At 71.9% G+C, this 51,127-nt stretch carries 80 protein-coding genes (2 of these 80 only partly in view); 5 read left to right on the forward strand and 75 right to left on the reverse strand.

From position 1 onward, the window contains the following. From AQJ30_RS15470 to AQJ30_RS15650, 37 genes are all read right to left on the reverse strand, one after another. On the reverse strand, positions 1-1,314 hold the 5' portion of the coding sequence (locus AQJ30_RS15470; RefSeq protein ID WP_067233776.1) for a terminase large subunit domain-containing protein. The gene continues 246 nt to the left of window position 1, outside the view; only the first 1,314 of its 1,560 coding nucleotides appear in the window; the start codon lies at positions 1,312-1,314; its stop codon lies off the left edge, out of view. Positions 1,315-1,318: 4 nt separating this feature from the next. Then, positions 1,319-1,930, reverse strand: coding sequence for a DEAD/DEAH box helicase family protein (locus AQJ30_RS15475; RefSeq protein ID WP_067233778.1), 612 nt, complete (start codon positions 1,928-1,930; stop codon positions 1,319-1,321). Continuing rightward, a complete protein-coding gene (locus AQJ30_RS15480) occupies positions 1,927-2,142 on the reverse strand; it encodes a hypothetical protein (protein WP_067233779.1) in 216 nt (71 codons plus the stop codon). Before AQJ30_RS15480 ends, AQJ30_RS15475 begins: the two co-directional genes overlap by 4 nt. Next, positions 2,139-3,077 carry a ParB N-terminal domain-containing protein gene (locus AQJ30_RS15485; RefSeq protein WP_067233781.1) on the reverse strand — a complete coding sequence of 313 codons (939 nt, stop codon included), beginning with the start codon at positions 3,075-3,077 and terminating at the stop codon, positions 2,139-2,141. Before AQJ30_RS15485 ends, AQJ30_RS15480 begins: the two co-directional genes overlap by 4 nt. Then, on the reverse strand, positions 3,074-4,429 hold the full coding sequence (locus tag AQJ30_RS15490; RefSeq protein ID WP_067233782.1) for a putative antirestriction adenine methyltransferase: 1,356 nt from the start codon (positions 4,427-4,429) through the stop codon (positions 3,074-3,076). The genes AQJ30_RS15485 and AQJ30_RS15490 overlap by 4 nt, the downstream gene beginning before the upstream one ends. 306 nt (positions 4,430-4,735) lie before the next feature. Beyond that, entirely contained in the window at positions 4,736-5,347 is a 612-nt protein-coding gene (locus AQJ30_RS15495; RefSeq protein WP_067233784.1) for a hypothetical protein, read from the reverse strand. A gap of 5 nt (positions 5,348-5,352) precedes the next feature. Next, positions 5,353-5,772 carry a PadR family transcriptional regulator gene (locus tag AQJ30_RS15500; RefSeq protein WP_079084066.1) on the reverse strand — a complete coding sequence of 140 codons (420 nt, stop codon included), beginning with the start codon at positions 5,770-5,772 and terminating at the stop codon, positions 5,353-5,355. Positions 5,773-5,881: 109 nt separating this feature from the next. Beyond that, on the reverse strand, positions 5,882-6,823 hold the full coding sequence (locus AQJ30_RS15505; RefSeq protein ID WP_067233788.1) for a phosphoadenosine phosphosulfate reductase domain-containing protein: 942 nt from the start codon (positions 6,821-6,823) through the stop codon (positions 5,882-5,884). 177 nt (positions 6,824-7,000) lie between these two features. After that, the gene (locus AQJ30_RS15510; protein ID WP_067233790.1) at positions 7,001-7,858 is read right to left on the reverse strand and encodes a hypothetical protein; all 858 of its coding nucleotides are present in this window, start codon (positions 7,856-7,858) and stop codon (positions 7,001-7,003) included. Between the two features lie 29 nt (positions 7,859-7,887). Next, positions 7,888-8,556, reverse strand: coding sequence for a hypothetical protein (locus tag AQJ30_RS15515; RefSeq protein ID WP_067233791.1), 669 nt, complete (start codon positions 8,554-8,556; stop codon positions 7,888-7,890). A gap of 65 nt (positions 8,557-8,621) precedes the next feature. After that, entirely contained in the window at positions 8,622-9,524 is a 903-nt protein-coding gene (locus AQJ30_RS15520) for a magnesium chelatase domain-containing protein (protein WP_067233793.1), read from the reverse strand. Between the two features lie 123 nt (positions 9,525-9,647). Further along, positions 9,648-10,508 (reverse strand): magnesium chelatase domain-containing protein, encoded by an 861-nt coding sequence (locus tag AQJ30_RS15525; RefSeq protein WP_067233795.1) that lies wholly within the window; start codon positions 10,506-10,508, stop codon positions 9,648-9,650. Between the two features lie 80 nt (positions 10,509-10,588). Then, entirely contained in the window at positions 10,589-10,864 is a 276-nt protein-coding gene (locus AQJ30_RS37910) for a hypothetical protein (RefSeq protein WP_067233796.1), read from the reverse strand. 118 nt (positions 10,865-10,982) lie between these two features. Then, positions 10,983-13,868 (reverse strand): DNA cytosine methyltransferase, encoded by a 2,886-nt coding sequence (locus tag AQJ30_RS39395; RefSeq protein ID WP_245726946.1) that lies wholly within the window; start codon positions 13,866-13,868, stop codon positions 10,983-10,985. A 73-nt stretch (positions 13,869-13,941) separates the two neighbouring features. Then, positions 13,942-14,193 carry a hypothetical protein gene (locus tag AQJ30_RS15540; protein WP_067233798.1) on the reverse strand — a complete coding sequence of 84 codons (252 nt, stop codon included), beginning with the start codon at positions 14,191-14,193 and terminating at the stop codon, positions 13,942-13,944. 71 nt (positions 14,194-14,264) lie between these two features. Further along, a complete protein-coding gene (locus AQJ30_RS15545) occupies positions 14,265-14,540 on the reverse strand; it encodes a hypothetical protein (protein ID WP_067233799.1) in 276 nt (91 codons plus the stop codon). A 120-nt stretch (positions 14,541-14,660) separates the two neighbouring features. Continuing rightward, positions 14,661-15,050 carry a GNAT family N-acetyltransferase gene (locus AQJ30_RS15550; RefSeq protein ID WP_067233801.1) on the reverse strand — a complete coding sequence of 130 codons (390 nt, stop codon included), beginning with the start codon at positions 15,048-15,050 and terminating at the stop codon, positions 14,661-14,663. A gap of 27 nt (positions 15,051-15,077) precedes the next feature. Continuing rightward, positions 15,078-15,959, reverse strand: coding sequence for a hypothetical protein (locus tag AQJ30_RS15555; RefSeq protein WP_067233803.1), 882 nt, complete (start codon positions 15,957-15,959; stop codon positions 15,078-15,080). Between the two features lie 29 nt (positions 15,960-15,988). Further along, a complete protein-coding gene (locus AQJ30_RS15560; RefSeq protein WP_067233805.1) occupies positions 15,989-16,918 on the reverse strand; it encodes a hypothetical protein in 930 nt (309 codons plus the stop codon). Between the two features lie 77 nt (positions 16,919-16,995). Continuing rightward, entirely contained in the window at positions 16,996-17,175 is a 180-nt protein-coding gene (locus AQJ30_RS15565; RefSeq protein ID WP_067233807.1) for a hypothetical protein, read from the reverse strand. A 17-nt stretch (positions 17,176-17,192) separates the two neighbouring features. After that, positions 17,193-17,561, reverse strand: coding sequence for a hypothetical protein (locus tag AQJ30_RS15570; protein ID WP_245726947.1), 369 nt, complete (start codon positions 17,559-17,561; stop codon positions 17,193-17,195). Between the two features lie 153 nt (positions 17,562-17,714). Beyond that, a complete protein-coding gene (locus AQJ30_RS15575) occupies positions 17,715-18,542 on the reverse strand; it encodes an SAM-dependent methyltransferase (RefSeq protein WP_067233810.1) in 828 nt (275 codons plus the stop codon). A gap of 144 nt (positions 18,543-18,686) precedes the next feature. Then, a complete protein-coding gene (locus AQJ30_RS15580) occupies positions 18,687-18,986 on the reverse strand; it encodes a hypothetical protein (RefSeq protein WP_067233811.1) in 300 nt (99 codons plus the stop codon). Between the two features lie 74 nt (positions 18,987-19,060). Next, entirely contained in the window at positions 19,061-20,269 is a 1,209-nt protein-coding gene (locus AQJ30_RS15585; protein ID WP_067233813.1) for a ParB/RepB/Spo0J family partition protein, read from the reverse strand. A gap of 122 nt (positions 20,270-20,391) precedes the next feature. Then, the gene (locus AQJ30_RS15590) at positions 20,392-20,637 is read right to left on the reverse strand and encodes a hypothetical protein (RefSeq protein WP_067233815.1); all 246 of its coding nucleotides are present in this window, start codon (positions 20,635-20,637) and stop codon (positions 20,392-20,394) included. Positions 20,638-20,706: 69 nt separating this feature from the next. Next, positions 20,707-20,901, reverse strand: a complete 195-nt coding sequence (locus AQJ30_RS15595; RefSeq protein WP_067233816.1) for a hypothetical protein — start codon at positions 20,899-20,901, stop codon at positions 20,707-20,709. 70 nt (positions 20,902-20,971) lie between these two features. Further along, a complete protein-coding gene (locus AQJ30_RS15600; protein WP_067233818.1) occupies positions 20,972-21,652 on the reverse strand; it encodes a hypothetical protein in 681 nt (226 codons plus the stop codon). A gap of 122 nt (positions 21,653-21,774) precedes the next feature. Continuing rightward, on the reverse strand, positions 21,775-22,551 hold the full coding sequence (locus AQJ30_RS15605) for a hypothetical protein (RefSeq protein ID WP_067233819.1): 777 nt from the start codon (positions 22,549-22,551) through the stop codon (positions 21,775-21,777). A gap of 121 nt (positions 22,552-22,672) precedes the next feature. Beyond that, positions 22,673-23,734, reverse strand: coding sequence for an N-6 DNA methylase (locus AQJ30_RS15610; RefSeq protein ID WP_067233821.1), 1,062 nt, complete (start codon positions 23,732-23,734; stop codon positions 22,673-22,675). A 67-nt stretch (positions 23,735-23,801) separates the two neighbouring features. After that, a complete protein-coding gene (locus tag AQJ30_RS15615) occupies positions 23,802-24,074 on the reverse strand; it encodes a hypothetical protein (protein ID WP_067233822.1) in 273 nt (90 codons plus the stop codon). A gap of 120 nt (positions 24,075-24,194) precedes the next feature. After that, positions 24,195-25,325 carry a hypothetical protein gene (locus tag AQJ30_RS15620; RefSeq protein WP_067233824.1) on the reverse strand — a complete coding sequence of 377 codons (1,131 nt, stop codon included), beginning with the start codon at positions 25,323-25,325 and terminating at the stop codon, positions 24,195-24,197. A 103-nt stretch (positions 25,326-25,428) separates the two neighbouring features. Then, positions 25,429-26,322 (reverse strand): hypothetical protein, encoded by an 894-nt coding sequence (locus AQJ30_RS38960; RefSeq protein WP_067233825.1) that lies wholly within the window; start codon positions 26,320-26,322, stop codon positions 25,429-25,431. Between the two features lie 58 nt (positions 26,323-26,380). Then, positions 26,381-27,037, reverse strand: coding sequence for a hypothetical protein (locus tag AQJ30_RS15630; protein WP_067233827.1), 657 nt, complete (start codon positions 27,035-27,037; stop codon positions 26,381-26,383). Between the two features lie 23 nt (positions 27,038-27,060). Then, positions 27,061-27,570 carry a hypothetical protein gene (locus AQJ30_RS15635; protein WP_067233829.1) on the reverse strand — a complete coding sequence of 170 codons (510 nt, stop codon included), beginning with the start codon at positions 27,568-27,570 and terminating at the stop codon, positions 27,061-27,063. Positions 27,571-27,590: 20 nt separating this feature from the next. Continuing rightward, complete coding sequence (locus AQJ30_RS15640; protein WP_067233830.1) at positions 27,591-27,935, reverse strand: hypothetical protein; 345 nt, start codon at positions 27,933-27,935, stop codon at positions 27,591-27,593. A 138-nt stretch (positions 27,936-28,073) separates the two neighbouring features. Next, positions 28,074-28,919 carry a hypothetical protein gene (locus AQJ30_RS15645; RefSeq protein ID WP_067233832.1) on the reverse strand — a complete coding sequence of 282 codons (846 nt, stop codon included), beginning with the start codon at positions 28,917-28,919 and terminating at the stop codon, positions 28,074-28,076. Positions 28,920-28,966: 47 nt separating this feature from the next. Next, complete coding sequence (locus AQJ30_RS15650; RefSeq protein WP_067233833.1) at positions 28,967-29,620, reverse strand: hypothetical protein; 654 nt, start codon at positions 29,618-29,620, stop codon at positions 28,967-28,969. Between the two features lie 173 nt (positions 29,621-29,793). Between AQJ30_RS15650 and AQJ30_RS15655 the strand changes: the two genes are divergently transcribed. Next, the gene (locus AQJ30_RS15655; protein WP_067233835.1) at positions 29,794-30,126 is read left to right on the forward strand and encodes a hypothetical protein; all 333 of its coding nucleotides are present in this window, start codon (positions 29,794-29,796) and stop codon (positions 30,124-30,126) included. A gap of 57 nt (positions 30,127-30,183) precedes the next feature. On the opposite strand, the gene AQJ30_RS15660 is transcribed toward AQJ30_RS15655, so the two are convergent. From AQJ30_RS15660 to AQJ30_RS15690, 8 genes are all read right to left on the reverse strand, one after another. After that, positions 30,184-30,504, reverse strand: coding sequence for a hypothetical protein (locus AQJ30_RS15660; RefSeq protein ID WP_079084068.1), 321 nt, complete (start codon positions 30,502-30,504; stop codon positions 30,184-30,186). Positions 30,505-30,557: 53 nt separating this feature from the next. Then, the gene (locus AQJ30_RS15665; protein ID WP_067233837.1) at positions 30,558-31,649 is read right to left on the reverse strand and encodes a hypothetical protein; all 1,092 of its coding nucleotides are present in this window, start codon (positions 31,647-31,649) and stop codon (positions 30,558-30,560) included. After that, positions 31,646-32,068, reverse strand: a complete 423-nt coding sequence (locus AQJ30_RS15670; RefSeq protein WP_067233838.1) for a hypothetical protein — start codon at positions 32,066-32,068, stop codon at positions 31,646-31,648. Before AQJ30_RS15670 ends, AQJ30_RS15665 begins: the two co-directional genes overlap by 4 nt. 14 nt (positions 32,069-32,082) lie before the next feature. Continuing rightward, the gene (locus AQJ30_RS15675) at positions 32,083-32,898 is read right to left on the reverse strand and encodes a hypothetical protein (protein WP_067233840.1); all 816 of its coding nucleotides are present in this window, start codon (positions 32,896-32,898) and stop codon (positions 32,083-32,085) included. 76 nt (positions 32,899-32,974) lie between these two features. After that, the gene (locus AQJ30_RS15680) at positions 32,975-34,054 is read right to left on the reverse strand and encodes a MerR family transcriptional regulator (RefSeq protein WP_079084069.1); all 1,080 of its coding nucleotides are present in this window, start codon (positions 34,052-34,054) and stop codon (positions 32,975-32,977) included. Positions 34,055-34,118: 64 nt separating this feature from the next. Then, the gene (locus AQJ30_RS15685) at positions 34,119-34,298 is read right to left on the reverse strand and encodes a hypothetical protein (RefSeq protein ID WP_067233844.1); all 180 of its coding nucleotides are present in this window, start codon (positions 34,296-34,298) and stop codon (positions 34,119-34,121) included. Beyond that, complete coding sequence (locus AQJ30_RS38450; RefSeq protein WP_159052337.1) at positions 34,298-34,468, reverse strand: hypothetical protein; 171 nt, start codon at positions 34,466-34,468, stop codon at positions 34,298-34,300. Before AQJ30_RS38450 ends, AQJ30_RS15685 begins: the two co-directional genes overlap by 1 nt. Then, the gene (locus AQJ30_RS15690; RefSeq protein WP_067233846.1) at positions 34,465-34,752 is read right to left on the reverse strand and encodes a hypothetical protein; all 288 of its coding nucleotides are present in this window, start codon (positions 34,750-34,752) and stop codon (positions 34,465-34,467) included. Before AQJ30_RS15690 ends, AQJ30_RS38450 begins: the two co-directional genes overlap by 4 nt. A 202-nt stretch (positions 34,753-34,954) precedes the next feature. Here AQJ30_RS15690 and AQJ30_RS15695 point away from each other — a divergent pair, with 202 nt between their 5' ends. Both AQJ30_RS15695 and AQJ30_RS15700 read left to right on the forward strand, forming a co-directional pair. Continuing rightward, a complete protein-coding gene (locus AQJ30_RS15695; protein WP_159052338.1) occupies positions 34,955-35,251 on the forward strand; it encodes a helix-turn-helix domain-containing protein in 297 nt (98 codons plus the stop codon). An 81-nt stretch (positions 35,252-35,332) separates the two neighbouring features. Beyond that, on the forward strand, positions 35,333-35,875 hold the full coding sequence (locus tag AQJ30_RS15700) for a hypothetical protein (protein WP_245726948.1): 543 nt from the start codon (positions 35,333-35,335) through the stop codon (positions 35,873-35,875). Positions 35,876-35,953: 78 nt separating this feature from the next. On the opposite strand, the gene AQJ30_RS15705 is transcribed toward AQJ30_RS15700, so the two are convergent. The 10 genes from AQJ30_RS15705 to AQJ30_RS15750 form a co-directional block, all read right to left on the reverse strand. Then, positions 35,954-36,271: a hypothetical protein gene (locus AQJ30_RS15705; RefSeq protein WP_067233849.1), complete on the reverse strand. Its 318-nt coding sequence runs from the start codon at positions 36,269-36,271 to the stop codon at positions 35,954-35,956. Continuing rightward, complete coding sequence (locus AQJ30_RS15710) at positions 36,268-36,501, reverse strand: hypothetical protein (RefSeq protein ID WP_067233851.1); 234 nt, start codon at positions 36,499-36,501, stop codon at positions 36,268-36,270. Before AQJ30_RS15710 ends, AQJ30_RS15705 begins: the two co-directional genes overlap by 4 nt. 60 nt (positions 36,502-36,561) lie before the next feature. Further along, complete coding sequence (locus AQJ30_RS15715; protein ID WP_067233852.1) at positions 36,562-36,999, reverse strand: hypothetical protein; 438 nt, start codon at positions 36,997-36,999, stop codon at positions 36,562-36,564. Between the two features lie 3 nt (positions 37,000-37,002). Next, entirely contained in the window at positions 37,003-37,218 is a 216-nt protein-coding gene (locus tag AQJ30_RS15720) for a hypothetical protein (RefSeq protein ID WP_067233854.1), read from the reverse strand. Next, on the reverse strand, positions 37,215-37,508 hold the full coding sequence (locus tag AQJ30_RS37925; protein WP_067233855.1) for a hypothetical protein: 294 nt from the start codon (positions 37,506-37,508) through the stop codon (positions 37,215-37,217). The genes AQJ30_RS15720 and AQJ30_RS37925 overlap by 4 nt, the downstream gene beginning before the upstream one ends. Further along, positions 37,505-37,795 (reverse strand): hypothetical protein, encoded by a 291-nt coding sequence (locus AQJ30_RS15730; RefSeq protein ID WP_067233857.1) that lies wholly within the window; start codon positions 37,793-37,795, stop codon positions 37,505-37,507. Before AQJ30_RS15730 ends, AQJ30_RS37925 begins: the two co-directional genes overlap by 4 nt. Then, positions 37,792-37,980 carry a hypothetical protein gene (locus tag AQJ30_RS15735; protein WP_067233858.1) on the reverse strand — a complete coding sequence of 63 codons (189 nt, stop codon included), beginning with the start codon at positions 37,978-37,980 and terminating at the stop codon, positions 37,792-37,794. Before AQJ30_RS15735 ends, AQJ30_RS15730 begins: the two co-directional genes overlap by 4 nt. After that, positions 37,971-39,149, reverse strand: coding sequence for a hypothetical protein (locus tag AQJ30_RS15740; protein WP_067233860.1), 1,179 nt, complete (start codon positions 39,147-39,149; stop codon positions 37,971-37,973). The genes AQJ30_RS15735 and AQJ30_RS15740 overlap by 10 nt, the downstream gene beginning before the upstream one ends. A gap of 68 nt (positions 39,150-39,217) precedes the next feature. Continuing rightward, positions 39,218-40,048 (reverse strand): hypothetical protein, encoded by an 831-nt coding sequence (locus AQJ30_RS15745; protein WP_067233862.1) that lies wholly within the window; start codon positions 40,046-40,048, stop codon positions 39,218-39,220. Between the two features lie 21 nt (positions 40,049-40,069). Beyond that, positions 40,070-41,104 carry a hypothetical protein gene (locus AQJ30_RS15750; protein WP_067233864.1) on the reverse strand — a complete coding sequence of 345 codons (1,035 nt, stop codon included), beginning with the start codon at positions 41,102-41,104 and terminating at the stop codon, positions 40,070-40,072. Positions 41,105-41,222: 118 nt separating this feature from the next. Here AQJ30_RS15750 and AQJ30_RS15755 point away from each other — a divergent pair, with 118 nt between their 5' ends. Continuing rightward, a complete protein-coding gene (locus tag AQJ30_RS15755; protein ID WP_159052339.1) occupies positions 41,223-41,432 on the forward strand; it encodes a hypothetical protein in 210 nt (69 codons plus the stop codon). Between the two features lie 11 nt (positions 41,433-41,443). Here AQJ30_RS15755 and AQJ30_RS15760 read toward each other — a convergent pair whose 3' ends face one another. From AQJ30_RS15760 to AQJ30_RS15845, 19 genes are all read right to left on the reverse strand, one after another. Then, positions 41,444-41,629 (reverse strand): hypothetical protein, encoded by a 186-nt coding sequence (locus AQJ30_RS15760; protein ID WP_159052340.1) that lies wholly within the window; start codon positions 41,627-41,629, stop codon positions 41,444-41,446. Further along, complete coding sequence (locus AQJ30_RS15765; protein WP_067233868.1) at positions 41,626-42,228, reverse strand: hypothetical protein; 603 nt, start codon at positions 42,226-42,228, stop codon at positions 41,626-41,628. Before AQJ30_RS15765 ends, AQJ30_RS15760 begins: the two co-directional genes overlap by 4 nt. Beyond that, positions 42,225-42,404, reverse strand: coding sequence for a hypothetical protein (locus AQJ30_RS15770; protein ID WP_067233869.1), 180 nt, complete (start codon positions 42,402-42,404; stop codon positions 42,225-42,227). Before AQJ30_RS15770 ends, AQJ30_RS15765 begins: the two co-directional genes overlap by 4 nt. Then, positions 42,401-42,805: a hypothetical protein gene (locus AQJ30_RS15775; protein WP_067233873.1), complete on the reverse strand. Its 405-nt coding sequence runs from the start codon at positions 42,803-42,805 to the stop codon at positions 42,401-42,403. The genes AQJ30_RS15770 and AQJ30_RS15775 overlap by 4 nt, the downstream gene beginning before the upstream one ends. After that, the gene (locus AQJ30_RS15780) at positions 42,802-43,236 is read right to left on the reverse strand and encodes a hypothetical protein (protein ID WP_067233875.1); all 435 of its coding nucleotides are present in this window, start codon (positions 43,234-43,236) and stop codon (positions 42,802-42,804) included. Before AQJ30_RS15780 ends, AQJ30_RS15775 begins: the two co-directional genes overlap by 4 nt. After that, on the reverse strand, positions 43,236-43,562 hold the full coding sequence (locus AQJ30_RS15785; protein WP_067233877.1) for a helix-turn-helix domain-containing protein: 327 nt from the start codon (positions 43,560-43,562) through the stop codon (positions 43,236-43,238). The genes AQJ30_RS15780 and AQJ30_RS15785 overlap by 1 nt, the downstream gene beginning before the upstream one ends. 67 nt (positions 43,563-43,629) lie before the next feature. Further along, positions 43,630-43,761, reverse strand: coding sequence for a hypothetical protein (locus AQJ30_RS39820; protein ID WP_281200936.1), 132 nt, complete (start codon positions 43,759-43,761; stop codon positions 43,630-43,632). Next, positions 43,758-44,498, reverse strand: coding sequence for a VWA domain-containing protein (locus AQJ30_RS15790; protein ID WP_245726949.1), 741 nt, complete (start codon positions 44,496-44,498; stop codon positions 43,758-43,760). The genes AQJ30_RS39820 and AQJ30_RS15790 overlap by 4 nt, the downstream gene beginning before the upstream one ends. A gap of 40 nt (positions 44,499-44,538) precedes the next feature. Beyond that, positions 44,539-44,796 (reverse strand): hypothetical protein, encoded by a 258-nt coding sequence (locus AQJ30_RS15795; protein WP_067233882.1) that lies wholly within the window; start codon positions 44,794-44,796, stop codon positions 44,539-44,541. After that, complete coding sequence (locus AQJ30_RS15800; protein WP_067233884.1) at positions 44,765-45,133, reverse strand: WhiB family transcriptional regulator; 369 nt, start codon at positions 45,131-45,133, stop codon at positions 44,765-44,767. The genes AQJ30_RS15795 and AQJ30_RS15800 overlap by 32 nt, the downstream gene beginning before the upstream one ends. Next, positions 45,133-45,375 (reverse strand): hypothetical protein, encoded by a 243-nt coding sequence (locus AQJ30_RS15805; RefSeq protein WP_067233886.1) that lies wholly within the window; start codon positions 45,373-45,375, stop codon positions 45,133-45,135. The genes AQJ30_RS15800 and AQJ30_RS15805 overlap by 1 nt, the downstream gene beginning before the upstream one ends. Beyond that, positions 45,372-45,806 (reverse strand): hypothetical protein, encoded by a 435-nt coding sequence (locus AQJ30_RS15810; protein WP_067233887.1) that lies wholly within the window; start codon positions 45,804-45,806, stop codon positions 45,372-45,374. Before AQJ30_RS15810 ends, AQJ30_RS15805 begins: the two co-directional genes overlap by 4 nt. After that, a complete protein-coding gene (locus AQJ30_RS15815) occupies positions 45,803-46,336 on the reverse strand; it encodes a RuvC family protein (protein WP_067233889.1) in 534 nt (177 codons plus the stop codon). Before AQJ30_RS15815 ends, AQJ30_RS15810 begins: the two co-directional genes overlap by 4 nt. Beyond that, complete coding sequence (locus tag AQJ30_RS15820; protein ID WP_067233890.1) at positions 46,333-47,070, reverse strand: hypothetical protein; 738 nt, start codon at positions 47,068-47,070, stop codon at positions 46,333-46,335. The genes AQJ30_RS15815 and AQJ30_RS15820 overlap by 4 nt, the downstream gene beginning before the upstream one ends. Next, complete coding sequence (locus AQJ30_RS15825) at positions 47,067-47,285, reverse strand: hypothetical protein (protein WP_067233891.1); 219 nt, start codon at positions 47,283-47,285, stop codon at positions 47,067-47,069. Before AQJ30_RS15825 ends, AQJ30_RS15820 begins: the two co-directional genes overlap by 4 nt. A gap of 2 nt (positions 47,286-47,287) precedes the next feature. Further along, positions 47,288-48,226, reverse strand: a complete 939-nt coding sequence (locus AQJ30_RS15830) for a recombinase RecT (RefSeq protein ID WP_067233892.1) — start codon at positions 48,224-48,226, stop codon at positions 47,288-47,290. Further along, positions 48,223-49,326 (reverse strand): YqaJ viral recombinase family nuclease, encoded by a 1,104-nt coding sequence (locus AQJ30_RS15835; RefSeq protein WP_245726950.1) that lies wholly within the window; start codon positions 49,324-49,326, stop codon positions 48,223-48,225. Before AQJ30_RS15835 ends, AQJ30_RS15830 begins: the two co-directional genes overlap by 4 nt. Before the next feature lie 74 nt (positions 49,327-49,400). Continuing rightward, positions 49,401-49,715, reverse strand: a complete 315-nt coding sequence (locus tag AQJ30_RS15840) for a hypothetical protein (RefSeq protein ID WP_067233894.1) — start codon at positions 49,713-49,715, stop codon at positions 49,401-49,403. Then, positions 49,712-50,029, reverse strand: a complete 318-nt coding sequence (locus AQJ30_RS15845) for a helix-turn-helix domain-containing protein (protein ID WP_067233897.1) — start codon at positions 50,027-50,029, stop codon at positions 49,712-49,714. Before AQJ30_RS15845 ends, AQJ30_RS15840 begins: the two co-directional genes overlap by 4 nt. A gap of 140 nt (positions 50,030-50,169) precedes the next feature. Here AQJ30_RS15845 and AQJ30_RS15850 point away from each other — a divergent pair, with 140 nt between their 5' ends. Further along, entirely contained in the window at positions 50,170-50,667 is a 498-nt protein-coding gene (locus tag AQJ30_RS15850; RefSeq protein WP_079084070.1) for a helix-turn-helix domain-containing protein, read from the forward strand. Positions 50,668-50,973: 306 nt separating this feature from the next. Here the strand turns inward: AQJ30_RS15850 and AQJ30_RS15855 are convergent, their stop codons facing one another. Beyond that, on the reverse strand, positions 50,974-51,127 hold the final stretch of the coding sequence (locus tag AQJ30_RS15855; RefSeq protein WP_159052341.1) for a hypothetical protein. Its footprint extends 179 nt past the window's final position; the window shows 154 of its 333 coding nt (coding positions 180-333); its start codon lies beyond the right edge, outside the window; it ends in the stop codon at positions 50,974-50,976.

Here is a 51,127-nt window from a genome sequence, read left to right on the forward strand (position 1 = left end):
CGGCTCCGCGCGCAGCAGCTTGCCCTGCTTGGCGCGCACGGGGTGGATCGCGGGCATGAGGACGTTCTTCGGGATCTCCCCGTCCCGCTGGAGCGTCTCCCACGACGTGCGGATGGCCAGCACACACATGTCGCGGCCGAAGTTCCACTCCACGTAGATGATCGACGCGTTCGTGCGGTGGGCGAGGCGGCACGCGGCGGTGGACCACTCGGCCGAGGACATCGGCGCGGAGACGTCGTCGGTGACCCACACGCGGCCGTCGTCGCCGAGGAACCCGCCGATGACGCCCGCGGTGTCCCGGCCGCCGCCCGAGGGGTCGATGCTGACGGCGATCTTCTGCGGCTCCACCGGTGTGCCGGTGTCGCGGAGCAGGCGCAGCAGTTCCTCGGACACGAGCGCTCCCTCTGCGGGCTGGGGGTCGCCCTGGTACAGGGCGTGCCAGTCCCGGACGATCGACGTGGTCTTCTTCTGCGCCCACCAGGCGCGCAGCCGCGCCGTGTCGCGGGTGGGGATCTTCGGGTGCGGCAGGGGCTCGCCGGGCTCCCGGCCGAGCGGGTCGGGCCCGAACTTGGGGTCGGCGACCGCGGGGAGGTGGATTACCTTCCACCGGCCGCCTTCCTCGATCCGCCCCTCTTCCTCGAGGCGCCGGCCGGCGAAGTCGTCCGGGTGCCATCGGGTCTGGATCGCGACGACAGCGCTGCGGTCGGGCTGGAGGCGGGACAGGGCGGCCGAGGAGTACCAGTCGTGCAGGGCACGCCGTGCGGCTTCCGACTCGGCGTCCGCGCGGTCCTTGTGCGGGTCGTCGATGATCAGCAGGTTCACGTCGAAACCCGTGAGACCCTTCCCCACCGACACGGACCGGCAGCCGCCGCCCTTCGTGACCTCCCAGTCCTGCATCGCACCGGAGCCCGGCTTCAGACGCAGGTCCCACTCGTCGCCGAACTCTTCGACGTAGCCGCGGATCCTCTTGCCCCGGCGCAGCGCCAGGTCGTCGCCGTACGACGTGACGGCGACCTTGTCCCGGCCGAACATGCACAGCCACCAGAACGGAAACCACTCCGCGACGCACGTGGACTTCCCGACCTGGGGCGGGGTCAGGATCAGCAGCCGGTCGACGTCGCCCTGGGCGACCTCGGCGAGCGCCTGGCCGATCAGCTTGAGGTGCGGCCGCATCCGGAACCGGCGGTCGAGGCCGCGGGCGAGCGTCACCGGGTCGCGCAGCAGGTCCGCGCTCATCGCCCGGCGCGCGGCCTCCAGCTGCCGGTACACCTCCTCGTCGTCCAGGTGCTCCAGCTCGTCCACGGCCGTCGTCACAGCGCTACGCCTCCTCGTCGTCGTCGGGGTCGTCTTCGTCGTCGCCGCCCTCGACCGCGCGGATCCTCTGGTTCACCGACGCGGCCAGCTCCCCGAGCCGGGCACGCCGCTGCTCCGGGGCCATCTGCGCGAACTCCTCGAAGTGCTTCGCCAACGCGGTCGAGCCTTCGCCGGTGACGGCGATCGTCTGCGTGGGGTCGCCGAAAAGGACGCGCCGGTGCCGCATCGCGACGTCCATCAGCCGGATGAAGTCGCCGGGCGACAGTTCCTCGGGGCGGAGCGTCTGGAGCCGGCCGACGAGCTTGCCGACCGCCGCGCCGAGGATCTTCGCGTCGTTCTCGGCGGCCTTGCGGCGCTCCTCCAGCCACATGGCCTCGTACTGGCGGTCCAGGTGCCGGTCGTACGCCTCGACGCGCTCCCGCCACCGGAACCAGGCCGCCAGGTTCCTCACGTGCCCGTACGCGAGTGTCAGCCTCTGCGCTGCTTCTGTCAGGGTGCGGGTGCGGCCGAGGTCCCGGTAGGTGGCGAACTGACCGTGTTTGTGGGCTGACTCCCCGGGCTGGCGTTCCCAGGGGTCCAGGGTGGGGTCGAGGGTGATGGGCTGGCGTGTGCTCATGTGGCCCGTGCCTCCCTGTTCACGGTGCGGTCGTACCGGTAGTGCCACAGGGGTCCGTCGTCGCCTGGGTTCAGGGCGCGGACGTACATGAGTCGGTCGCCGTCGGGGTTGCGGAGTTCGTAGGTGTGGGGCGGGTTCCAGGGGTCGCCGGGGATGGCGAGGAGCCGGCCGTCGGCTGGGCCGCCTACGAACTGGACGCCGACGCCGCTCATGCCGGGTCGCTCGGGGTGTGGTTGGGTCCGGACAGGTACTCACCCGCCAGGCGTTCGAGGAGCTTCCAGCCCTGCCCCTGCTCGATCTCGCCGCGTCCCTCTGCTGCGGCTATCGCCTTGTTCAGGGTGACGGCGGCCGGGGCGGGGAGTGTGCGGGCTCCGAGGACGGTCTCCAGGCCGACGTTCCCCGAGTGGAGGTGGGTGCCGTCGGGGGCGGTGTAGCCGTCGGCGAGTTCGTCGAGGTGGCGTTCGACGATCGCGAGGATGGCGTGGAGTGCGGTGGCGACGTTGCCGACCTTGTGGGCGGCGTGGGTGGACGCGAGCGTGTCCAGGGTCCGCTCGTAGTCGGCGCGTGCGGCCAGCCAGGACTCGTTCTGGCCGACGCGGGCCTGGTCGAACGCTTCGCGGGCGGCTTCGAGCTCGGACGGCAGGAAGATCAGGGACACGGTGGCGAAGTCGAGGTTCGCTTCCGAGAGGCCCTCGGGGCTGACTTCGGCGAGGAGCTGGAGCTGTGCGTCGTCCAGGCCCGAGTAGGCGCGCCAGTCGACGTCGTCGAGTTCGTCGTAGAGCTGCTTGAGGGTGGCGGGGTCGTCCTCGCCTGCGATGGCGTTGTGGGACAGCTGGATCGCGACGAGCTGCTGCCGGGTGAGCTGCTCCTCGATGAGCATGCAGTCGATCTCGGTGAGGCCGGCTTCCGCTGCGGCCTTGGTGCGGTGGTTCCCGGACAGGATCAGCTCCTGGCCCTCCGCGTACTCGCCGCCGTTGTAGATCAGCGGGGTGGAGGTGAGGCAGCCGTCGCGGCGGATGTTCTCGACGAGGCGGTCCCACTCCTCCTTCCGCATGAAGCGGGCGTTCACCTCAAGGGGGGTGAGGGTGCGCGGGTCGCGGCGGACGAGGCGGGGCCGGAACAGCGGGGTGGTGGTGTCGGTCGTCATCGCAGGTCCTTGCCGTGCTTGGTCTTCCACAGGGACAGGGCGTCGTCCAAGTCGTAGGCGCCGAGGGGGCCGCCGTACTGGAGCTGGTAGCGGTGGATCCCGTCGCCGGGGTCCTTGCTGCTGGCTTCGGTGCGTTTCTGGAGCTTCACGCCAGGGATGCCGCGCCCGTACTTCGCGCTGTTGGGTCGGTCGGTGAACGCGGTGGTGGCCCAGCCGTCGATGCGCTTGGAGAGGCTGCGCTGGATGAGGACCTGCGCCTCCTTCGTGGAAGCGGCCATCACGATGAGCTTGGCGAGGCGCCGGTAGCGGGTCCACGACACGGGGAAGTCCGACATGAGGTAGGCGGTGTTGGGGTCGAACTTCGGCGGCAGGTACGCGAACGCGCCGATCAGCTTGCCGTCGACGGCGACGCCGCACGCGATGAGCGGGCTGCCGGGCTTGATCGACTTGGACATGAACTGGGAGCGGATGCCCGCGAACTGGCCGCCGGTGAGGACGTGGAGGCTCATGCGGTCGCCGAGCGGCTCGTCGGGGCCGATCTTCGGCATAGGGATCGCCTCGACGGGCTGGCGGGGGCGGACGATGCGGCGGGGCCCGGCGGCGGCGTACACGTAGATCGGCAGGCCGCGGTTCGCGGTCTGGACGACGCCGGCGAGGCGGTCGCGCAGCTCGGGGCGTTCGATGTGCAGGCCGAGGACCCAGTTGGGCCGGTCCTGGACCTGCTCGATGATGCGTTCCTTGCCGTCCTCGGTGAGGTCGTCGAACGACGGCTCGGGCCAGTGGAACGCGGCGTCGATGGACGCGAACTGCGCCTGGTAATCCTTCGCGTAGAACGGGGGGAACATCACCACCGGGGCGTCGGGGGGCACCTCCTGGTCGAGGTAGTCGCGGACGTCGCCGGCGTAGAACGAGCCCAGCTTGGTTTCCAGGGCGCGGAGCTTGGTGGCGGTCTTCTCGTGCATCCGCGCCCATTGGTCGCGGGTGGCGTCCATCATCCGCCGGTAGTAGGCGCCGTCCTTACCGACGTACTGGAGGAAGCGGGTGCCCAGCATCAGCGTCGCCATGAGGTCGGCGCGGTCTTCCAGGTACGGGTGGAGCCAGCCGAGGGTGTCCTCGTACTCCTCGCGGAGGGTGAAGTTGAGCGGGTCGCCGGCGAGGTACCAGCCGAGAGCGCACGAGTACGCCTGGATGTCGTTGCCGTGGACGCGCCGCTGGTCGCCGAACCGGGCGTGGAGGACGCGTTCGATGGTGAAGTTGCCCGAGCATCCGACGTAGATGTCGTCGCCGGGCCAGGTCCCGGCGTGCTCGTAGATGATCGACCGCAGGGGCGCGGGTATCGATCCGTGGAACATGGGCCGCTCCAATGAAGTCCGTGGCGCAGGCCCGGGGTGCAACCTGCGGGTTTGGCCCATTGTGAGTGGTCTTGGGGGGTGCGAAGGGCCCCTCACCGGGGGCGTGGCGAGGGGCCCTGCATCGTGGAGCGCCGGCCAGGGCTTGCACCTGGATCGCCCGACTGGAAGTCGGGCCGTGTTACTTACTACGCACCAGCGCGGGGTGGCCGTGAAGCGATCGGCCGCTTCGGACGTTAGAGGCCGAGCCCATGGGGGATCAAGAACGAAACAATGGCCGGGTTAAGCGTGCTGCGGCGGACGCTTGCTTTACTTACGTGATCGCTGCCGTCGCAGCATCAAGGAAGCGATCCCGGTGGCCAATGTCAGGATGAACGCGCCGCTCGTTACAACCAGCAACCAGACAGGCGTACCCGCCCCGGCAGCGACCCCTAGGCCAGTGGTGCAGGTGGCACTGAAGACGGCCAAAGACCGCGGGCTGAGGGACACAATCCAAACTGGGGTTACCGGTGCCTCGGTGTCGTCACGGGCCTCGGCTGCGGCTTTGGCCGCGGCCATGATCTTGGTGGTGGCCCGCGCGCCGCGCAAGGACAGCCCGATGGCGAACTTCATGCCGTCGATCCAGCGCAGCAGTCTCCCGCGCTTTGGCCCCTTGAGCATCGGCCACAGCTCCGCTCGCCACGACTGGTACAGCTCGGAGCGGTAGGCCTTGGGCACCTGGATGCGGGCGAGCTGGAGCACGACGAACGGGATGCGCAGCGGCACCTTACGCAGGAGCGCCATCGTCGTCTCGTAGATGACCGCGGCGACGATCGCGCAGATCATCGCGACCGTCCACCCGTTGACGTCGTGGCCGATGAAGGTGCCGCCGTGGACTTCGACGCCGGGCGCGGCGGCCGCGGGCAGGAGGGAAATGGTCACCGGGCTCACCGCCCCATCAGGGCGGAGGCGAGCGCACCGTTGACGACTACGAGGAAGCTGCCAGCGATGCAGCCCGGGGTCACGCGCCAGGTGGGCTGCCAGCCGGGGCGCCAGGCGGGCGACTTCGCCGGGGGGCGGACGGCGTTGCTGTAGTCGACGAGCGCGGCGTGTGCCGCGACGGCGCCCTTGCCGGTCATCTGGAAGTAGCGGCGGGCGGGCCGCCGTTCGGCCTTGGCGACCTCGGGATCCTCGGACTCCTGCGTGATCCAGTCTTCCGCCTCCATGCGGGCGAGCGCCGGGTACAGGGAGCCGCTGCCGATGCCGGCGGCCTTCATGATCTCCGTGGCGAACAACTTCGCTTCGGGATCTTCTAGGAACGTCTGGATGATCCGCACCATCGCGGGTGTCAGATGCTTTTGGTCCATACAGCGAGGCTACACCTTCTTTCTGTCCGATAGAAGCAGTCCTATCGGACCGAAAGGAGCGCAGCCCAGTGGCCGTTTCGGGCTGGGAGCAGGGAGGGTCGGGGCCACCTCAGCCTTGCCAGCAGGCGACGGCCGCGACGCGCGGGGACCGTTCGGCCTCCGCGATGATCTCCGCCATGGACAGGTCCTTGCGGAAGCGGTGCCCGATCTTCTGCTCGATGCCGGCGAGGCGGGCGGCGGGCTCCGGGTTGAGCTGCGCGGACAGGACGAGCGCCGGCCGGGACGCGAGGACGCAGAACATGCACGACAGGCGGGGCATCCCGGCGAGGTAGGCGGGGTGCTTGCGCCGCCCGGAGGTCTCGACGGCCATCCACACGTCCAGCTCCGACCAGGCGTGCACCGGGTACCAGACGTCGACGTGCCGCAGGGTGTTCGAGGCGCCCCAGCCGGGGCCCACGCCCTTCGGTACCGGCTGCTTGCGCGCCTTGTACTTCTCGGCCTTGGCCCGCTTGGGCACGCACGTCTCGCAGGGGCAGGTCCAGGCGCCTTCGTGGGAGAACGCGAGGAGCTTGCGGCGGGCCGGTGACTCCTCGGCGCGCAGGCCCATGACGTTGAGGATGCGGACGCGGCCGGTGTGCCCGGCGTCGAGGGCTTCCTGGACGAGGCGGGTCATCAGGGTGCGGACGGGGCCTCGCTTGAAGTCGGAGGTGCACCACCGGTTGTCGGCGTCGGGGAACATGCCGCGTTCCTCGATCCGGTCGATGAGGTCGCCGCCCTTCCTCGCGACGACCTCGAACCGCAGGCCGTACGCGGCGGCGTGCTCGGCGGCCAGCTCGCGGGTGCCTTCCCACTCGGCGGAGCCCAAGTCAGCGTGGACGCACACGATGCGGTCGGCGACGCCGGCCGCGCGGGCGTGCTGCACGAGTTCGTGCAGCATCGCGATGGAGTCCTTGCCGCCCGACAGGTTCGCAATGATCCACGTGTACGACGCCAGGTCGGGGACCTCGGTGCCGAAGCCGGGCAGGTCGAACGCCAGTTGAGCGGTGGGCATCGCGGACCTTCCTGGGGGTGGTGGGGTGGTGGAAGCCGGCCGGTTGAGGGCTTGGACGCCGCATGGACGTCCGGGGAGCTTCCGCGTGGAGTGGGGTGAAGCAGAGGGGGGTGAGGTGCTTAGATCGGCAGTGAGGGCCGGGGAGCGCTGCCTGCTCCCCGGCCCTCGCCTGTGCTGTTACGCGCGGGTGGCGGAGTGGCCGCGCGGCGACTCCTCGACCGGGGCGGGCGGCCAGGCGCCCATCTCCTTCAAGTGGTCGTGGACGGTGACGCCCCGGTGGGGGGTCCAGCCGCACGCGCAGTACGGAGCGATCCCGACCATGGGCGGGACGACCGGCCGGTGGTCACCGTTGCACGTGGCGCAGTCGTGGTCGGGGTCCTCCATCGGGTGCGTGGCCAGGTCCCGGCCGCTCGGCCGCGCGTGCGCGTGGGCCGCCTGGTCCTCCTGGTCCTCCGGGGCGGTCTCGGGCGCGGCGAGGACGTGGATGGCGGAGGCGGTGCCGCCCGGGCGGGGGCCGGAGCAGATGTACTCGCCCCACTCGTCGTTCACGCGCTTCCCGGTCCTGTCCCAGATGAGCAGCCGCTGGCACTGGGCGCAGGGCCCGGCGTCCTCCCCCGGTGTACCGGTCGGCCGGTCGGCCGGGGCGGGAGCCGGGGTCTCGCGGTCGGGGTTGTCGGGCAGGTCGACGCGGAGCGTGCCGATCAGGTCGGGGACCTCCTTCCAGTCGGCGGCGAGCAGGCCGGCCGTGCCCCGGTTGAAGTGGAGCATGTCCAGCAGGACGTCGCGGACGCGGGCGCGAGCACTCTCGCTGAGCCTGTCGCGGGTGGCGTCGTTGAACTTCCACAGCTGCGTATCGCCGTCGTGGATCGCGGTCGGGGTGCCGCCGTTGATGCTGAGGGCGGTCGCGGTGGGCAGCTCGTCCCAGATGACGTGGGCGATGAGCAGCAGGCCGCGGTCGAGGACCTCGCGGCGGGCCTTGGCCGCGTCGCGGTAGGCGTCCTCGAAGTACTCGCTGTAGAAGCCGGTGTCCGGCATGGGTGGGTTCCTTCTCTCGGTGGGCGGGGCTAGTTGGCGGGCAGGTCGGTGCACGGCCAGAACGCGGTCAGCGTGTCGGTGATGTAGGCGAGGGCGTCCGGCTCGTTCTCGAAGCAGGCGTCCGCGTCCTCGAGGCCGTGCGCGCACCGCGCGTGGAGGACGCCGGTGCTGATGGTCTGGAGCGTGACCGGCTGGTCGGCGGTGATGACGAACGTGGCGCCGCTGCCTTCGATGTCGTGGCAGTGGTAGCGGGCGGGGGTGTCGTCGTCAGCGGGCACGACCTGGTGGAGGACGGCCGCGCCGCGGCCGGTGAGGACCAGGGTCGTGGCGGAGGTGACCTCGACCGCGTACGGCGGGGCGGGCTCCAGTCCGGCCGCGGCGCGCTTGGCGGCAACCTGGGCGGCTTCGCGGCGTCGCCGGCGGGCGATCTCCAGGAACGCGAGGCCGATCGTCTCGCGGCGGCTGGGGCCGGTGGCGTAGACGCGGCGCTCGCCTTCGGTGGCGCGGGCCTCCCAGGTGTCGGGCTCGTCGGGCTTGAGGTAGACCGCCAGTTCCTGGTTGGGGCCGTGCAGGTGGGCGGGGAGGTCGTCGGGGTAGCTGCCGGGCACGGTGAACAGGTAGCCGAGCAGGCCGAAGGGGGGCGGGAAGCGGCCAGCGCCGTAGATCACGAGGTGCACGTCGGGCAGGTCGGTGGTCAACGGGGTCTCCGATCGGGAGGGGTGGGGCCGGGGGCGCTGCCTGCCCCCGGCCGTAGGGGCGGGGGTCAGGCGGCCAGCGCGGCCAGGTGGGCGACCGCGTGAGCCAGGGAGTAGGCGCCGGTCACGGTGACGCCGGTGGGGGTGCCGACCAGGTCGGTCTGCTCGGCGGGCACGATGAGGTGCTTCTCCCCTAGCCCGAGGGCGGCCGCCACGGGCTGTTCGATGTCGCGCACGGTGCGGACTGTCCCGTCGAGGCCGAGTTCACCGATCAGCACCACGCGCTGGGTGATGTCGGCGGGGAGCAGCCCGACCGCTTCGAGGGCGACGGCCGCCGTGGCGAGGTCGGCGGCGGGCCCGCCCGAGCGGATGACCAGCCAGTCCGCGGTGATGTCGAGCGACCCGGTCGGCAGGGTGTAGCCGCTGTTGATGATGGCGGCGCGGATGCGGTCGCGGGTCTCGCGCGCGTAGGTGTCCCTGGTGCCGGTGATGTCGATGCGCGGGGTGGCCGCGGGCGCGAAGATCCCGCTGATCACGCGGAGGCCTTCGGGGGTGGGGAACCGGGTGTGGGCCACCTTCCGCTGGCCGGTCCCGTTGGCCGGGGCGGGAGCTCCGGGCAGGCGGACCAGGCGGTAGGGCAGGCCCTGGGGGGCGATCGGCCAGCGGGCGGCGCCGGCCATGCCGCCGAACGGCATGACGTCGGCGAGGATGCCGTCGACCTCGTCGGCGACCTCGTCGGGCAGGCCCTGACCCGCGCTGGTCGGGGCGTGCCAGATGGGGAGGCCTTCGGCGTCCTGGACCTCGTGCAGGTCCCGGCACTTGGCGTTGATGACGAGCGTCGCGGCCTGCGGCAGGTGGCCGCGGACCAGGTGGCCGATGTACGCGGTGGCCTTCGCGTACAGGTCGAGGCGGGCGGCGGCCGCCGCGTCGTAGGCGGCCGCGTATGCCGTGCCGGGGTCGGTGGTGGTCACAGCGGTTGTCCTTCCGTTCGAGGGGGTCCAGGCGGTTCCTGGGCGGGCGGCACGTGCCAGGTGTTCGTGCCGCCTGCGCAGGGGCCGGGGGCGCTGCCTGCCCCCGGCCCGGCGCGGGGGTGGTCAGGACGCGGCGCGGTCGAACGTCTGGAGCAGGCGCACGGTCTCGGCGATGGTGGCCACGCAGTAGACGCTGACCTCGGGCACGTCGAATTCGTGCATGTTGGCTTCGGGCACGATCACGGTGGTGCAGCCGCTGGCGATGGCGGCGCGGGCGGCCGCGTTGATGTCGGCCACCAGCCGCACCCTGCCGCCCAGGCCCAGCCCGCCGACGAACGCGACCTCGTCCAGGGCGGCCGGGCGGTAGTGCCCGGCCGCGCCGAGGATGGCGCAGGCGATCGCGAGGTCATGCGAGGCGTCCAGCGGGCGGCCGGTGACGGTCTCGACGGTCACCGTAAGGCGGCCGGTGGGCCACGGGCAGCCGCCGTTGGTGATCGCGGCGCGGACGCGGTCCCTGGTCTCGCGGTCGTGGGCGACGCCGGTGAGGGCGAATGAGCCGAGGCCGGGGCTGACCGTCGCGTGGATCACGGCGGCGGCGTCGGAGGCGGCTCGCACCTGCGCGCGGCCGATGCGGGTGTCGGCGGGCCAGGCGACGCCGAGGCCGCGGTGGTCGGCGTCGACGACCACGCCCGTGCGGTACAGGGCGTCGCCCACCACGTAGTCCGGGGTGACGATGTCGTCGAGGACGTCGCCCGGGCGCGCATCGAGGACGGCGTACCGCAGGTTGAACGGGTTGCCGTCCTCGATGAGCGTGCCGGTGTCGATGACGCCGTTCCGGGCCGGGCGGGGGGCGCGGGGCCCGATGGCGTCGGCGGTCTTGGCGCACTCGGTGCAGTAGGCGACCGTGCCGCCCCATCCGTCGGTGCTGGGCCAGGTGTTGCCGCAGCTCGTGCAGCGCTTCGTGAGGGGGGTCGTGGTGGTCATCGGGTTCCTCTCGGTTCGTGCGTGGGTGGTTGAGGGGGGTTGGGGCCGGGGGCGCTGCCTGCCCCCGGCCCCGGGGTGGGTCAGGCCGGGCGGTGGGCCCGGATGACCCGCATGTGGTAGCGGCGGCTGATCTCGTTCACCGCGATCAGGCGGACCTGGGCCTTGACCGGGTCCATCTCGCCGGCCTCCAGGGCGCGGATGATCGGGACGGTGTTGTCGTGGACGCAGATGGCGCCCGTGCGGGTGCCGTGGTTGCCGCTGTTGAAGAGGGCGCGCAGGGGGCTGATCTGCTCGCGCAGGTAGGCGGCCAGTTCCTTGGCGGTCAGGGTGGTGGGGGTGATCTTGCGGACCGGCATGGCGCACTCCTGGGTGGTAGTTGGTGTTTTGAACTACTTCCATCCTTCCCTAGTTGGCTTTGGCTAGCCAGTTTTACCAAGCAGATTACGTAAAGAATCTCAAAAGAGATCGCGGCTGTCAGGCGGCGACCAGCTCGCCATGGATGACCGCCCGCAGCCGGGACGCGATCCACGTTCCGACCGCCGGGCTCACCGCGTTACCGAACCCGTCCACCTGGTTCCGCGCGCTCCCCCACACCTTGAACGTCCCCTTGCGGCCAGCGAAGTCGACGTCGAAGCCGCAGCCGACGCCGACCTCGCTGGGCTTCATCATCCGGAAGAAGCACTCCTCCAGCGGCAGGTCGGCCAGCGACGCCTGCCACTGGGCGACGAGCAGCCCGGTCGTGTCCCGCGTGGTGAGCGTGCCCAGCGGGTCGGTCACCGGGTGCGGCGCGGTCTCGTCGCCCTTCGGCCCGTTCTGCTTGAACCAACCGGCGCTCAGCAGGCCCGGGATCTGGTCGGAGGTGACCGTGGGCATCGCCTCGGCGTGCACCGTGGGCAGCGTGTTCTTCCGGAACGGGACGATCCCGGATGACACCACGGCGAGCGTCTCCGAACCGACCTGCGTGGGCAGCGGGATGTGCGCGCCCCGGGGGCCGCCCTGGTAGTTGTCGACCGCGAGGAACACCGCCTTCTCGTGCGTTGCGGTGACCGTGTCCATCGGGCTGAGGATGTGCTGGCCGTCGCCGTTGTGCCGGTGCGCGGCGATGATCTGACCGGCCATGAGGAGCGCGGTCTCCTGCTGGCTGGTCTGCGTGGACATCGGCTGCCACGGGTGCCGCTCGATGCCGTGCACCGACTTCGCGGGCATCAGGACCGCCGGGTACTGGGCGAAGCGCTGGCGGCAGCGTTCGGCGCGGGCGAGCGTCGTCTCGGCGAGCGGGACGTCCCGGTCGCCGATCTTGGTTCCCAGGTCGGACAGGTCGAGGGCGACCAGCGAGGGCGTCATCGGCGGGACGACCTCGCGGCGGCAGCTCGGGCAACGGTAGTTGTACTGCTTGCCGTAGCAGACCGACCCCGAGGCGGGCACGCCCGTCTTCCACGACCAGACCGCTTCCACGGTCTTGTCGCAGTGCTGGCAGAACGACGCCGGCCGGTGGTCGAGGTCGGGGGTGGGCAGCGACTCGTCCCAGAACGCGATGTAGAGCCGGTCGCGGCTCTGGGGGACGCCGAAGAACTGCGAGTTCAGGTACAGCACCCGGTAGCGGTAGCCCAGCTTCTCGAACTCGTGGAGCCACCACCGGTAGGTGCTGCCGTCGCCGATCTTGGGGCGGCCGAGGATCGCCGGCCCCCACGACTGGAGGCCGGTCGTGCACTCGACGAGGATCAGCCGCGGGTGGTGCCGCCCGGCGTACTGCAGAACGCACGTCGCGGTCGCGCGGTCCCGTTCGGAGCGCGTCACCCGCGCCTCGAACTCCGGGTCTTCCAGCTCGAACAGCCCGAGGCCCTGCTCGTACGCCCTCTGCGTGTTCGCCTGGGAGTGGTTGACGCAGTTGTGGACCAGGACGCCGTCGACCACGTACGTGTGGTCCTCCTCGACGGTCATGTTGTAGACCGTGACCGTCTCGCCCGGGGCGATGGCGCCGCTGGCCTTGCCCCACCGGAAGCCGTCCGCATCACGGTGCTTGGGCTTCCGCTGCTGGGTCAGGTGCGCGGTGACCGTCCAGCGGGGGCTCTGTCGCACCGTGCGGCCTTCGATGACCGCCGTGGCCTTCGGCCGCTGGTAGTGGACCGTGGCGTAGTAGCCCAGCGAGGTCAGCAGGAGACGCACGCCGACGGTGAGCTGCTTGGACACCGACATCGACTGGACGCGCAGGCCGTCCCGGCTGATGTGCCCGTCGGCGGACAGGTAGCCATCCAGGAAGGAACGGCGGATCTCTTCGGGCGCGAACAGCAGCCAGGTCGGCAGCTTCTTGCCTGCGGCGCCGTGGCCGAAGTGGTCGGCCAGGAAGGCGGCGAGGCCCACCCGGTTGACGTGGAAGGTGTCGGTCGTGCGCTGCCGGGTGCGGTTCCACGGGAGGCCGGTCCGTGCCGCGAGTTCCTCGGCGAGTGCGTCGCTCTCGTCGTGGCTGGCGCAGATCGTCACGCGGGACCACACGTTGCCCCGCTCGGGTCGGCGGGCGAGCCACCCGTCGCCGACCCACCGGCCGAGCACCCACGCGACGTCGGCGGTGACCGTGCCGAGCCCGTCGACCACGGGCAGGGCGTCGGTCTCGCCGGTGAGGATCGGGGTGCCGACCCACTCGCCGGCCAGGGAGTCGGCCCGCACCTCACGCGGTGCGCCGAGGACGAGGAGTGCGCGCCTGTTCGCGTTCGCCTGGCTGCACTTCCGGGAGCAGAACAGGCGGGCCGTGCTGGTGTTCCTGAACTGCGGGGCCGGGCCGCCGCATTCGAGGCAGCGTGCGCCGTCGAGCGGCTGGTACCTACGGCGAGGCTGGACGGCGCGCGTGGCCGTAGCCGCCATGAACGGGTGGTCCGGGGTGCAGGTGATCGCGGTGGTCGCGTTGACGGTAACCGTGGGCCGGTCAACCGCCGAGGTGTGCGTGACCGGGCGCCAGCGCGACCGGTGCGTCCACACCTCTTCGCCGACCTTCACGTCCTCGATCGGGATGAGCCCGCGCCGGGTGAGCACGAGCGCCCCGGCGGCGAAGCAGGAGACACCGGCGGCGAGCAGGTCGGCCGGGGGCAGGTCCCGCGCGGAGTGGTAGTCGGAGGCGTCCGGGTCGACCAGGTCGGCGATCCAGTGCTCGGCGGTCGGGTGGTTCGTCTCGTGGACCCGCACTTTGTACTCGTTGTGGTTCGCCGCCATGATCGTGTCGAATCCGGCGTCCTCGATGCCCTTGGTGAGCCCGCCGAAGCCGCTGAACAGGTCGCACGCGGTCAGGGAGTCGTGGCGGAAGACGCGCCGTCTCCTTGCCGGCCGGTGGGCAGCGATCCGGAACTTCTTCCTCTTCACAGAGGCCATGCGGTCACTCCTTGTTGGGATGGCGAGCGCCGCCCCGGTCGGGGCGGCGCTTGTAGGTCGGGCAGGGGGGCGGTCAGCGCATGCGTCGGGCGTGGATCAGCTCGGCGGCCGTCCGCAGCGAGCTGAGGCCGGCGGTGATGCCCTCGGCCGGGTGGTTGATGACGCACTCCTTGCCGTCGATGCGGCTGACGGTCCAGGGCAGCAGGTCGTTCGTTGCGCGGTCGACAACGTCGAACCACTCGACCCGGCCGAAGTAGGCGGGGGTTCCGTACACCTCGGGCCTGGTCGGGGACTCGGTGCGATTCGGGGTGAGCATCACGTTCATGGGGGCCTTCCTGGGGGGCGTGTTCGGGGCGATGGAGGGAGGGGGCGGCCGACGGGCCGCCCCCGGTCGGGTCAGGACTTGCGGCGGTTGACGACGGAGAGGGTCACGCCCTTGGCGGCGAGGGCGCGGCAGATGTTTCCGCGCACCCAGCCGCCGCGGTCCTCGCTCCCGAACTCGGCGAGGAACTGGAGCCGCTTGGGGTTGTCGGCGTAGATGCTGAACTCGTCTGCGAGTGCGTAGGCGAGCGTCCGGCTGTCCCAGCCGCTGTGGAACAACTCGTCGGACGCCTCGGTGTCGGGGAGGTCGAGGTACTCGGCGATCAGGGTCTGTGCAGGCGCCTGGCTCACGGTCTGCTCCTTGGTGGGCGATTGGTGCGTGTTGAACTACTTTCATCCTTCCTGAATACAATTTGCCTAGCCAGTTAGGAATAACTGGATAGAGTAAAGTGACTACAAAGAAATCGCAGGTCAGCGGCTTCTCAGGCGGAACATGCGATGACCGTCGTCGGCGAGTTCGAAGCCTCGCCGGCCGTACCAGGCGAGCAGGTCGTCGCTGTGCAGGCCGACCTTCCGCTGGGGCTCGCCGAAGTCGGGCACGAACGGGCAGCAGTGCAGGCCGATGCTCTGGTGCCCGAACCGGGCGATCACATCGTCCAGGAGGCGGCCGCCGATGCCCCGGCCCCGCCATTCGGGCCGGACGGCGATCTCCTCCAGCCACACGTACGTGTGGAGCTGGACGGCCACCGCGTAGCCGTGAGGAGCGCGCTCCGGGCCGATCTGGAAGTGGTACTCGTGCCCCTGGTGGACGTAGGTGACGCGGACGCCGGACTCGGCGGCGCTCGAGGGGGCTCGGGACATGGCGTGCTCCTTCCTGGGTGAGGGGTGTCAGGCGGACGCGGGCCGGAACGGGATCTGCGGCATGAGGTCGTCGTCGAGGGCGTACCAGCACCAGGCGTGCCCGCCGACCGCGTACCGGCCGTCGGTGTTCGGGTGGAGGACCTCGACGGCCTGTGTGCGGTGCTCGCCGCCGAGGCGCATCCAGGAGACGACGACCACCACGGTGTGCCGGGCGCCGTCGACGGTGCCGGTGAGGACGTGCACGGTGTCGGTGGAGCCGTGGCCGTAGCGGCGGGCCTCGCGGCGGGTGTCGGCCGCGATCCGGCGGACGGTGGGCAGGTCGAACCACGGCCGGACGTGTCCGCCGCGCTGGTCGGCGGGGTCCAGCAGAGCCGGGTAGCGGTCGCGGTCGTTCGCGCACACCAGCGCCTCGACCATCTGCACCTCGCCGGCCGCCTCGGCAGGGGCGGGCTCGATGGTGAGTGCGGCCGCGCGGGCGAGGTCGAGCGCGAAGGCCCGCCTCCGGTCACGGTCGGGCAGCTCATCGCACAGCGGCCACCAGATGTCCCAGTTGGACTCGTCCAGGTACGCGGTCCAGCCGCTCAGGTCGTGCAGGGCGTTCCCGGCGTCGGTCTGGCCGACCGCTTCGGTGAACGTGCGCTCCTCGCCGGCCTGTGTCCAGTACCGGCCGGTCGGGAACAGGGAGCCGTCCTCGCCTTCGACCAGCTCAAGGCGGGCCGCGCCGAACGGGGCGTCCGACTCGTGGCCGGTGAGGATGTCGCGGACCCCCGCGGCGGTGACGACGGCCATGGTCCGGCCGAGGTGTTCGGTGGCCCGGCGGGCGTCGTTCAGGGCCTTGTCGACGGCCGCGCCGAGGGCCTGGCTGGTGGGGAGGTGGTAGGTGGGCCCGGTGGGGCGCTGGATGGCCATGAGGCGTCCTCGTTTCGTCGGGGTGGAGGTCAGTGGGTGCGGGCGGCCGGAAAGGTGATCCGGTACAGGCGATCGGTGTCCGGGTCGGGGACGTGCTGCCACCCGGCGGCAAGGGGGCCGAGGGGGCTCGCGGTGTCGAGGGCCTGGCGCAGGATCTCGTCGGCCGTGCCGAGCGTCTCCGTATCGAACGGGCCGGTGTCGTCGGCCAGGTCGAGTTCGCGGTCCCCGGCGTACACCGCGCAGATGCGGGCGAGGTCGGCGAGGTCGACGAGCGCGGACGTCGCCTCGGGGACGAGCGTGCGCAGGGCGGCGAGGGCGCGGGCGGCAGCGACCGCGAGGGGCTCGGTGGGCTGCTTGTCGCGGGTCAGGCCGCACAGGCACTCGGTCTCGTGCCAGTCCGGGCTGTAGCCGCACACGCAGTCCCAGGTGACCACGCACCACGGCCACTCCCAGCCGCCTATGGGGTAGCGGCCGTCGTCGGCAGGGTTGATGACGTCGACCGCGCTGGAGCCCTCGTCGTGCACCCACTGCCAGCGGATGCAGATGACGGCCGCGCGGGCAGCGGCGCCTCGGCCGCCGCGCGGCTTGTTCTGCGTCTTGCGGGCCGCCCGGCGGGTCTCACGGTTCACCGGGACCGGGGTAACGGTCGGGACCTTGCCGCGCCAGCGGACGCGAACGGCGACCGCGCGCGGGGCCCGGTCGCCGTCCTCGTTGACCACGTACGTCTCGCCCGTGTCGAAGACGTGGACCGTGTCTGCGCCGCCCGCGTGGCCGTCGATGACGTGGATGGTGTCCACGCAGCTGTACCCGTAGTCGTCGGCCATGCTCAGCGTCCCCGCCGAGACTTGGCGGGCGGCGTCGAGGGTGAAGCGGGGGCACCGGCCGGTGTCGGTGGCGATGCAGTCGTAGGGGCCGATGATGCTGTCCAGGGTGACGCGCGTTGCGACCTCGTCGTACATGGCGTGTGCTCCGTTCGGATGTGAGCCCGGCCGGGACCCGTGGGGGTCCCGGCCGGTGGACTGTGCAGGTCAGGCGGTCAGTTGTTGCTGAGCGGGTTGATGGCGGTCGTGTGGTCGTGCCCGGTCTGGGCGCGGTCGTGGGCCATGCCCCCCGGGCAGGTGGCGAGGTGTCCGGCCCAGCCCTTCGCGGGGCCGTCGGGTATCACCCGGTACACGAAGCAGCGCTGGTTGCAGAACTTGCAGTAGGCGCCGGCCACGGCGGTCTCCTTTCGGGTCAGAACAGGCGGGGCGGGGTGGTGGGCGGGAGGGCGCCGAGTTCGGGGACTTCCTCGCCGGTGTTCTCCAGGTACCAGGCGGCGAACATCGTGCGGTGGCACCAGTTCTCCGGCTTGTTCAGCCGGTCGAAGCAGAGCAGGACCAGGCGGTCGGCGCCGGCGCGGGCGGCGAGGCCGGCCAGCTCCGTGTAGATCCGGTCGATGCCCTGGCCGTTGAGGAGCCGCCGGTAGTGGAACTCGTACGCGTCGCGCGGCAGGTTCTGCGCGAGCAGCTGCCGGGTCGGCGTGATGAGGCGTGCGTGCCCGGCGAGCTGGTAGCCGAGGGCGAAGCGCGGTGCGCCGGCCGTCGTGCGGATCGGTGCACCCATGCCTGGCGTGAACTCCTGGTAGGTGCAGGTGGCGAGTTGCATTCGGTCCCTTTCGGGGTGGTGATTGGTACTGCCTTCATTCTTCCCTACTCGGCTAAAGCTAGCCAGCTTATCCGAGCCGACTAGGTAAAGAAGGTTCAAAGATGTGGCGGGTCAGGTGGCGGCGAACAGGTCGAGCTGGCGGGGCTGGCGCTGGTGCCATCCGTGGGTGGGCAGCGGCCCGCCGGCCGCCGCGTCGAGGACCAGGAGTACGGTGCGCACGCTCGTCCCCGAGGGCGCGAACGCGTCGTCGGGCAGCGGCGCCCAGGTGCCCTCCGCGAGGGAGACCAGCTCGCGGAACTCGGTGGTCGCGCGGTCGCTGTGCCACATCACCGACTCGGGCAGGACCGCGACGAGCGTCCCGCCGTCGTCGAGGAACCCGAGCGCGTGCCGGACGTGCTGCACGGCCGCCGAGAACGGCGGGTTCATCAGCACCCTGTGGTAGCCGTGCGGGCAGTCGAGCGGGTCGAGGTCGAGGAAGTCGGCGTGCACCACGCGGCGCGCGGCGCCCTGTCCGTTGAGGACGCGGATGCGGCGCTCGTCGATCTCCACGCAGTCGACGACGCCGCCGCTCTCGGCCGCCGGCCCGGCGATCGAGCCGGTCCCCGCCGAGGGCTCCAGCACGCTCATGCCGTCGCGGACACCCGCGTGGGCGAGCATCTGGTCGACGACGCTCTCCGGGGTCGGGTACCAGCCCTGCTCGAAGCGGCTCGGGAACTCGCGGGTCGCCAGGCACGCGCGCATGAACGCCTCGACCGGGAACGGGAAGACGTGCGCGCGGACCTTCTTGCGGCCGTCCCACCGGCCGCCGATCTCGGTGAGCACCTTGGCCACCTGCTCGTACAGGGGCCGGTCCAGCTCGAACGGGATCTGCACGCGGTCGCCGGCGATGACGGTGCGGGGGTCGGCGAGGACGTCGTGGACGCCGCTTGGGATCTCCATTGCGGTCCTTCCTGAGGGAGTTGGGGTGGGGCTGCCTGAACGGGGCTGAGACGGGCGTGTGGTGGCCCGCTGTGGGCCGCTGTGACCGCCTCGGAGCCCCGTTCAGGGGTTGGGGGGTTCTGGCCCCCCTGAACGGGGCTTAGGTCAGTAGAGGCGGCCGGTGATGTCGGCGACGGCGCGGGCGACGGTGTCGAGGTCGTCGGCCGGGGTGACCGGCAGCGGGAGGGCGTCGCCGAGCCGGTCGTTGCGGACGAACAGCTCGCCGGTGCCGTTCACGCCGATCGTGAACGGCGTGTTGTCCCACGCCCACAGGTGGCCGGTCGTGCCCCACGGGCCGGACGCGGCCCGCCACTGGTCTCCGACGTGGTCCAGGGCGGCCCGGGCGACGTCGGCCAGGGTGAACGCGGGGGCGGTCTGCTCGTGGTAGCTGACGGGCTTCTGCATGGCTGGTGCTCCTTGGCTGATGGAAGGGGGGCGCCCCGCCCGCTGCCTGGGCGGGGCGCCGGTGAACTCGGGGGTCAGGCCGCGGCCTCGGCCAGGGCCTCGGCGGGGACGTCGGCGGGGGCCTCGGCGTCCGGGTTGACGGTCAGTCCGGAGGCGCGGACCTCGGCGACCATCTCCGCCCGGCGCAGGTTCGCCATGGCCTTGGTCGCGATGTCCTGGAGGTGCTTGATCCGCAGCCGGTGGCCGCCGATGCCGCCGGGCGTCCCGGCGAGCAGCAGGGCCAGCTCCTCCGGGTCGGTCGCGGCGAGCAGGGAGAGGATCTCCCCGGCCTGGCCCAGCTTGTCGATCTTGCCGGTGAGCTTCGCGCGGTCGGCGCTGATCCGCTCGCGCTCCTCCTCGGGCAGGTCGAGGGAGCCCGGCAGGGCGCCCTGCCCGCTGTCCTTGCGGGCGGCCGCGGCCTCGTCGGACAGGACGAAGAACGAGCCTTGCTCCTCCTGGCGCTTCTCCTCCGCGTGGAGTTCCTGCGCGAAGATCTGCGCGTCCCGGGCCGACTTGAAGTCGCCCCGGACGTACCGGGCGAGGAACCGCACCTGGTTGGCGTTGGAGAGCTTGCCGACGTACCAGGCGGTGCCGACGGGCAGCTGGCCCTTGGAGAGGGCCTCGCGCGCCTCCGGGCAGAGGGCGAGCAGGTCGATGCGCCACTGGACGTACGGGGCGCTCTTGCCGACCAGCTCGGCGATCTCGTCGATCTCGTAGCCGTTCTCGGCGAGCTTGTGGAACGCCTTGGCCTCCTCGACCGGGGTCATGTCGGCGCGGCCGACGTTCTCGGCGACGGCCATGGCGAACGTGTGGCGGCTCTCCCCGACGCCGTGCATGACGACGGCCTTCATCGTGTCGAGGCCGGCCATCTGGGCGGCCCGCCAGCGGCGCTCGCCCATGATCAGCGTGTACCGCTTGGTGTCCTCGATGTACCGGACGGTGACCGGCTGGAGCTGGCCGAGCTTGGCCATGGACGCGGCCAGCTCCTTGAGCGAGGTCTCGTCGAAGTGCTCGCGGGGCTGGCCCGGGTCGCGGTCGATCTTCGAGGTCGGGATGGTGCGGAGCTGGGTCCGCGTCCCGTCGCCGGCCGCCTTGGGCGCCGGGGTCTTCTTCGCGGGGGCCGCCTTGGGGGCCGGGGCCTTCCGGGCGGCCGCCTTCCGGGGCGCCGCCGGCTTGCGCGCGGGCGTCTTCTTCGCCTCGGGCGCGGTCTCGGTGGTGGTGGCCTCGGCGGTGGTGGCGGTCATGGCGTGTCCCTTCGCTGGCTGGTTGGGGTGGTTTTGAACTACTTTCATCCTGCCCGAATTGGCTTTGCCTAGCCAGTTTTAACAAGCTGATTCGGTAAAGGAACTTCTAAGAAAACCGCAGGTCAGAGGCGGTCCCCCTGCCCCGCGACGGCCGCCCAGTGGCCGATCTCGTCGGTCAGCCGCGCGTGGTCCGCGTCGAGCTGCGCCAGAGCCTCCGCAAGGACCTCGGGCGCGACGGCCACACTCGTGCCGCCGACCTGCACAGCCGCGCACACGATCGCTTCCTGCTGCCGCTCGACCAGCCGCCGGTCGGCCTCCAGCCGCCCGCTCCGCTCCCGCGCGCGGGCCCGCATCGTGGTGTCCTGCATCGCCGTCTCCTCGCTCTCCGTGGGGTCCGACCAGGCCGCCGGGGCGCTCGAGGGCGCCCGGGCGCCGGGTCAGGCGGCCGGGGCTCCGACCGGCCCTGCCTCGACGTCGAAGCCGAGCGCGGTGAACCAGGCGGTCAGGGCGTCGACGACGTCGCCGCCGTTCCAGTCCTCGCCGCTGGCGATGGTCGTCTTGATCCCGTCGAACAGGTCGACGATGGCCTGCCCGGCGTCGGTGGTGATGTCGAAGTTCAGCGCATGCGCCATGGTGGGTTCCTTCCTTCGTGCGGGGTCCGGCCCGGGCGGGCGCCGGGCCGGTGGGGGCGGCCCGGGCGGGTCAGGCGGCGAGGACCGCGTCGCCGGCCGGGGTGAGGCTGACCGGCTGGCCCTCGTAGAGCGAGCGGGAGTTGTCGCGCACGGCCAGGCCCTCGTCGATGGCCCACTCGACCATGTCCTTGCGGGGCTTCTCGCCGCGCTCGGTGGACACGCGGGTCTGGCCGACGCGCAGCTCCTGGAGCTTCACGCCGTTGTCGCGGATGGCCTCCAGGGTGCGCCGCTGAGCGGGGGTCACCTTCCGGGCGGGCGCGGGCGCCGGGTCGGGCTCGGGCTCGGGCTCGCCGGCCGGGGCGGGCTGCGCGGCTGCCGCCCGCGCGGCTTCCACGAGGCCCTGGGTGTCGGTCAGGAAGTGCTGGGCGGCCTCCAGGTGGAAGCGCTCGTTCTCGTTGTGGATCTGGCACGTGCTGGAGGACATGCCGCGGGTGAGCAGCCGGTGCGTGAGGCGCTTGCGCATGTCGTCCAGGGCCTCGACCAGGCCGGCCTTCTCGGCGATCTCCAGGACGCCCAGGTACGGGCTGGCGTTCGCCGCCTTCTGCATCGCGTCGCGGACCAGGCTGCTGTCCACGGCCCGGGTGGGGTCGGTCAGCGCTTCGGCCAGCCGGGCGCGGGCGGCCACGTCCATGCGGAGCCGGTGGTCGGCGAGGCCGTCGAAGATGTCTGCGAGGTCAAAGGTGGCGGTCATGTCGCTCTCCCATGCTGGCCGGGTTGGTGTGTTTTGAACTACTTTCATCCTGCCCGAATCGGTTTGCTATATCCAGTTTTAACAAGCCGATTCGGTAAAGGATCTTCTAAGAAAACCGCAGGTCAGGCCGCGATGGCGCCCTGCTCGGGGGCCTCGGCCGGGCGGCGCTGGCCGTCCCGGCGGGCCTGCTGGGCGGCGAACAGGGCGGCCTCGCGCGGGGCGTGGCAGGAGGGGCACAGCTCCTCGAAGCGCGGCTGGCCCGGCTGCCGCCGCCGGCCGTGGTCGAGGAGGCGGGTCCGCTCGTGCCGGGGGGCGTGGCACTCGGTGTCGGTGCAGGCGGCCGTGCGGGGCTCCTGGTAGCCGATGCCCCGGTGGTAGTGCGCCCGCCAGGCCTCGAAGCTCTCAGGGGCGAAGTACCCGTCGGTGTCGGCCAGGCCGTCGGAGACGTAGCGCCCGTACAGGGCGCGCTCGGCGTCCTCGTCGCACACGTGCGCGGCCGGGCGGAACGCTTCCTTCGTGTAGTGGTCGACGTCGGGGCTGGCGGGCAGGTCGCCGGGGGCGGGCCGGTCCGGGTGGCGGAGGTCGTGCGCGCCGGTCATGGCCAGGTAGTAGTCGTACTCGCTCACCCGCTCGGCCGCACCCAGGCAGTCGTCGCAGATCTGCTCGTCCTCGCCGGCCATCAGGGCGGGCTTGATGCCGCACTCGGTGCAGGGCGCGTACTTGTTGTCGAACGGGGAGTGGTACGCGCACATGTGCTTGCCCTTGTACGTGTGGATGGCGTAGGCGGCCTCGCCGTCGGCGCTGGCGCAGCCGCGCTGCCAGGTGTCGCCCTTGCAGAGGATGTCGTCGGCGGGGAAGCGCAGGCCGGCCGTGATGTAGGGGAGGAGGTTGGCGCTCACGCGTGGGTCCCTTCTGTGCGGGGTGGGGTGGTTTGATCTACTTCCATCCTTCCCGAATCGGCTCGTGCTAGCCAGTTTTAACGAGCCGATTCGGTAAAGGAACTTCTAAGAAAACCGCAGGTCAGGCGGCCTTCACCCCCGGGTTGACGAGCTGCTCGACCTGGGCGATCGCGGAGGCCATCGCCATTGTCGAGGCTGCCCGGTCGCGGTGTTCGACCATGATCCGCCGGTGCTCGACGGCCCGCTGCCACATGCTGCCCTCGGCGAGCGTGTCGCCGCAGGCGACGAGCGCCTTCGGGCCCAGGCCCCAGACGATGACGTTGACCGCGCACCCGGCCGCGGCGAGCGGGTCGATCTCCTGGGCGAACCACGTGAACGCTGCGGGGTCGAAGCCCATGCCGCGCAGGTGCTGGGCGGCCGACCGGAACATGCCGCCGGTGCCCGCGCACGGGTCGGCGAGCGAGTAGCCCTCGTGGATCACGCCGGGGTCGTTGCCGATGATCTGGGCGGCCATCATGTCGCACACCTCCGGGGGCGTGTGGTACTCCCCCAGGCCCTGCCGGGCGGTGTTGTGGCGCAGCGCGGTCACCGTCCACGACATGAGGTCGATGTAGCTGTTCGCCTCGGGATCCTCGTGACCGGTGTGGTCGAGGGCGTGCGCGTCGAGGGCCGCGTGGAACGTGGCGCGGATCGCGGCCAGCTCGTGCTTGGTGTGGTCATCGCGGTCCGCCCACTCGAACAGTACCCGCGCGGTGTCGATCAGGTCGGGGCGGCGCATCCACCAGTACGCGGAGACCTCGCGGACGCACGCGAGGATCTGCTGGGCGTCCAGGCCCCGGAAGAAGTCGGCGAGGGTGCGGGGGGCGCCCTTGAGCGGCCACAGGGCGAGAGTCGCGACGACGCCGAGGGGGATCTCCATGCGGTTGCCGCCGTGCGCGTGGTGCCAGGCGGTGGCCACGGCTTCGCCGAACTCCGCGCCGCCGGTGGGGCGGGAGACGAACTCGGGCCGCCGCCGTCCGCCGGCCGCGACCGGGGCCGGGGCGGGCGCCGGGGCGGGGGCGGGCGCCGGGGGCTTGGCCGGGCTGGCGTACTGGCCCGCGGTCGGCTTGGGCAGGGTGATCGTCGTCTCGGGCTTCGGGGCTTCGGGCTCGCCGAGGTCGGCGAACAGGTCGAGCTGCTGCATCGGTCCTCCGTTCAGGCATGGGTCCGGCCCGGCACCCTCTCGGGTGCCGGGCCGGTGGGGGCGGGGGTCAGAACTGTTCGAGGACGGTGAGGGCGACGCCCATGTGCCGGGCGAAGTCCCAGGGGGCGATCTGCTCGATGTCGGCATCCTCGATGGCCTCGGCGATGACCTTGGCGATGGGCTCGGCTTCCCGGGGGAGCTTCTTGGAGACCAGGTCGCCGGCCAGGCCGACGTAGCGGACCGCGATGCCGGGGTGGAGCTCGCTGACGTAGAGGCCTTCGTACTGTTCGGCGAGGAGGTCCGCGAGGCGGTCGTTGTCGGCGGTGAAGATGGCGTCCATGCCGGGCTCCCATTCTGTTCAGGTTGGGATTTTGAACTACTTTCATTCTGTCCGAATTGGCTTTGCCTATCCAGTTTTAACAAACTGGATAGGCAAAGAAACTCCCAGGAAAACCGCAGGTCAGGCGCCGCACAGGGCGAGCAGGTCGAGCTGCTCCGGGCCGCTGATGTCCGCCTCCAGCGCCGCCGGCCGCTCCTCGGCCGTCCACTGCATGTCGGGCAGCTTCGGCTTGGGCTGCGGGCTCACCGCTTCCTCGCGCAGCTCGTCGACCACCTGCTCGGGGATCCCGTACACCCTGACCTCCATGTCGGTGGGCACCCACCCGGCGGGCACCCGGGACAGCGCCGGGTTGCTCACCTCGTTGACCTTTTGCCACGCGCGGAGCATCCGCGCCTGACGCTCCTCCCAGGCGTACAGCTCCTCCTGCGCCTCCATGAGCGCGATGCGCTGCGCCTCCCGCCGCACCTCCTCCTGGTTCCACTGGGCCATCCGCCGGTGGGCCTCCGCGCCCCGGAACAGCGGGGGCAGCTCGGCCAGCTCCTCGCTGCGCGTCTTGTCGGCCGGGACCGGCTGCCACTTCCGCCACAGGCGCGCGGCGGTCCGCCCGTCGGCGGTGACCAGGATGCGCCGACGGCCGACCGCGTCGGGCTCGCCGATGACGAGGAACCCCGCCTCCACGAGCGGGCGCAGCCGGTGGTCGGAGACGACGCGGCCCGGGGCGCCCGGCATGTCCTGCCGCCGCAGGGTGCCGTCGACCGGGTGCCGGTAGAGCAGGCTGTCGGCCGCCGCGAGGACCAGGTCCGCCTGGCCTTCGGACCAGCCGAGGCGTCCGGCCTGGGTGCGCTCGAAGCGCCGCTGGACCCGCTCGTCGACCTCGGGCAGCGGGGTGGGCGGCGTACCGGCCGGGGCCGGTTCCGGCTTCGCCGGCTCCTCGAGGGCCGCCGCCGCGGCGGGCGGCACCTCGCGGACCCTGCCGCCGTAGTTCGCGACGGTCGTCATCGGCCGCTCCTTCTTGTCGTAGCGGACCGAGACCCGGTACGGGTAGCCCGCCTCGTCCGAGAGGTGCTCGATCTCGTCGGCGTGCTCGGCGATCACCTCGTCCGCGTGGGCGGTGAGGACGACGACGAACGTGCCGATGCGCTCGCCGTTCTGGTAGTCGCCGGTGACGCGAAAGTCGCGGCCGCGGCCCTGGGTGAGGCCGAGGCCCCGCAGGATGCGGGCGATCGCGGTGACGTGAGGCATGGCGGCCATGAGACGTCCTTCCGGGCTGGTTGGTGTGGTTTGAACTACTTACATCCTTCCCTATATGGCTTTGCCTAGCTAGTTTTACCAAACCAATTAGGCAAAAAATCTTCTATGATGCCGGGCCCGCGAGGTGGGCGCGCAGGGCGCCGCCGGCCGCGAGGACGCGCTCGGTGGTCCAGCCGGACCCGGTGAGCGTCAACCGGCCCCACTCCCGCAGCTCCCGGTCGCGGGCGACGATCCGCACGCTGTACGGCGAGACGGCCGCCGCGAACCGGTAGGCGCCGACAGGCTCGGGGGCCAGCTGGATGTCCTGCCACCAGCGGACGGGCACGCGTTCCTCGTCCGCCCCGTCCGGGCCCGGGCAGGCGTGGCTGATCGCGTTCAGCAGCTCCTCGTCGTGCGTGCACGCGCCGCCGCCGCAGTGGAGCATCGCAACCCCGGTGGAGGCCACGGCGAACGAGTGCCGGGTGAACGACGCCCGCGCCTTGGAGCGGATGCTGACGCCGACGGCGGGGACGCGGGTGGTGCGCTCCAGCCAGAACCCGTCGCCGTGCTCGTCGACGTACGCGCGGCCGACCTCCCAGCCGTGCACGCGCACGACGTCCTCCCACGACCAGGGCCGCCGGTCGCGGTAGTCGCGGTCGTCGGGGCCGAGGGTGGGCCACAGCCGCCACCCGGCCGGGCCCGCGAACATGGCGTCCGGCGGGTACACCGGTTCGACGCGCACCAGGACGCGGGGCGCGTTGAACGGAACAACTGTGCACTGGTCGTGCAGCGCGGCCAGCAGCGGGCAGGCGTCGCACTTCCCGCCGTTCACGCACGGGCCGAAGCCGCCCCAGCGGGCGCGGCGCGTGTCCTGGGACTCCAGCAGGGCGGCCCACCGCTGGGGGCGCAGCGCGCACTGGGCGGCCTGCCCGAAGTGCGCGTTGAGCGACAGGCGGTTCCAGCCCTTGCCGTCGGGGCCGCCGGGCGCGGCTTCGGGGGCGGTCAGGTGGATCGGCATCGGGTTCCTTCTCTCTGGGGTGCGGGCCCCGGCCCGGGTTGGGCCGGGGCGAGGGTGGTCAGCGGGTGAAGCGGTCGGCGTTCACGGCGATCCAGCAGGCCAGGGACAGGGCGGTCGCCGCGCACTCCTGGGCGAGAGGCAGACCGGCCGGGGCGGAGAACAGCTCGTCGAGGTACGTGCCGTCGCCCGCGTACAGGGACGCGGTCCACGGCTCGTCGTGCTGGTCGGCGGGGCGGGCCGCGTCCTCCCCGGAGTGCAGCAGGACCTTCGTCCCGGTGTGCGCGGCGGCTTCGGTGTCCGCCCGGTCGACGGCGACGAGGACGTAGGACACGCCGCCGTCCTCCGCGTGGAACGAGGGGAGTCCGAAGGCGGCCAGCGCGGCGCGCAGCTTGTCGCCTTCGGTGGGGCCGCTGTCGGCTGCGGCCTGGGCCGCTTCCCGGTACATGGCGCCCAGCTCGGTGCCGGTGGCGTCCGGTCCGGCGGCGAGGCCGGCCGTGATGAACGCGGCGCGCAGCCCGGTCAGGTCGTAGTCGCGGAGCCGGGTCATGACGCGCTCGGTCATGCCGAGGTGCGCCTCGCAGGAGGCGAGGCCGAGTCCGCTGGTGGCCTTCACGGTGCGGGTGGCCCGGGTCTCCCTGTCGAGGATCTGGCAGGCGATGCAGGGCATCGTGAACCAGCTCGGGGAGTCGTCGGTGCGGGTGGCGAACGTGATCACGGTTCTCTCCTGTTTGGGGCGGGTCAGCTGGTGGTGGGCGCGCTGCCGTGGCGGCGCAGGTCGGTGGCGACGGCCGCGGCGAGGCGGTCGTGCTGGCGGTGGAGCTTGATCAGGCCGGTGAACGCGGCAGCCATCACGTCGTCGTCGCGGGAGCTGAGGTGGCCCAGCTCGACGAGCGCGAGGCGGCGGGCGCGCAGGTCGCGGTCCGCGGCGGCGACCTGGTCGCGGCTGGTGGTGAGCGGCCGCATCGTCGGGAGGGCGCCGGTCACCGGGGCGGTGGCGTAGCCGAGGACCGCGACCGGGACCATGAAGTCGTCGCGGGTGAGCATCTCGGTCGCCTCGGCGAGGGCGTCGGCCGCTTCCTGGGGCAGCTGGCCGGGCTCGTCGACCGGGTACGCGGTCAGGGCTATCGCCGCGTCCTCGATGGCGCCGGCCAGGGCGTCGATCAGGTAGCGGTGCGGGTGGTAGGCGCGGCCGCGCACGACCCGGGCGAGGGTCATCAGGCGGCGGGTGGTCAGCAGGTATGCGGACACGGCGCGCTCTCCTTCCTGGGTTATGCGGCGGCTACGAGGTGGGCGGCCACGGAGTGGTAGCAGCGGACGGAGCGCAGGCCGGCCGGGCAGTTGCACTGGCCGGTAGCTGCGGTCCGGTACAGCTCGGTGCCGTCGTCGGAGACGACGAGGAAGATCCGGTTCTGGCGGAGCGGGACGATCGCACCGAGCTCCAGCAGCTCCATCGCCTTCGCGGTCTGCCACTTCGGGTGCGTGGTGTCGGTGCGCGCGGCGCGGCGCAGCTTGGCCCGGCATTTGGGGCCGTAGCCGTCGGGGGTCGGCTTGCGGAGCGGGCGGCGGCACTTGAGGCATCTCCCGTGTTCGGTCGCCTTCGTGTGTGCGCGCACGCCCGTTCCCCTTACTGGTTGGTGGTGGTTTGAACTACTTCCATCCTTTCCTGAATCGACTTTGCCTAGCCAGTTTAAATAAGCTGAGTAGGCAAAGGTTCAGTCAAGAAAACCGCAGGTCACAGGGCCTGCGGCTGGCTACTGGCTGGCGGGGCGCACGCAGTCATCGTGCCGGTGGCAGTTGCACCGCCCGCACCCGGCGCACATCATGTCGGCCTCCAGGTCGCAGAACCCGCAGCCGCCCGTCAGCTCCAGCTCCAGGTGCTCGACGATCTCCGCCCGGTCGCGCGGGTTCTTCGGGTCGAGCGGCCGCGTCGCCGGCCGCTGCCGGTGGGCGCGCACCCGGTCGGCGATGGCCCGGGCTGCCGCGGCCGAGTCCGCCGCGCAGTCGACGAGGCCGCCGTCGCCCGTGCTGAACACCGGGCCGCCGACGGGCTCGCCGTTATGGTCGTGCACGCACACCGTCCAGCCGGTGTGCGCCGACGGCATGCGATCGATCGACGGGCTGCGGTCCCCGACGCTCAGGTGCAGCCCGTCCCGCACCCGGTCCGGGGCCACACCGTCCTCGAGCGCGATGGCGTAGCTCATGCCGACGTCGTCCGTGTACGCGGTCAGGCCGTGGACGGCGAGCGCCTCCAAGAGCACCTGCCCGGCCGTGACGACCGGGTCGGCGAACCACTCGGCGACCGCCTTCGCGCACTGCACGGCCTCCAGGTCGAGGGCGCGCGGCACGGGCGTGGCGTACGCGGTGCCGGTCTGCGTGAAGTCGGGGCGGCCGTCGGGCTCCCAGGCGTCCGCCGAGAACTCCACGCTGTCGGGGGCGGTGCCGGTCCAGTCGATGACGATGTGCTCGCGGTCGAGGGCCTCGGCGGGGCTGACGGACGCCGGGTAGGCGACGATGAGCTGCTCGTCGTCGTGCCAGTGCCCGGCCATGCCGGCTTCGGTGAGCGCGGCGAACACCGTGGTGGACACCAGGTCGAACATGGGCGATCCCTTCATGCGGTCGGGGAGGGGGCAGGGGTGGGGGCCGCTCACAGGGTGCGCTCGACGATCACGATGTCCCACGCGGCGGTGGCGACGGGCACGGTGAACGTCCAGCGGCCCCGGTAGGTGCGGCGCCGGTCGTCCTCGCTGACGCCCTCGACGAGCGCCCACCACTCCGCGCTGTCCGCCTCGGGGAGGATCCGCACGCCGGTGTCGATGACGTGCAGGCGGGCGCCGAAGTGGCGCAGGATGTCGCCGGCCTCGACGAGCATCCGAGGGGTCTCGACGGGCACCGGCAGGCCCGCAGCGGTGCGGGCGGTCTCGGCTGCGGCCGGGTCGGCGAGCGCGTAGCCCAGCTCGATCGCGGTCTGCTCGGCGAGGTCGACGCTGCGGGTCCAGTAGCCCTCGGAGTAGTCGCGGGCGGGCTTGCCGAGGTTGCTGTACGGGTGGAACGCGCCGTGCTGCTCGGTGATGGCCACCGGCATGACGACGACGACGAACGCGACGACCTGCTCGGACTCGACGACCAGGATGTCTCCGTCGGCGGCCTGGTCGCGGTCCACGGCCGTACGGGCGTCGGCGCTGCTGGCGAAGCGCCACACCTTGGGCGGCTTGATGGCATCGGCCTGGGCGCGGGCGGTGTCGACGGCCTCGATGATCTGGCCGAGCTGTTCCGCCGCGCGGATGAGGTTGCTGCTCACGGTCTGTCCTTCCTTGCCTGGTCTGTTGGGTTTTGGACTACTTCCATTCTTTCCTGAATCGACTTTGATTAGCCAGTTTTACCAAGCCTGCTCAGTAAAGTATCGTTCAAAGATCGGCGCCGCCCTGCTGGTTCAACCGGTTTGCTTCAACCGCCTCGTGAAAGACTGACGCCATGCCCAAGCCCAACTTCGGACCCCGCACCCTGCCCGAGTACAAGCCCAGCCAGGAGGTCCGCGACGCCCTCCGGGCCTGGCTCGAAGCCGTCGACCTGGAGGAGGAGCGGCGCAAGGCCGCACGCAAGGCCCTGGCCGACGACCTCAAGGCCGACCCCGACCTGCCGTTCGCGTCCATGGCGGCGCACCCGATCGTGCCGTGGTCGGAGGCGATGCTCCGCATCATCGGCGCGGAGTACGGCGTCCAGCCCCGCGTCCCGAACAAGGCGTGGAAGCGCAAGCCGGCCGAGGACACGCCTCCCAACAAGGGCACCGAGGCTGAGGGCAAGTAGCGGGCAGCACGAAGGGCCGCACCCCGGCGGGGTGCGGCCCTTAGTCGTTCCCCGGCGTCAGCCCAGCTTGATCATCAGGCCGATCGCCAGGGCTAGGATGACCGCGACCGACAGCGCCCTCTCCCAGGGCTCCATGTCGCTCCAGCCCTTCGGCGCGTACTCGACCCGGATCACCTCTTCACCGTCCGGGTGGTGCCCGCCGTGGAACAGGCGCCGGTGCTCGTGCCCCTCTGCGCGCGCGGCCGGCTTCGTCTCCATCGGCTCCGACGTCGTCCGGCACTGCGGACAGCGGTACGCGTACGGCCCGCCCACGGGCGCCCCCCTCACTCGCGTGTCGTCACCGCTCATGATGGAGGACTTGCCCCTCAGCTGGCTCACGATTCGGCCCCTTTCACACCTCGGACGGACTGTTCGAGCCACGCGCCGGCCGGTCACTGGACGTCGTCCAGGCGCTCGACTTTCCACGCGGACGGGCCGCGCTCGGGGTCGGCCACGGTCCGGTGGCCGCGCGCCACGTCCGCTTCCGTCCACCCGGCGGGGAGCTTGCGGCGGCGTCTCCACCCCCTCTCCAGGCGGCTCTCCGCTCGCTCTCCCCCCGGAGACTTTCGCACGTCAGAGCCACTCTCCGGGGGCGGAGAGTCCTCCTGGCCGCTTCCGGGGGAGGGGAGCGGGGGCAGCTCGTCGCGGTGCACTCCGGAGCGCCCCGCGACCCCTCCCGCGCGGAACGTGCGGGAGGGGTCGAAGCCAGCCTCGACGAGGACCTCCCGGAGCTGCTTGTCGCCGGCGTCGGCCAGGCCGGGGAGGCGCTCCCGCATGGCCGGTCGGAGGACCTGCAAATGCACCCCGTTGTCGTCGCCGATCAGCTCCCGGATGAGGGCAGTCAGCGGGGGCTCCGCGAGGTCCTGGCCGTCGGCCTCCTGGGGGGCCGTCGCCGGGGCCTGGCGCAGCAGTCGGGCCAGGCCCTTCCTGCGCCCGGCCGGGGCCGCTTCCGGGCCCTTCTGCGAGGCCTGTCCGGTCCCCTGCGGCTCGGCCTTGCCGAGGAGCCGGTCGAACATGCCCGCGCCGGTCATGACCGAGCCCTGGAACCACCCCCACGCGAGGGGGATCCACGCGGCGGCGCCGTAGTCGGCGATCGTGTGGACGGCGCCCGCGACGACGAGGACCACTCCCCCGAGCCGGGCGGGCAGCGAGAGCTTCTCGCCGTGGCTGCCGTCGAGCCAGCCCCACAGCAGGCGGGCGAGGGTCCGGTTGCCGGTGCCGAACGCCCGCGCGACGCGTGCGATGCCGCGGGGGGTGCGACGCGCAACGCGTGCGATGCCGCGCAGGGTGCGACGCGCGACGCTGGCCGCTGGCTGGCGGCTGGCTGCGATGCCCTGGCGTGCGAGGCCTGCAACGGCCTTGGGGTCGGCGTACGGCCGCAGGTCCGGCAGGGCGAGGGCCCGCTGCTTCACGGGCCGCTCCCCCGGCTCGGGCTGCTCCCCCGCTGCGACGGGCGCGTTGCGCTCGGGGACGTCGGTGGTCATCCGCCCGCCAGGTGCACTGCGATGGCGTGGATGCGCTGGGCGAGGGTGCCGAAGCCTCCGCCTGCGCCGGCCATGATGTGGACGAGGATGATGCCGATCACGGCAACCTGCCTGCGGGTGAGGCCCACCCAGATCAGCACCGCCAGGAACAGCAGGGCGATGCCCGACAGGGTCACGCCGGGAACCACGGCGGTGGCCAGGCCGACCATGTCGCCCATGATGAGCTTGGGCACCACGTTGAAGGGCCAGCCCGCGGCCGTGTACGAGGCCCCGGCGAGCATGCTGAGGCCGAGCGTCCACCACCAGCCGAGCGGCTTGCCCTTGGCTTCGGGGTCCCTCTTCCTAGTGCCGAGGATCAGCACGGCGGTGATCACGAGGGCGAAGGAGACGATCCCGATCGGAGGGATCAGGGAGTTCACGGGCTGTCCTTTGCTCAGGTCTGGATGGGGTTGCCGTACAGCAGGGCGCCGATGGCGATGCAGACGGTCAGGCCGCGGGTGGCCCACGCGATGAGGAACCAGGAGCGGCGGGTGGCGCGGTCGAGGCCGACCGCGACGGCGGCTGCAACGGCCCAGAAGTAGACGTCGGGGCTGTTGCGCCACGTGCCTTCGTGCTGCGCGACGCTGGCCGTGACGTCGGTGAAGAACTGCGGGATGCCGAAGAACCAGCCGGCCGCGAGGCCGCTGCCCGCGTACAGCGCCCACTTCTTGTGAGGGGGGATCGCGCCGACCAGCTCGGCCAGGGAGCGCTTCTCGGGGCGGACGAACGGGGTCGCGGTGGCGAACCGGGGCCGGGTGGGCTCGCGGTCCGGGCGGCGCAGCCGCGTGGCCCACTTCCGGTGCGGCCTCTCCCCCACCGTCTCGTCGTCGGTGTCGGCCTCGTCGGCGTCGGGCTCGTCGTCGGTCTTCTCGACGAGGTTCAGGCGCGGCGCGGCGGGCTGGTCCGCCGGGGCGTCGCCAGGGGCGGGCTGCGGAGCGGCCGGGGCCGCGGGGGCGGCGGGCGGCTCGCCGAGCGGGGGCTTGTCCTGCCGCCACCATTCCGGGAGACGGTCCCCCGGGTGCGGCCCGGGTGCGGGCGCGGGGATGGTCGGGGGGTGAGCGGGGCGGGGCGGGATCGCCACGGCGGGCACCGGCGCGGGGGCGCGCTGGGGCTCGTCCTCGGCGGCGTGGCCGGCGGGACGGGCGCCGAGCCTGCGGAGCGCCGCGCGGACCGCCGTCTCGCCCTTGTCGAGGTCGGGCTGGTCGATCATCGCGGGTCTGCCTTCCTGGCGCGACGGGTGTTGCGTTGCGCGTTGCAACACCCGTCGCACCGCTGGTCAGGGCGTTTCAGTCGAGTTCTGCGACGTCGTTGGGGTGGAAGTGGAGGCGGCCGTCGTCGTCGCGGCGGGCCGGGGTGAGCTTGTTGCGGTGCACCCACGAGCGGACGGTGCCGGGCGTGACGCCCTTCTGCCGTGCGACCTCTTGGGCGGTGAGGAGCCGCATGTTCTCGTCGGTCGCGACGACGCGCAGTGCGTCGTCGACGGCCGAGGCGAGTTCGGGCGTGATGGCCTTCTGCACGACCGCGGCGGGCCGCATCGGGCCCTGGGGTGCGGCCGGGGTGGCGGGCTCCTCGAACAGGCGCAACGCGTCGTCGGAGTGTGCGTCGAGCACGAACTGCTCCCGCGCGGGCATCGCGTCCAGGGCGGGCGTCGCCTCGGGTTGCTGCGGCGGTGCGGGCAGCTCGGGCGCGGTGGCCGGGGCGTCGCCGTACATCGCGTCGAGGACGCCGGCGGCGCCCCGCACAACGCGCTCGTCGTGCACTGCGATGAGCTGCGCGGCGGCCGTCGCAGTGGTCGGCCGCAGGGTGCGCTCGAGGCGCCACACCGCTGCCTGGTGCCACCACTTCGCGCGGGTCGAGGCGTGGTGCCGGGCGAGCGACCCGTGCCAGCTGATCTTGTGCAGCGTTGCGGCGTCGCGCATCGCGCGACGCTCGTTGCGGCGTTGCGCGTCGGCGTCGACGCCGGTGCGGTACTGGAACAGGCGGCGCGCGATGAGGGCGAGGCCCTCGGCGGCGAACGTCATCGACAGCGGGGTCACGGCGAACACCGCCGACTCGGCCCCGTTGCGGGCGACGTACGCGCCCGTTGCGGCCGCGGCGGCGGGCACGAGCCAGACACCCGCGCGCACCAGGTGCGGGGTCGCCTGGCCGAGCATGGTCAGCGCGACCATGACGACGGCGAGCGTGACCGCGCCGCCCTCACCGAAGGCGATCACGCCGAACGCGGCCGTCTTCCGGTGGAACACCGCGGTGATGTTGCCGTAGGTGCTCCACGCGCCGAGCACGCCGGCCACGACCATGGGCACGGCGGCCAGGGCGAGAACAGCGCTCTGGCCTCTCGTAAGGTCGCGCACTTCGGGCTCGCACATGGGTCTGCTCCTTCGGCAGTTACGGGGGCCGGGCCCCGGCGGGGCCCGGCCACGTGTTCGGCGATCAGCGCCAGCGCCGGGCTCGACTCCGCTCGTCGACGTCGTGCTGCTGCTGCGGCTCGCCGGCGACGGGCTTCCCGTCGTCCTTGACCCAGCCGCCTTGCGACGCCTTGTAGGTGGTCTCGTGACCCCGCAGCCGCGGGTCGTCCGGGCTGATCGGCTTGGTGAATCCGAGCTTCTTCATCAGCGGCCACCGCCAGCCGCGATCTTGGCGAGGCCCAGCTGCACGGCGGCGTCGCCGCGCGCGCGGGTCTCCTCGGCCGGGGTGCGCCGGTCCTGCTGGCAGGCGGCGACCGTCGCGGGCTCCGACGCCACCTTGTTCGGCGTGCTCGTGCTGATCTGGCGGGGGCTCATCCGCGCACCGCCTTCACCGCGCGCGCCGCGTATCCGGCGGCCGTGTCACCGGCCTGGACGTCGGGGAACAGGTCCAGCACCTCGGCGTAGAACACCGCGCCCTGCGCCTCGGTCCGCTCCCGCACGAACGCGGCGAGTTCCGCCTCGCTGTACGGGGCTCCGCTCGCGCGGCGCTGCAACTCGCCGGCCAGCTCGGCCGCCTTGGCGTGGATCTCGTCGCTGACCTGCCCGGACCCGGCCGGTTCCTCTTCGCGGGCGCGGGGCGCCCCACTACTCTTGCTCACGTTCGCACTCCTGGTAGCTCAGGTGGGCGACCGGCGCCGGGCGGCCTTCCACAACACGCCCGGCGCCGTTCTTTGTTGACGCACGGCACCGGCGGTGCCGCTTGCCTCGACTTTATGGGACCCCATAAAGTCAGCGCAAGCGGCTACCCGCGAAGGGAGCGGGATGGCTGAGGAACGGGACAGCACGGAGGAGGCACGGCGGGTGGCTGACGCACTGCGTGCCATCGAAGAGATGGACGACCCGGACCGGCAGGCGAGAGCGATCACCGAGGTCTTGCGGGTCCAGGTGGACAGCGCGCCGACCTTGAAGGAGTTGCGCCGCGCCTGGGTGCTGGGGAAGCGGGCCGAGAAGGTCACCTACAAGGTGATCGCCGAGACGCTCGGGGTGTCGATCTCCACCGTGCAGGACATCGAACGCGGCTACTCCGGGTCCGGGAAGAACCGGCCGCGCACGGGGAGGCGGAAGCGGGCAGCGAGCGACGGAGACGGCGAAGCCTGAAACCGCGCGCCGGTCGCAACTCGTCGTGTTCTTCGGTCGTTGATCAGCCCGACCCGACCACGCTTCGTCCACCCAGGAGTCATGACCATGCGTAGAGCCCTGCTGTTAGTCGTCGCCGGCGTCGCGTCCGTCGGCCTGCTCACCGCGTGCGGGGGCGGTGACGACGACGCGTCGTCGAAGCCGAGCCTCACCATCTCGGCGGAGCCGCTGAACCCGGACGGCGGCTCGATGCCGACGTCGGTCACGGCGCAGCAGGTCCTCGCGCGGCTGTCGGGCAAGGTGAGCGCGGCGAAGCCGGGCACGGTCGTCACGGCCGAGAACGACAAGAACAAGCTGATGGGCCGCCCGCACCAGTACACGTCGAAGGTGACGTTCACCGACTCGCGTATCGCGGCGTCGGACACCGAGGGCCTGGACAAGGACGACTCGCTGCGGGGTGGGGCGGTCGAGGTGTTCGGGTCGGCGGAGGACGCGAAGGCCCGCTCGGAGTACATCCAGTCGGTGACGAAGTCGATGCCGATGCTCGCCGAGTACCACTACCTGGACGGGCCGGTCCTGGTGCGGGTGTCGCACTACCTGACCCCGCAGCAGGCCGGCGAGTACGAGGCGGCCCTGCACGGCTGACGCGCGCCGTATTCTGGGCGTGCGCGTCCACGCAACGAAGCCCCGGCGGCTGCCCTGCCTGCCGGGGCTTCGTGGTGTTCAGGGGGAGGGGTCGGTGTCGGGGTCGTCGACGAGGCTGAGGGTGACCTTGCGGACGAGGCGGACGCCGCTGTCGGGGTGTTCGCGGCGGCGCCGCCGGTAGAGGTCGACGGCGCGGTCGCGGTCGGTGAGGTCGCGGGCGAGGGTGCCGTAGCGGTCCTTGATGCGGGCTTCGATCTGCCAGCGGGTGGCGGGCGGGGCGGTCTCGGGGCCGTCGATGCCCGCGCGGTCGATGCGGGCACGAAGCCGGTCCAGCTCGTCGTAGAGGGCGTCGAGTTGCTCGCTGGTGAGGTCGTCGAGGTGGGTGCGGTCGGTCATCGCAGTCCCTTCGGTGCGGGCCCGTACGGGCTGGCCCAGGCCGGCCGGTCCGGGCGGAAGCGGACGGAACGCAGGTAGTCGGCCAACCGCTGCATGTGGGCGGCGGATTCCCGGATCTGCTCGGCGGCCCAGGCGAGGAGTTTCCGCAGCCGCTGGAACCAGGTGCGGGCGGCGTCGAGGGCGGCGCCGACGGCGCGGGCTTGCTCGGGGGTCAGGAGGGTGATGCGCACGGGTTCTCCGGGGTGTGGTCGGGGCCCGGCCGTCGGATGGCGGCCGGGCCCGGGCGGGGGTCAGTCGGCGGGCTGCTTGTAGGGGTGCCAGGCGACGGTGTCGCGGTGGTGGAGGTTGCGGGCGACGATCGCCGGCCAGTCGGTGTGCTCGTGGTCCCGGGGGGCTTCGGGTGTGCGTTCCCAGTCCTGGAAGCCGATGTCATCGGCGAGGAGGGCTTCTTCCAGGCAGGCGCCGCACACGCCTTCGGCTCCGCTCCACTCCAGGTGGTCGGGCTGGTAGTCGGGGTGGACGGTGGCGTGCCGGGCGGCGGCTTCACGGAGGAGGCGGCGCCAGTCGACGGCCTCCGCGACGCGTTCGAGGATCGCCGTCGCGGCGTCCTTCACGGCCTCGTAGTCGGCGTTCGGTATGGACACGCACTCGCCGATCAGGCCGTTGAAGACCTGCGCACCGATGGCGTCCTGTAACAGGCACTCGATCACGCGGCGTCGGTTGGGCACGGGTCAGGCTCCTATGGGCTCGATCTGGATTCGCTGCGGGGGGACGCCGGCCTGGAGCTGCCGGTACAGCAGCTGGAGGCGGGCCCGGGCCGCTGGGTCGCGGCGGCTGAGCTGGGTGCGGGCCGGGGCGGGGAGGGCGTCCCAGCAGTCCCAGCACAGGTACTGGCCGGTGCGGCGCCGCCCGTCGCACGCGGGGTTGGGGCACGGGTAGGTGGTCACGACGCTCCCTGCGCGGAGCCGATGGTCTGGACGGTGCTGACGAGCCACACCATGGCGACCTGCTCGGCGTGCTGACTGCTGTAGCCGCGGCGGGTGAGTTCATGGCGGATGCCGTCGGCGTGGTCGAAGACGGGCGCGAGCATCTCCGCGACGGCCATCAGGTTCGCGACAAGCACGTTGCGCTGCTCGGCGATCTCCTCCGGGGTCGGTGCCTTCGGCGTCTGCGGCGGGGGGTTCTGGCCGGACATCATCGCCATGAGGCGCTCCAGGCCGGTGGGACGGTCGGTCATCGGCGGTCCTTCGCGTCCGCGTCGAGGGCGGCCTGTACGCGGGCGGCGATGCGGCGCAGCTCGGTGGTGGCGTGCACGGCGGCGCTGATGTCGGGGGTGCTGTCGATCTGGTCGGCGGCGGCGTTCAGCACGGCGGCGATCTCGGCGTCGGCGACCTTCATGACGGCGTCGGCGAGGCGGGTCCGGTCGTCGCGGCGCTGCACGAGGGCGTAGGGGTCGGCGGCCAGGAGGGCGGCGAGGTAGTCCTCGCGCCGCTCGTCGGGGGCGGGCTGAGGGAGGGTGGTCATCGGCTGTCCTTGTGTGGGTGTTCGGGGCGCCGCTTCCAGATGCGGGCGGCGTCGTTCCAGGTGCGGATGCGGTTCCAGGTGGGGGCGGGCGCGTGGTTGAAGGTGAAGACCTCCATCGCGCGCCAGGTGCGGGCGTGCCGCCGCCGCTTGAGGCGGCGGCGGACACAGGGCGGGATCAGTCGCACTGCCGGGCCTGCTCGCGGGCGCGGTCGTGGGCTGCGGCGCGCGTGTTGTGGAGGTTCACGGCGAGCGGCGCACCGTCGGCCATGACGTAGCCGTACTGGGTCCACTGACCGGTGCCGGTGGCGAACGTCCAGCCGACCGGGCTGACGGTGCCGGGCACCTCGACGGGCTCGAAGCGCTGGGCGGTGGGGCACATGTCGCGGACCATGCGGCGGATGGCGACGATGCCGGTGTCCGGCTCGCTCACGCCGGCCGGGGGTTCGCCGCCGTCGTGCGGCCAGTGCGGGTCCGCTTCCGTGATCGGGGCCATGGGTTCCCCGCAGTCCGCGCACTTGCGGGACTTCACCCAGCCGCTGCCGTCCCTCGCCGGGTGCTCGGTGGTGACGTCCCAGGCGATGTGCTCGCAGTCGAGCACGCCGCTCTGGTGGAGCGCGGCGAGCGCCTGGGCCTGCCCGGCGGAGCACATCTCGGCGAACCGCATCCCGGGCCAGCACGTGAAGCAGGTCGCGGCGTGCGCGGCCGCCGCGTCGTACGCCGCGGTGGCCGCGTCGATCAGCGACATCGGCTTGGTGTCGGCCGGGGCAGGGTCCTCGGGGGGTGCGTACAGGTGGCCGCGCGCCCAGCCGATGTGGGCGAGCTTCGGCTGGCCGCACTTCACGCACGGCGGCTCACCGGCGAGGAGCTGGTCGCGGATCTTGAGGCAGTGCTCCACGGTCGCGGCCTCGACGATCAGGCGGTGCTCCTGCCAGTCGTACAGGGTCGCGAACACCCCGGACCGGCCGATCGTGTAGCGCTCACCGCGGAACTTGTCGCAGCCGCACGTGTCGATCGTGCACCCGCCCATGGCCGTGTTGTGCCAGTTCAGGGTGTGCGTGCAGTTGAAGCAGGGCGACGACAGCCGGTCCTGCGTGGTGGGCGGCTCCTGTCCGCCGATCCACGCGGCGAGCGCGTCGGCGTACGCCTGCCGGGCCTGCCCCGCCTGCGTTTCCAGGTCGGTCGCGGTCCGGTCCAGGCCGGCCAGGTGCGGGGCGAACTCGTGGGCCTTCGCGGCGATCTGCGGGGGCAGCAACTCCACGAGGCGCAGCGCGGTGCGTTCCTGCCCGGGGCGCGGGGTCAGGCACATCTGGAGGAACTCGCGCAGCGCCTCGGGGGTCTCGTACTGCTGGTCCACTCGGTGGGCTCCTTCGTAGGGTGGGTGCGGGCCGCCCCCTGGTGACAGCAGGGGGCGGCTGCTCGTGGTCATGGGGCGGTGGTGCCGGTGGGGGTGTCGCTGTAGGACTCGCGGGTGCGGCCGGCCCCGTCGACGTCGGGCTCGCGGTCGTCCTCGGCCTGTGCGCGCTTCGCCTGTGCGCGTGCCGTCTCCGGGTCCGGCCAGCAGTAGGTCTCGTCGTGGGCGAGGGACCACGCCATCTGCCAGCCGTCCGGCGTCCACGCGCGGCGCACCATGCTGTCGCCGGGGTCGTGCAGGACGGCCCACTGGGTGCCGTCGTACGCCGGGTCGAGGCGCACGATCAACGGCGTGAAGTTCGGCGGGACCGGCGGCAGTCGGAACTCGGCGGCGTTGTGCAGCCGCTCCATCAGCCGGTCGATCCGGGCTAGCAGCTCCCCGTTGCGCTCGCGGAGCCTCTGCACCTCGTCGCGGGCCTCTGACCAGGACATGTTGCTGGCTTGGGCTGCCTGGTTCGCGAGGCCGGCGAACCCGGCGAGCTGCTTGTTCTGCCGTTCGAGGTGGAAGATCAGGCCCTCACGCTCGTGCGGCCGCCGCCGCTTCGCGCGGCGCTTCGCCGACTCCCACGCCAGGTGCAGCCGACCGTTCTTGTGGACCAGGTCGTCGGCCTGCTCGGCGGCGGCCAGGCACGCGGCGACGATCAGCTCGGACGGGGTGCCGGACGGGAACTCGATCGTCTCCCCGGCGGCGGGCTCGGTCAGGCTGGACGCGCCCTCGTCGCTGTGGACGCCCCACACGGCGCCGTTGCAGCGCAGCAGGCCGAGCGGGTTGTCCGGGTCGCCGGTCCAACCGGCTTCCTCCAGCGCCTCGACGACGTCCAGGCGCGGGTTCCAGGTCTTCACTGCGGGTGTCTCCTTCGGGTGTCAGGTGCCGAACTGGCGGCGCCGGGTGGCGTCGGTGTGCTCGGCGTGGAGGCAGTCCGGGCATCGGGCTGCCGGGTCTCGGTCGCGGAACTCACGGCCGCAGCCGCAGGTCCGCAGAGGGGCCAGGGGGTCCGTGGGGGGCGGCTGGAAGGCCGCTGGAACGTCCTGGCGGGGCTCGGCGGGGGTGGTGGGGACCGGCATCAGCAACGGGCCCTGTACGGGCTTGCTGCGGCCCTCGCGGGGCCTGCGGCGGGCCAGGGCCTCCCGGTGGGCGGAGCAACGCTTCCCGGCGCGCATCAGCGGCACCTTGCACACCTCGCACCGGCCGAACGGCTCGTCGTCGTCCTGCTCCGGGATCTGCTCCCTCGAGGCCGACTCGCCCCCAACCACCTCAGGTTGAGGAACTACCTCAGCCACCTCTTGGGGAACCCCATGGGTAATACCTGGGTTGTTCGTGCCTCCGTGGCCCGAACCGGTAGTGCCACTGTGGCCCGAACCCCAACGTGCCTCTGTGGCACGAACCGGGTCGTCGTCCGTCGGCTCAGGTTCGTGCCTCTGTGGCCCGATCTGGTTCGTGCCTCTGTGGCCCGAACTCTCGTCCACGGGATTCGTGCCACTGTGGCCCGAACTTCCGTCCGGGGTACGCCGGCGGGCGGTCGCCTTGAGGTAGTCCTCTGCGGCCCTCCAGTCCGGCCGCACGTTGTCGCCGGGGATGGCATAGAGCGCGGCCCGTCCACGGCGACGCTCGCCGTCGACGAGCACCACGCCCGCCCGTATCCCGGCGTCCAGGTACCGGCGAGCGTCCTGCTCACGACAACCGGCCGCCTTCGCCAGGTCCTGAATCCGGATCGGCTTGCCGTCCCGGAACCGGAGCTGGCCCGAGGAAGCGGCCATCGCACGCAAGGCGTACAGCATCGTCAGGAAACCGCCCTTGAGGCCGCGGGGCATCTCCCGCGACCACCTCCAGGCCAGCGCGTTACCGAAGGAGTTCGGCACCGCGCCTTCCTTGCGGTCGTCCTGCTCGTCCACGCTCACGGGGTCATCTCTCTGGTCGTGCTGGTGGGGTGGTGTCCTGCTCAGATCGTCGCTCGATCTTTAAACTTTTGCAAGTCTCACCACTTTGGTAACTCTGGCCATGCCTTACACTCTGGCCATGGACGCGAAGACCCCCGAGATGCAGGCCGACGGGATCCAAGACCTGCCCTTGACTCACGCGCGGGCGCAGCTGACGCAGCTCATCGAGGACGCCCGAGAGCGGCAGGTCTTCACGGCTCTCACCGAGCGGGGACGTCGCCGCATCTGCTTGGTCACGCCCGAGTTCGTCGACCGCGCGCGCCAGCTCATGGCCGAGCACGGCGACTGACGGGGCGCACCTCACTGCTCCCCCTCTCGCGCCCAGGACGGCACGCGCCGTACGGGCTCCAGGCGGGGGCTGCTGGTGTGCCTGCGGGCGGCCCGGGCGAGGGCGCGGCGCACCATCGGCATGACGACCGGCGGGTGCCCCATGACGCCGGCCGCGCAGTTCATCACCACGAACACGAACAGGCCGAGCAGCATCACGTGACCACCCACCGGTACGGCGGGAAGCCGGGCGGGGGCGGTGCGACGGTGGTGTGCGCTTGGATCACCTGCGTGCCGGGCGCCGGGGGAGGCAGGACGCCGGGGATCGGCGCGGGGCTCGGCCAGGGGTAGTCGTCGACGGGGCGGCACTCGCCGACTGCGTACGCGTGGTGGCCGCCCGAGAGCGTGGCGAGGGGCCACATCTCGGTGTCCCACATGCGCCGCCAGCGGGGCACGAGCGCGTACCACCAGTGCCCGGGCTCGTCGGCGGTCCACGCCTCGATGGCGACGTCGCTCTGGCGGCGCTGCCAGATGGCCTGGGCGATGACGAGGATGTCCGTGTGCTGGGGGTGCTCGTAGCGGGCGACGAGCGCGCCGGCCATGCGGTGCGCCGGGCCCCGCACGAGGGGCGGGGCCTGGGAGGACCGCAGGTAGCCGGGGAAGGTCTCCAGGGTGCCGAGGCCGAGCAGCAGCGGCTCGTCGAGGTGGTAGGTCTGCGCCCACGTGTGTTCGAGGCTGCCGTCTTCGCGGCGCGCGGTGATCCGCACGACGGTCGCCGGCATGTAGCGGACGGCGGTGATCTCTTCGTCACGCGTCACGGGGTCGCCTCCTCTCGGCGGACCAGGCCGAGGACGACCGCGCTGGTGCACGGCCAGCGCACGCCCCACTCGCCGGTGAGCGTGCTGATCGTGCAGCGGGCGCACACCCGGTTCAGGGCGCGGCCGTCGGTGAAGCTGACCATCGGCCGGTGCCCGAAGTCCTCGCTGCGTCTCACCGGTTCGCCTCCCGGCTGGCTGCGGCGGCCGCCCGGTTCAGCATCCGCATCCACGCCTCGAACGGGCGGGTGCGGAGCAGCACCACGGGGTCGACGATGCGGACGACGACCGCCGCCTTGCACATCCACGAGACACCGGGTGCCAGGCAGTCCGGGTCCGGGGTCAGCTCGTCGACGGGCAGCACCTCGTACAGGGCCCCGTCCGGGGCGAGGGCCGCGTACACGCGAGCGACGTCGCGGCTGGTGGTGACGTACACGCGGTCGCGGCGGGCGTGCTCCGGGGAAGCGCCCAGCTCCTGCGCGGTCGCCGTCAGCGACTTCTCGATGCCGGTCACCGCGGGGGGCAGCAGCCGGTCGTCGAGGCGGAGGCCGGGCACGCCGCCGTGGTAGAAGCGGGTCACAGGAATGCCTTCCGCACGAGGCCGGCCGCTGCGGTGAGGACTGCGGCGACCGAGGCGATGTACTCCGCGCTGCTGGCGCGCAGTGCGGCCTGCCACAGGGCCATGGCCTGCGGCTTGTCGTTGTTGGCGACGGCGACGATGAACCGGACCGCGAACAGGTCCTGCGCGTCCGGGGCGCCGTCGGGGCTGGGCAGCTGCTCCACGGACCAGTACTGGTCGCGGGCGAGGTCGGGCGCCTGGTCGCCGTACAGCTTCACGAGGGCCTGGCGGCCGGTCTCGGCGAACGCGACGCACGCCGCGTACATCTGGAACTGGCCGGGACCCGCCTGCTCACCGACCTCGCTCACCGCGCGGAACGCGCCGTCGTAGTCCTCGTCGATGGCGCAGGCGAGCGCCACCATCACCAGGTTGGCGAGGCGCTCGTCGCCCATCACCGGGCGTCCGCCGTCTTCACGGGGCGGCCGTTCTTGCCGCGCATCCTGATCCCGGCCCGCTTGAGGCGCTGGTAGACGAACGAGTACGAGTAGCCCTTGCCGGTGCGCTCCTGTATCTGGCGCACGCTCAGCCCTTCCCGGTACAGGCTGGCCATGTACCGGGCGAGTTCATCGACTTCGAGCTGGCGCCCGCCGGGGCCGTGCACGGGCACGCCGGCCGCGTGGAGGCGGCGCCAGGCGGTCGTGTAGCTGACGCCGAGATCGTCGGCCACGGCGCGGATGCAGCCGAGCTCGTCGTAGAGGGTGGCGACGTCCTTGGACATCGGAGTGACCTTTCACTGCGGGGAGGTTGGGGGCCGGGGCCGCTCGAGGTGGCGGCCCCGGCAGGGGTCAGGCCCAGAGGACGAGGGCGACGGCCGCGCCGAGCACGGGCGACCACGGGCCGATCACCGGCACGAACGCGGTGACCGCCCACACGACCAAGCCGAACGCCAGGCCGACCATGAACTTCCGGCCGGTCACTGGACGACCCCCGCGGCGCGGGCCTCGCGCAGCCACTTCGCGTACGGGCCGGTGATCGCCGCGTACAGCTCCTCATCCGTGACCCGCGAGGGGTCCGGCGCGGGGAAGAACGCCGCGTTGTCGACGAGGCGGCCGGTCAGCAGATCGAGGCGGCGCAGGAAGTTGACGCGGTACCCGAACCCGACGAACACGAAGAACAGCGGCTCGGTCGCCGCGCGGCGCAGTGCGTTCTCGGCGGCCTCCCGGGAGTCGGGGTCGCCGTCGGTCTGGAACACGACCAGCGCGGGTGTGTCGCTGCCCTGGTGCTCCAGGCGCACGAAGTCCATGGCGGCCGCGTAGTTCGTGCCGCCCCACCGGGCGCGCTCGTGGGTGCGGTTGATGACGCCGGCGTAGGAGTTGAGGCTGACGACCGTCGAGGGTTCCGCGTCGGTCGCGAAGTAGGTGAGCGGCACCCGCCCGTCGTCGTCCAAGTTGGCGGACAGGGCGAGGACCTGCTCGGCGAGCCGCTGCATGGCGCCGCTGCGGTAGTACTCGAGCATGCTGGACGAGTGGTCGAGCACCAGGTGCACGGCCGCCCGGTGGCCGGCCAGCCCGTCCTTCTCCAGCGACGTGGCGGCCTTCTTCATCAGCGACACCATGGGCGTCGCCAGCACCGGCGGCCGCGCGGGCACCGGCTCAGGCTGCACCTGGGGCTGGGCCGGGGGCTGGGGCTGGGTCTTGCGCTTGAATCCGAACACGATGGGATCCGCTCCTACATGGGATGGGGGCGGGCACGCGTCAGGCGTGCCCGTCGTCGTCGGTGAGCTGGGCCCGCTGCGCGTACACCTGCACGGTGTGTGCCTGGCGGCGGGCCCGGTACGTCTCGGCACACGTCTTGTGGGAGGGGCGGCCGCCCTCGTCGCGCAGGCACGTCGGGCCCTTGCAGAACCGGCACGGGCGCGGGCGCTGCGCCCAGTGCCGCTTCGGGTCGGACCAGTCCAGGACGCCGCTGGCAGGTAGGAACTCATCCGACGCCAGCAACTTCGCTCGCGGCATGGCCGGCCTCCCTCCGGAGGGCGTTGAGGCGACGCGCGGTCTCGCGGCGGCGGCGCCGCTGCTCACGCCGCCGCATCAACTGCCGTTCCTTGGCGTCCAAGCCGCCCCACACGCCGTACTGCTCCGGGCCCGACATCGCGGCGTTCAGGCACGCCTCGATCACCGGGCAGCCGACGCAGATGCGTTTGGCCTCCTTGACGAGCAGCACGGCCACGCCCGTCGGGAAGTCCTCCGGGAAGAACACGGTGATGTCCTCCGCGTCCCGGCACGCGCCCTGGTCGGACCAGTGCGGGGCGCGCGGCAGCGTCTTGGGTGCGTAGCGGCTTGGACGGTGCATCAGCGGTCCGTCTCCCCGCCCGGGTACGCGACCCGCTGGAAGACGATCGTGTCCTCGTCGGCCACGACCGGCGGGGCGGCCTGGGCCGGTTCGGGCACGCCGGCCGGACCGGTGGCGCGGTGGCGGCCCGTCGCCCGCAGCCGCCACCACAGCCACGCCGACGCCAGCGGCGAGGCCACGAGCAGCCACCACCAGGCGATGTTCTCGGCGATCCAGATCAGGACGTCCAGCAGCAGGTTCACGACTGGGCCTCCCGCATCGCACGGTCGACCTGGTGCGCGCCCTCCACACAGCCCGGGATGTTGCAGGACCTCGACAGGTACCCGACCGGCTCGCGCCGGTAGTGCAGCCGGAACGCCACCCGGTACGCGGTGTCGATGCGCCTCAGGTAGCGGACGACCGGCGTGCCGTTGGCCTCGCGGGTCCCCGTCCACCGGCGGTGCCCGCCCTCGACCGGCTCGGACTGCCGCTCGAACGCCTCCCGCACCGACCGGTACAGCGGCCGCCGGCCCCGCACGTACGGGGGCAGCCCGATCTGCCTGCGGACGCGGGCAACGCGGGACTCGTCCCGGATGCCGAGCTGCCGGGCAACCGCCCGGTTCGACACGTCGTCGGCGGCGAGCAGCGCCCGCATGATCCGCTCGTCGCTGACCTCGACCAGCGCCTGCCTCATGACTTCACCTCCGGCCAGGGAACCTTGCTGAGGGCCGCCCGCTGGGCGGCAGGCATCGAGAACTCAGGGCAGCCGAGCTGGTCGAGACCGGCGTGCCGAAGCCACCACGCGTCGCACTCGTCGTCCGTGGCGAACTCGCGCTGGGCCCGCTTGTACGCGGCCAGCGCCATCGGCACCTTGTCGCCGGACCCCTTGCCGGTCGCGTAGCTCTTGAGGGTCGCCGGGGTGACCAGCGCGTACGGCACGCCGTTCTTCCGGAGGAGGTTGCGGACGACGCCGTGGACCATGCCGGTGAACCCGGCGCCCTTCGCGTGCGTCGGCAGGTCCTCGATGACGACCAGGTCGGGCAGCGGGCCGAGCCCGTACGCCTCGCCGCCGATGGCGAGCTGCACGGCCTCCTCGATCTGTGTCAGCCGTCCGTCGCCGTCGGTCTGCTTCGTCTTGACGGTGGTCGTCGACCCGTCCCGGTAGGCGATGCCCGTCCCCGTCAGCGACAGATCCAGACCCACCACGGTCTTCGGCGTGCTCATCGGGCACCGCCGTCCCGCAGCCACAGCGGGCGCACCGCGACGTAGTCCGGGCCGATCGGCGCGGGCACCTGAATCCGCGTGAGGACCAGGTCGTCGGGGTCCGTGACGCCGAGGTTGGCCTTCGCGTCCAGGTAGCGGCCCGGCAGGTCCTTGATGTCGAGCTGCGCCGGGGTCGCCAGGTGGTCGGCGATGACGGTCACCTCCCGCTCGAGGTGCCAGCCGATCACGACGACCTTCGCCGTGCGGGTCGGCACGTCGACGCTGTTCACGTACACGGCGGTGGTGTGGCGGGGCTCGTCGAGCGCCAGGAGGTAGCGGCGCCCGAGCAGGGTGATCCGCCACGCCTCAGCGCCACCGTCGGCGTAGCCGTCGACGTAGCCGCGGGCGCGCAGCCCGCGCAGCTCCTCGGTGGGGTCCTCGAACGATGTGCCGCCGGCCAGGGCCCGCAGCACGAACTCGGCCGGTTTGCCGAGCGGGTGCTCGGTGGCGTGCTTGACGGCGCGGATCTGCGCCAGCCGCCACGCGTGGGTGCTGCGGGTCGTCGCCGCCGAGCACGGGCACGCGGCGACGTACGGCATCATCTCCGGGTCGGCGACCAGGCCGTGGCACTGCTGGACGCTCGTCGCGCCCTTCTCGCACAAGCGGGCCGAGCAGCACGGGCAGTTGGCGCACAGCTTCGGCTGCGGCGGCTCGTACAGCGGCCCGAACGTCTCGTCACAGCTGGTGGTGGTCATGAGTCCTGTCCTGGGGTCTCGTGTCCGCAGCGGAAGCAGCGGCGGGAGCCGTCCGCGCGCATCGCGTGCGGGGTCCGGCGGTTCTCGCGCGGGCAGGTGTCGAAGTCGGCGATGTCGGCGCCCTCGATCGGGGCGGGCCGCTCCAGCGCGGGGAGCGGGGCGGGGGCCGGGCCCGCGCGCAAGGCGCGGACCCGGCTGATCAAGGCGGCCAGCACGGCTACCGCCTCGTGGCCTTGTTCTTGTCGCGGTGGCGGCGCCGGGGCCTGGCCCGGCCGCGCTTGACCGGCAGGCGGGGCGGCGGGACGTCCTGCGACGCTTCCGCCGCGCGGGCGGCGGCCCGGGCCTCCGCCTCCAGCGCGAGGGCCTCGGGGGTGAGCGCAGCGAGGATCTGCGTGTGCCCCTCGTCGGCGGCCCGCTCGACCGCGACCAGGGCCCGCAGCTCAGCGGACTTCGGCAGCAGCTTCGCCGCGCGCCGGATCGCCGTCTTGAGCAGCATGTCCGGGAACCGCGTGTGCCACAGGCTGTTCTTCTGCCCGTTGGCCTCGGCCCGCTGGTACGCCTTGCTGAACTCGTCGCGGATCGCTTCGGCTTCCTCGACCGTGACGATCGCGACGTCCGACCGGGCGCCGCCGTCGAGCCACGCGAAGGTGTACGCGAACAGCGGCGTGCGGTCCTTCGGCGAGCCCAGCTTCGGCCGGTGCGTGAAGTCCTGGCCGACCGGCGCGGTGGGCACGTAGTCCCACTCGTCGCCGTCGTACACGACCTTCGCGACGATCGACTTGACCATGCCCGACCGCCACATCAGCTCGATGTAGCCGTGGTACGTGGCCAGGAAAGTGGCGATCCCGTCGTCCGCCGTGATGACGGCCTCTTCACCGTCGGGCAGCAACCCAAATCGGGCGGCCGTGATGACGGCCTGTCGGACGCTCGCCGGCGTGCACTTCCGCAGGCCCGGCAGGACCGGCCGCAGGACCGCCAGGAACCGGTCGACGCTCACGTGCGCGGGCAGCGCGGCCGCGATGTCCGCGCGGAACTGCTCGGCGTCGTGGTCGCGGCCCGCCGGGGTGTCCTCGTCGGCCTGCCCGGGCGGGATGCCGTCGCTGCTGGCGGCGGCCGCGCGCTGCTGCACGCGCTCCTTCAACGTGGTCAGGCTCATCGCAGCCCCGCCTTCGGGACGCGCAGCACCCGGCCGCGGCACGCCTCGTACACCTTGGGGTACTTCTCCTTGAGCAGCGCCACGTCGACCTGCTCGACGGTCTTGCGGCACTCGGCCGCGACCTTCGGGTACTCCTTCTGGAGCTTCTTCGCGGACACGTTGCCGTCCGGCGCGTACGACCACGCCTTCTTGCCGTCGACCTGCGCGACGGCGGCCTTGCCGCCGCAGATCAGCCGCATCTCGTTCTCGACCGCGGTCTTCTGCCCGTCCAGCTCCTCGATCTGCTCGATGAGCCGCTTGCGCCGCGCGAGGAGCTTCTCCGCCTTGACGCGGGACACCTCGATCACGTCGCCGGGCTTGACCTTCCACAGCTGGCCGAGGAGTTCCGTCGTCGCCTCCAGCCCGTCCGCCTGCGGCGGGCGGCCCTCGATGACGTGCCGCTGGAACCACGTCCCGCACACGTCGATGAGGGTCTGGATCAGCTCCTCGTCCCGTTCGATGCGGTGGAAGCGCAGCGTGTTTCCGCCGACGAGGGCGACGGCCCAGCCGTACGGCCAGCCGCCGACCGCCATGTTCCAGTGCACCTGGAGGGCGGGCGCGTCGGGCACCCCGTCCTTCCAGTCGTCGAGCTGGTAGGCGGAGCGGTTTTTCAACTCGACCGGGGCGACGACGGTGCCGGTGTCCGGGTCGAGCGCGTACCTGTCCACGTTCGACCGCATCCATGGCCGGTCGACGTGCGCCAGCGTTCCCGGCGTTGGCACGGCCGGGATGCCGGTCTTCTTGGTGAAGAGGTGGGAGATGAAGTCCTCGATCTCCAGGCCGATCTCGGCATACTCCGCGACCTGGTCGTCGAGCGGGACGGGCCGGCCGTGCTTCTCCTCGAAGACATGGCGCGGGCCCGCGTACTTGTTGAGGCCGAGGATCTTCGCGACGTCGGAACCGCCGATGCCGGTCCGCCGGACCTTCTCCCAGCGGCGCCGGAAGTCGGGGTCGTCGAGGTCACCGGCGGGCAGCAGCAGCCGCGCGGTCGGTGCCCCGTACGCGAGATCACCGCAAGGTGCCTCGGGTGGAGTCCACGTGTGGGTAGCCTGTTCAGGCAACGTTCCTTCTCTCGGGTCGTTGTGTGCGGACTCGGGGGCGCGGGCTGTCGCGTAGCTCGCGGCCCCGATCGCCGTCAGCCGACGGCACTTCTCCGCCTGGTGGCGGAAGGCTTGATCGCTGCGAGGGCCGCGACGGGCGCCTGCTGCGTGACCGGCTCGCGGCCGGGCAGGACGTCGTCGGGCAGCTCGGGCAGGACGCTGAACAACCCCTGAATGAGCCTCAGCTCGCAGTCGCAGAAGGCGACCGAGCGGCCCAGCTTCTGGTGCGGGAGCGTGGCGAGGTTGTCCTCCAGGAACCGCACCCGGCACTTGAGCTTCTCCGCAGCCTGTTCCAGGTCCCAGTTCCGGACCTCGGTGCATACGCAGTAGTCGCGCCGGGTGAACCTCATGACGCCTGCCGCTCCTTGATGACCGGCTGCGCCTCGGGTACCGGCGGCTCGTCGTCGAGCTGGGTGACGCCGGCCGACGGCTGGAGGTCGGCGACCGAGCAGCCCAACACGCGGGCCATCGAGCGGAGCCGCTCCGGGGTCGCGTTGCGGCGGCCCGCCTCGATGTCGCACAGCAGGGACACCGAGATCCCGACCGCCTCGGCCAGCGCCTTCTGCGTGAGGCCTGCGTTCTCGCGGGCGTCCGTGACGGCCTTCGGAGAGTGGTGAAAGGGAGCGCCGTTGCGGCGCCTGAGTCGGGGTGGGTGTTTGATCATGCGAACACCCTATGCGAAGGTTCGCGAAGTGTTGCGAAGTTACTCGCAATTGTGGCGCCGATCACACGCCGACACATAGTGCGCGCTACGTATGCGGACCGTGTAGCGAATTACTGCGTAGTTATGCGAACCTCTTGAGCATGGACGCGAACCCCCCCAATCCCCCGCCGGAGGCGGTGCTGCTCCAGCAGGCCGCCAGGCGGGCCCGGCTGTCGGCCCGCCAGGCAGCCAAGCGCGCGAGTATGTCCGACGCCCGCTGGCGGCACATCGTCAACGGCTACGAATCTGTCGGCCGGGGCATGAAGATCCCGGTCACCGCCCCGGCCGAGACCCTCGCCCGCATGGCCCAGGCTGTCGGCGTGACTTCGCAGCAGCTGGACGAAGCTGGGCGCCCAGACGCAGCCGAAATCCTCAACGAGCTGGCCCCGCCACCGCCCTCAAGCGACTCAGCAACGCACGCGGATGCGGGCGCCGGCGGCCCATACGGGAACGACCCCCATTTGGACGCGATCACCGCACTGCTGGCATCACTGCCGCCCGAGGCTCAGGACGAGGTGCTGCGCCGCCTCGGCCGAACGCACCCGTCTGCACACCCTGAGCACGCAGAACCCGCGCCCGAGCAACGCCGCACCGGGTAAAACGTCACACTTCGATCACGAACGCACACGCGCGGCTTGAAAGTTGCATGTGCGTTACATAACCCCTCCATGGCATATGCAGGGGGTTTATGTGACTGACGTGATACTCGCAGGAGTACTCGGGGCGGTTGTCCTCGCAGTGATCTTGCTCTACAGGGAACACCGCTCGAACGCGGAGCTGATCAACCAGCTCCGCGCCGAGATCACCGCATCGAAGATCGCAGCACTTCAGGCCGGACTGCAGACGCCCATCCAGCCGCCCACCGAAAAACCCGAGCCCGTCCGTCGGAAACGACACTTGGCGCTCTACATCGGCGGGGGCGTCGCCGCCATCCTCAGCTCAATCGGCACGTGGGTACGCGACTTATGGACGCACCACCGCCGCGCCCTGATCACAGGTACCGCGATCGCCGTCGCCACGACCTCCTCCGCCCTCGTGTACACGATGACGTCCGACAGC

This window comes from Streptomyces longwoodensis (assembly GCF_001514125.1).
Lineage (GTDB): Bacteria > Actinomycetota > Actinomycetes > Streptomycetales > Streptomycetaceae > Streptomyces > Streptomyces longwoodensis.

Excerpts from the sequence above, each read along its gene's own strand:
- AQJ30_RS15500 (WP_079084066.1), bottom strand. The coding sequence starts at position 5,772 with ATGGACCAAAAGCATCTGACACCCGCGATGGTGCGGATCATCCAGACG.
- AQJ30_RS15620 (WP_067233824.1), bottom strand. The coding sequence starts at position 25,325 with ATGGCCGCCATGCCTCACGTCACCGCGATCGCCCGCATCCTGCGGGGC.
- AQJ30_RS15780 (WP_067233875.1), bottom strand. The coding sequence starts at position 43,236 with ATGGGCGACGAGCGCCTCGCCAACCTGGTGATGGTGGCGCTCGCCTGC.
- AQJ30_RS38450 (WP_159052337.1), bottom strand. The coding sequence starts at position 34,468 with ATGAGCCCCCGCCAGATCAGCACGAGCACGCCGAACAAGGTGGCGTCG.
- AQJ30_RS15655 (WP_067233835.1), top strand. The coding sequence starts at position 29,794 with ATGCCCAAGCCCAACTTCGGACCCCGCACCCTGCCCGAGTACAAGCCC.
- AQJ30_RS37910 (WP_067233796.1), bottom strand. The coding sequence starts at position 10,864 with ATGCCGGTCCGCAAGATCACCCCCACCACCCTGACCGCCAAGGAACTG.
- AQJ30_RS15595 (WP_067233816.1), bottom strand. The coding sequence starts at position 20,901 with ATGGCGCATGCGCTGAACTTCGACATCACCACCGACGCCGGGCAGGCC.
- AQJ30_RS15570 (WP_245726947.1), bottom strand. The coding sequence starts at position 17,561 with ATGGGTGCACCGATCCGCACGACGGCCGGCGCACCGCGCTTCGCCCTC.
- AQJ30_RS15845 (WP_067233897.1), bottom strand. The coding sequence starts at position 50,029 with ATGATCAAACACCCACCCCGACTCAGGCGCCGCAACGGCGCTCCCTTT.
- AQJ30_RS37925 (WP_067233855.1), bottom strand. The coding sequence starts at position 37,508 with ATGACCGACCGTCCCACCGGCCTGGAGCGCCTCATGGCGATGATGTCC.
- AQJ30_RS15590 (WP_067233815.1), bottom strand. The coding sequence starts at position 20,637 with ATGCAGGACACCACGATGCGGGCCCGCGCGCGGGAGCGGAGCGGGCGG.
- AQJ30_RS15850 (WP_079084070.1), top strand. The coding sequence starts at position 50,170 with ATGGACGCGAACCCCCCCAATCCCCCGCCGGAGGCGGTGCTGCTCCAG.
- AQJ30_RS15810 (WP_067233887.1), bottom strand. The coding sequence starts at position 45,806 with ATGAGGCAGGCGCTGGTCGAGGTCAGCGACGAGCGGATCATGCGGGCG.
- AQJ30_RS15830 (WP_067233892.1), bottom strand. The coding sequence starts at position 48,226 with ATGAGCCTGACCACGTTGAAGGAGCGCGTGCAGCAGCGCGCGGCCGCC.
- AQJ30_RS15645 (WP_067233832.1), bottom strand. The coding sequence starts at position 28,919 with ATGTTCGACCTGGTGTCCACCACGGTGTTCGCCGCGCTCACCGAAGCC.
- AQJ30_RS15675 (WP_067233840.1), bottom strand. The coding sequence starts at position 32,898 with ATGATCGACCAGCCCGACCTCGACAAGGGCGAGACGGCGGTCCGCGCG.
- AQJ30_RS15800 (WP_067233884.1), bottom strand. The coding sequence starts at position 45,133 with ATGCACCGTCCAAGCCGCTACGCACCCAAGACGCTGCCGCGCGCCCCG.
- AQJ30_RS15820 (WP_067233890.1), bottom strand. The coding sequence starts at position 47,070 with ATGACCACCACCAGCTGTGACGAGACGTTCGGGCCGCTGTACGAGCCG.
- AQJ30_RS15700 (WP_245726948.1), top strand. The coding sequence starts at position 35,333 with ATGACCATGCGTAGAGCCCTGCTGTTAGTCGTCGCCGGCGTCGCGTCC.
- AQJ30_RS15615 (WP_067233822.1), bottom strand. The coding sequence starts at position 24,074 with ATGGACGCCATCTTCACCGCCGACAACGACCGCCTCGCGGACCTCCTC.
- AQJ30_RS39395 (WP_245726946.1), bottom strand. The coding sequence starts at position 13,868 with ATGGCCTCTGTGAAGAGGAAGAAGTTCCGGATCGCTGCCCACCGGCCG.
- AQJ30_RS15685 (WP_067233844.1), bottom strand. The coding sequence starts at position 34,298 with ATGAAGAAGCTCGGATTCACCAAGCCGATCAGCCCGGACGACCCGCGG.
- AQJ30_RS15490 (WP_067233782.1), bottom strand. The coding sequence starts at position 4,429 with ATGTTCCACGGATCGATACCCGCGCCCCTGCGGTCGATCATCTACGAG.
- AQJ30_RS15785 (WP_067233877.1), bottom strand. The coding sequence starts at position 43,562 with ATGTCCAAGGACGTCGCCACCCTCTACGACGAGCTCGGCTGCATCCGC.
- AQJ30_RS15840 (WP_067233894.1), bottom strand. The coding sequence starts at position 49,715 with ATGAGGTTCACCCGGCGCGACTACTGCGTATGCACCGAGGTCCGGAAC.
- AQJ30_RS15550 (WP_067233801.1), bottom strand. The coding sequence starts at position 15,050 with ATGTCCCGAGCCCCCTCGAGCGCCGCCGAGTCCGGCGTCCGCGTCACC.
- AQJ30_RS15730 (WP_067233857.1), bottom strand. The coding sequence starts at position 37,795 with ATGACCACCCTCCCTCAGCCCGCCCCCGACGAGCGGCGCGAGGACTAC.
- AQJ30_RS15580 (WP_067233811.1), bottom strand. The coding sequence starts at position 18,986 with ATGCAGAAGCCCGTCAGCTACCACGAGCAGACCGCCCCCGCGTTCACC.
- AQJ30_RS15815 (WP_067233889.1), bottom strand. The coding sequence starts at position 46,336 with ATGAGCACGCCGAAGACCGTGGTGGGTCTGGATCTGTCGCTGACGGGG.
- AQJ30_RS15610 (WP_067233821.1), bottom strand. The coding sequence starts at position 23,734 with ATGCAGCAGCTCGACCTGTTCGCCGACCTCGGCGAGCCCGAAGCCCCG.
- AQJ30_RS15575 (WP_067233810.1), bottom strand. The coding sequence starts at position 18,542 with ATGGAGATCCCAAGCGGCGTCCACGACGTCCTCGCCGACCCCCGCACC.
- AQJ30_RS15705 (WP_067233849.1), bottom strand. The coding sequence starts at position 36,271 with ATGACCGACCGCACCCACCTCGACGACCTCACCAGCGAGCAACTCGAC.
- AQJ30_RS15755 (WP_159052339.1), top strand. The coding sequence starts at position 41,223 with ATGGACGCGAAGACCCCCGAGATGCAGGCCGACGGGATCCAAGACCTG.
- AQJ30_RS15665 (WP_067233837.1), bottom strand. The coding sequence starts at position 31,649 with ATGACCACCGACGTCCCCGAGCGCAACGCGCCCGTCGCAGCGGGGGAG.
- AQJ30_RS15600 (WP_067233818.1), bottom strand. The coding sequence starts at position 21,652 with ATGACCGCCACCTTTGACCTCGCAGACATCTTCGACGGCCTCGCCGAC.
- AQJ30_RS15525 (WP_067233795.1), bottom strand. The coding sequence starts at position 10,508 with ATGACCACCACGACCCCCCTCACGAAGCGCTGCACGAGCTGCGGCAAC.
- AQJ30_RS15480 (WP_067233779.1), bottom strand. The coding sequence starts at position 2,142 with ATGAGCGGCGTCGGCGTCCAGTTCGTAGGCGGCCCAGCCGACGGCCGG.
- AQJ30_RS15680 (WP_079084069.1), bottom strand. The coding sequence starts at position 34,054 with ATGTGCGAGCCCGAAGTGCGCGACCTTACGAGAGGCCAGAGCGCTGTT.
- AQJ30_RS15795 (WP_067233882.1), bottom strand. The coding sequence starts at position 44,796 with ATGCCGCGAGCGAAGTTGCTGGCGTCGGATGAGTTCCTACCTGCCAGC.
- AQJ30_RS15585 (WP_067233813.1), bottom strand. The coding sequence starts at position 20,269 with ATGACCGCCACCACCGCCGAGGCCACCACCACCGAGACCGCGCCCGAG.
- AQJ30_RS15560 (WP_067233805.1), bottom strand. The coding sequence starts at position 16,918 with ATGTACGACGAGGTCGCAACGCGCGTCACCCTGGACAGCATCATCGGC.
- AQJ30_RS38960 (WP_067233825.1), bottom strand. The coding sequence starts at position 26,322 with ATGCCGATCCACCTGACCGCCCCCGAAGCCGCGCCCGGCGGCCCCGAC.
- AQJ30_RS15555 (WP_067233803.1), bottom strand. The coding sequence starts at position 15,959 with ATGGCCATCCAGCGCCCCACCGGGCCCACCTACCACCTCCCCACCAGC.
- AQJ30_RS15510 (WP_067233790.1), bottom strand. The coding sequence starts at position 7,858 with ATGCCGGACACCGGCTTCTACAGCGAGTACTTCGAGGACGCCTACCGC.
- AQJ30_RS15475 (WP_067233778.1), bottom strand. The coding sequence starts at position 1,930 with ATGAGCACACGCCAGCCCATCACCCTCGACCCCACCCTGGACCCCTGG.
- AQJ30_RS15540 (WP_067233798.1), bottom strand. The coding sequence starts at position 14,193 with ATGAACGTGATGCTCACCCCGAATCGCACCGAGTCCCCGACCAGGCCC.
- AQJ30_RS15485 (WP_067233781.1), bottom strand. The coding sequence starts at position 3,077 with ATGACGACCGACACCACCACCCCGCTGTTCCGGCCCCGCCTCGTCCGC.
- AQJ30_RS15505 (WP_067233788.1), bottom strand. The coding sequence starts at position 6,823 with ATGCCCACCGCTCAACTGGCGTTCGACCTGCCCGGCTTCGGCACCGAG.